The 42,106-nt window shown below is 66.4% G+C and carries 41 protein-coding genes and 1 tRNA gene (1 of these 42 only partly in view); 11 read left to right on the top strand and 31 right to left on the bottom strand.

Annotated elements, in window-relative coordinates:
- Positions 1-200 precede the first annotated feature (200 nt).
- Complete coding sequence (gene purB, locus TVC13_RS04215) at positions 201-1,625, top strand: adenylosuccinate lyase (RefSeq protein WP_422399983.1); 1,425 nt, start codon at positions 201-203, stop codon at positions 1,623-1,625.
- 169 nt (positions 1,626-1,794) lie between these two features.
- Positions 1,795-2,208, top strand: coding sequence for a VOC family protein (locus TVC13_RS04210; RefSeq protein ID WP_422399982.1), 414 nt, complete (start codon positions 1,795-1,797; stop codon positions 2,206-2,208).
- Positions 2,209-2,226: 18 nt separating this feature from the next.
- On the opposite strand, the gene rlmN is transcribed toward TVC13_RS04210, so the two are convergent.
- Positions 2,227-3,453 (bottom strand): 23S rRNA (adenine(2503)-C(2))-methyltransferase RlmN, encoded by a 1,227-nt coding sequence (gene rlmN, locus TVC13_RS04205; protein WP_422399981.1) that lies wholly within the window; start codon positions 3,451-3,453, stop codon positions 2,227-2,229.
- 130 nt (positions 3,454-3,583) lie between these two features.
- Between rlmN and TVC13_RS04200 the strand changes: the two genes are divergently transcribed.
- Entirely contained in the window at positions 3,584-4,108 is a 525-nt protein-coding gene (locus TVC13_RS04200; RefSeq protein ID WP_422399980.1) for a GNAT family N-acetyltransferase, read from the top strand.
- Positions 4,109-4,116: 8 nt separating this feature from the next.
- On the opposite strand, the gene TVC13_RS04195 is transcribed toward TVC13_RS04200, so the two are convergent.
- The 3 genes from TVC13_RS04195 to TVC13_RS04185 form a co-directional block, all read right to left on the bottom strand.
- A complete protein-coding gene (locus TVC13_RS04195) occupies positions 4,117-4,938 on the bottom strand; it encodes a DUF1295 domain-containing protein (RefSeq protein WP_422399979.1) in 822 nt (273 codons plus the stop codon).
- A 116-nt stretch (positions 4,939-5,054) separates the two neighbouring features.
- Positions 5,055-5,477, bottom strand: coding sequence for a hypothetical protein (locus TVC13_RS04190; protein ID WP_422399978.1), 423 nt, complete (start codon positions 5,475-5,477; stop codon positions 5,055-5,057).
- 67 nt (positions 5,478-5,544) lie between these two features.
- The gene (locus tag TVC13_RS04185) at positions 5,545-6,015 is read right to left on the bottom strand and encodes a nucleoside deaminase (RefSeq protein ID WP_422399977.1); all 471 of its coding nucleotides are present in this window, start codon (positions 6,013-6,015) and stop codon (positions 5,545-5,547) included.
- Between the two features lie 173 nt (positions 6,016-6,188).
- On the opposite strand from TVC13_RS04185, the gene TVC13_RS04180 reads away from it, so the two are divergent.
- A complete protein-coding gene (locus TVC13_RS04180; RefSeq protein ID WP_422399976.1) occupies positions 6,189-7,004 on the top strand; it encodes an SMP-30/gluconolactonase/LRE family protein in 816 nt (271 codons plus the stop codon).
- A 6-nt stretch (positions 7,005-7,010) separates the two neighbouring features.
- On the opposite strand, the gene TVC13_RS04175 is transcribed toward TVC13_RS04180, so the two are convergent.
- Positions 7,011-8,249 carry an MFS transporter gene (locus tag TVC13_RS04175; protein ID WP_422399975.1) on the bottom strand — a complete coding sequence of 413 codons (1,239 nt, stop codon included), beginning with the start codon at positions 8,247-8,249 and terminating at the stop codon, positions 7,011-7,013.
- Positions 8,135-9,478 (bottom strand): MFS transporter, encoded by a 1,344-nt coding sequence (locus TVC13_RS04170; protein WP_422399974.1) that lies wholly within the window; start codon positions 9,476-9,478, stop codon positions 8,135-8,137. The genes TVC13_RS04175 and TVC13_RS04170 overlap by 115 nt, the downstream gene beginning before the upstream one ends.
- An 84-nt stretch (positions 9,479-9,562) precedes the next feature.
- Here TVC13_RS04170 and TVC13_RS04165 point away from each other — a divergent pair, with 84 nt between their 5' ends.
- Entirely contained in the window at positions 9,563-10,132 is a 570-nt protein-coding gene (locus TVC13_RS04165) for a TetR/AcrR family transcriptional regulator (RefSeq protein WP_422399973.1), read from the top strand.
- On the opposite strand, the gene TVC13_RS04160 is transcribed toward TVC13_RS04165, so the two are convergent.
- The 7 genes from TVC13_RS04160 to TVC13_RS04130 form a co-directional block, all read right to left on the bottom strand.
- Positions 10,129-11,652, bottom strand: a complete 1,524-nt coding sequence (locus tag TVC13_RS04160; RefSeq protein ID WP_422399972.1) for a GMC family oxidoreductase — start codon at positions 11,650-11,652, stop codon at positions 10,129-10,131. The two genes, TVC13_RS04165 and TVC13_RS04160, sit on opposite strands and share 4 nt — an antisense overlap.
- A 36-nt stretch (positions 11,653-11,688) precedes the next feature.
- Positions 11,689-13,113: an aldehyde dehydrogenase family protein gene (locus tag TVC13_RS04155; protein ID WP_422399971.1), complete on the bottom strand. Its 1,425-nt coding sequence runs from the start codon at positions 13,111-13,113 to the stop codon at positions 11,689-11,691.
- Positions 13,114-13,232: 119 nt separating this feature from the next.
- Positions 13,233-14,189 (bottom strand): helix-turn-helix domain-containing protein, encoded by a 957-nt coding sequence (locus TVC13_RS04150; protein ID WP_422399970.1) that lies wholly within the window; start codon positions 14,187-14,189, stop codon positions 13,233-13,235.
- A gap of 72 nt (positions 14,190-14,261) precedes the next feature.
- Entirely contained in the window at positions 14,262-15,287 is a 1,026-nt protein-coding gene (locus TVC13_RS04145; RefSeq protein WP_422399969.1) for an NAD(P)-dependent alcohol dehydrogenase, read from the bottom strand.
- Complete coding sequence (locus TVC13_RS04140) at positions 15,284-16,174, bottom strand: carbohydrate ABC transporter permease (protein WP_422399968.1); 891 nt, start codon at positions 16,172-16,174, stop codon at positions 15,284-15,286. Before TVC13_RS04140 ends, TVC13_RS04145 begins: the two co-directional genes overlap by 4 nt.
- Before the next feature lie 2 nt (positions 16,175-16,176).
- Positions 16,177-17,121, bottom strand: a complete 945-nt coding sequence (locus TVC13_RS04135; RefSeq protein ID WP_055242366.1) for a carbohydrate ABC transporter permease — start codon at positions 17,119-17,121, stop codon at positions 16,177-16,179.
- Positions 17,121-18,500, bottom strand: a complete 1,380-nt coding sequence (locus TVC13_RS04130) for an ABC transporter substrate-binding protein (RefSeq protein ID WP_422399967.1) — start codon at positions 18,498-18,500, stop codon at positions 17,121-17,123. The genes TVC13_RS04135 and TVC13_RS04130 overlap by 1 nt, the downstream gene beginning before the upstream one ends.
- A gap of 149 nt (positions 18,501-18,649) precedes the next feature.
- On the opposite strand from TVC13_RS04130, the gene TVC13_RS04125 reads away from it, so the two are divergent.
- From TVC13_RS04125 to TVC13_RS04115, 3 genes are all read left to right on the top strand, one after another.
- Entirely contained in the window at positions 18,650-19,552 is a 903-nt protein-coding gene (locus TVC13_RS04125; protein WP_422399966.1) for a sugar-binding transcriptional regulator, read from the top strand.
- 80 nt (positions 19,553-19,632) lie between these two features.
- Positions 19,633-19,709 (top strand) — tRNA-Met (locus tag TVC13_RS04120).
- A 284-nt stretch (positions 19,710-19,993) separates the two neighbouring features.
- Positions 19,994-21,391 carry an APC family permease gene (locus TVC13_RS04115; RefSeq protein ID WP_422399965.1) on the top strand — a complete coding sequence of 466 codons (1,398 nt, stop codon included), beginning with the start codon at positions 19,994-19,996 and terminating at the stop codon, positions 21,389-21,391.
- On the opposite strand, the gene TVC13_RS04110 is transcribed toward TVC13_RS04115, so the two are convergent.
- From TVC13_RS04110 to pstS, 3 genes are all read right to left on the bottom strand, one after another.
- Positions 21,388-22,884: a mannitol dehydrogenase family protein gene (locus TVC13_RS04110; protein WP_422399964.1), complete on the bottom strand. Its 1,497-nt coding sequence runs from the start codon at positions 22,882-22,884 to the stop codon at positions 21,388-21,390. The two genes, TVC13_RS04115 and TVC13_RS04110, sit on opposite strands and share 4 nt — an antisense overlap.
- 96 nt (positions 22,885-22,980) lie before the next feature.
- Positions 22,981-23,181 (bottom strand): hypothetical protein, encoded by a 201-nt coding sequence (locus TVC13_RS04105; RefSeq protein ID WP_422399963.1) that lies wholly within the window; start codon positions 23,179-23,181, stop codon positions 22,981-22,983.
- Between the two features lie 167 nt (positions 23,182-23,348).
- Positions 23,349-24,464, bottom strand: a complete 1,116-nt coding sequence (gene pstS, locus TVC13_RS04100; RefSeq protein WP_422399962.1) for a phosphate ABC transporter substrate-binding protein PstS — start codon at positions 24,462-24,464, stop codon at positions 23,349-23,351.
- 260 nt (positions 24,465-24,724) lie between these two features.
- Between pstS and TVC13_RS04095 the strand changes: the two genes are divergently transcribed.
- Positions 24,725-25,108 carry a DUF1304 domain-containing protein gene (locus tag TVC13_RS04095; RefSeq protein WP_422399961.1) on the top strand — a complete coding sequence of 128 codons (384 nt, stop codon included), beginning with the start codon at positions 24,725-24,727 and terminating at the stop codon, positions 25,106-25,108.
- Here the strand turns inward: TVC13_RS04095 and TVC13_RS04090 are convergent.
- The 8 genes from TVC13_RS04090 to TVC13_RS04055 all read right to left on the bottom strand — a co-directional run bounded on the left by TVC13_RS04090 (position 25,105) and on the right by TVC13_RS04055 (position 32,982).
- On the bottom strand, positions 25,105-26,010 hold the full coding sequence (locus tag TVC13_RS04090) for a DNA-3-methyladenine glycosylase family protein (protein WP_422399960.1): 906 nt from the start codon (positions 26,008-26,010) through the stop codon (positions 25,105-25,107). The two genes, TVC13_RS04095 and TVC13_RS04090, sit on opposite strands and share 4 nt — an antisense overlap.
- Positions 26,007-26,693 (bottom strand): alpha-ketoglutarate-dependent dioxygenase AlkB family protein, encoded by a 687-nt coding sequence (locus tag TVC13_RS04085; protein ID WP_422399959.1) that lies wholly within the window; start codon positions 26,691-26,693, stop codon positions 26,007-26,009. The genes TVC13_RS04090 and TVC13_RS04085 overlap by 4 nt, the downstream gene beginning before the upstream one ends.
- Positions 26,690-27,289: a methylated-DNA--[protein]-cysteine S-methyltransferase gene (locus TVC13_RS04080; RefSeq protein ID WP_422399958.1), complete on the bottom strand. Its 600-nt coding sequence runs from the start codon at positions 27,287-27,289 to the stop codon at positions 26,690-26,692. The genes TVC13_RS04085 and TVC13_RS04080 overlap by 4 nt, the downstream gene beginning before the upstream one ends.
- On the bottom strand, positions 27,286-27,756 hold the full coding sequence (locus TVC13_RS04075) for an RNA polymerase sigma factor (protein WP_422399957.1): 471 nt from the start codon (positions 27,754-27,756) through the stop codon (positions 27,286-27,288). Before TVC13_RS04075 ends, TVC13_RS04080 begins: the two co-directional genes overlap by 4 nt.
- A gap of 65 nt (positions 27,757-27,821) precedes the next feature.
- Positions 27,822-29,291, bottom strand: a complete 1,470-nt coding sequence (locus tag TVC13_RS04070) for an AAA family ATPase (RefSeq protein WP_422399956.1) — start codon at positions 29,289-29,291, stop codon at positions 27,822-27,824.
- Between the two features lie 14 nt (positions 29,292-29,305).
- Entirely contained in the window at positions 29,306-30,481 is a 1,176-nt protein-coding gene (locus TVC13_RS04065) for an acyl-CoA dehydrogenase family protein (protein WP_422399955.1), read from the bottom strand.
- Positions 30,478-31,362 carry an amidohydrolase family protein gene (locus TVC13_RS04060; protein WP_422399954.1) on the bottom strand — a complete coding sequence of 295 codons (885 nt, stop codon included), beginning with the start codon at positions 31,360-31,362 and terminating at the stop codon, positions 30,478-30,480. Before TVC13_RS04060 ends, TVC13_RS04065 begins: the two co-directional genes overlap by 4 nt.
- 99 nt (positions 31,363-31,461) lie before the next feature.
- Positions 31,462-32,982, bottom strand: coding sequence for a SulP family inorganic anion transporter (locus TVC13_RS04055; protein WP_422399953.1), 1,521 nt, complete (start codon positions 32,980-32,982; stop codon positions 31,462-31,464).
- Positions 32,983-33,124: 142 nt separating this feature from the next.
- Here TVC13_RS04055 and TVC13_RS04050 point away from each other — a divergent pair, with 142 nt between their 5' ends.
- The gene (locus tag TVC13_RS04050) at positions 33,125-33,685 is read left to right on the top strand and encodes a GNAT family N-acetyltransferase (RefSeq protein ID WP_422399952.1); all 561 of its coding nucleotides are present in this window, start codon (positions 33,125-33,127) and stop codon (positions 33,683-33,685) included.
- A gap of 274 nt (positions 33,686-33,959) precedes the next feature.
- Here the strand turns inward: TVC13_RS04050 and TVC13_RS04045 are convergent, their stop codons facing one another.
- Positions 33,960-35,027: a serine hydrolase domain-containing protein gene (locus TVC13_RS04045; RefSeq protein ID WP_422399951.1), complete on the bottom strand. Its 1,068-nt coding sequence runs from the start codon at positions 35,025-35,027 to the stop codon at positions 33,960-33,962.
- Positions 35,028-35,091: 64 nt separating this feature from the next.
- Here TVC13_RS04045 and TVC13_RS04040 point away from each other — a divergent pair, with 64 nt between their 5' ends.
- Positions 35,092-35,979 carry a dihydrodipicolinate synthase family protein gene (locus TVC13_RS04040; protein WP_422399950.1) on the top strand — a complete coding sequence of 296 codons (888 nt, stop codon included), beginning with the start codon at positions 35,092-35,094 and terminating at the stop codon, positions 35,977-35,979.
- A 19-nt stretch (positions 35,980-35,998) separates the two neighbouring features.
- Here TVC13_RS04040 and TVC13_RS04035 read toward each other — a convergent pair whose 3' ends face one another.
- From TVC13_RS04035 to TVC13_RS04010, 6 genes are all read right to left on the bottom strand, one after another.
- A complete protein-coding gene (locus TVC13_RS04035) occupies positions 35,999-36,805 on the bottom strand; it encodes an IclR family transcriptional regulator domain-containing protein (protein ID WP_387011839.1) in 807 nt (268 codons plus the stop codon).
- 87 nt (positions 36,806-36,892) lie between these two features.
- Positions 36,893-37,747 carry an alpha/beta fold hydrolase gene (locus TVC13_RS04030; protein ID WP_422399949.1) on the bottom strand — a complete coding sequence of 285 codons (855 nt, stop codon included), beginning with the start codon at positions 37,745-37,747 and terminating at the stop codon, positions 36,893-36,895.
- A 1-nt stretch (position 37,748) separates the two neighbouring features.
- A complete protein-coding gene (locus TVC13_RS04025; protein WP_387011842.1) occupies positions 37,749-38,687 on the bottom strand; it encodes a hypothetical protein in 939 nt (312 codons plus the stop codon).
- A gap of 12 nt (positions 38,688-38,699) precedes the next feature.
- Positions 38,700-40,310 (bottom strand): bifunctional 3-(3-hydroxy-phenyl)propionate/3-hydroxycinnamic acid hydroxylase, encoded by a 1,611-nt coding sequence (locus tag TVC13_RS04020; RefSeq protein ID WP_422399948.1) that lies wholly within the window; start codon positions 40,308-40,310, stop codon positions 38,700-38,702.
- A gap of 50 nt (positions 40,311-40,360) precedes the next feature.
- The gene (locus TVC13_RS04015; RefSeq protein ID WP_422399947.1) at positions 40,361-41,407 is read right to left on the bottom strand and encodes an ABC transporter substrate-binding protein; all 1,047 of its coding nucleotides are present in this window, start codon (positions 41,405-41,407) and stop codon (positions 40,361-40,363) included.
- A 25-nt stretch (positions 41,408-41,432) separates the two neighbouring features.
- Positions 41,433-42,106, bottom strand: the 3' portion of a protein-coding gene (locus TVC13_RS04010) for an ABC transporter ATP-binding protein (RefSeq protein WP_422399946.1). It continues 469 nt past the right edge of the window; only the last 674 of its 1,143 coding nucleotides appear in the window; the start codon falls outside the window, past its right edge; its stop codon occupies positions 41,433-41,435.

Here is a 42,106-nt window from a genome sequence, read left to right as displayed (position 1 = left end):
GCCCGGCCAACCGCCCAAACAAACCCTGCCCCGCCTGCCCCGCCTGCTCCGCTGGAACTGCAACCGTAGGACGGCACCCTGGCTCCGGCGTCGGGCCCGCCCGTTTCCGGGGAAACAGCTCGCCCGCCGGGACCCTGTGGAGGAGCGGGGAACGCCCGTCACGAATCGGCCCCAGCGCAGGACCGTGGAAGAATTGGCCCATGGCCGATTCTTCTTCCGCACCCCGCGTTTCCCTTGCCTCCGTGACCCCTGCAATCGCGCTCGGGCCGCTGGACGGCCGGTACCGCTCCGCGACCGCACCGCTGGTCGACTACCTCTCCGAAGCCGCCCTAAACCGCGACCGCACGCACGTTGAGATCGAGTGGCTGATCCACCTCACCTCCAACTCGGTCCTGCCGGGAACCTCGCCGCTGTCCGCCGAGCAGCAGGCACAGCTGCGGGAGATCGTTTCCGGATTCGACGGCAACTCCGTCAACGAACTGGCTGAAATCGAGCAGGTCACCGTTCATGACGTGAAGGCCGTGGAGTACTACATCGGCCGCCGGCTGGCCGCGATCGGCATTGAGAACCTCACCGCCCTGGTGCACTTCGGCTGCACCTCCGAAGACATCAACAACCTCTCCTACGCCCTGGGCGTGAAGGGTGCAGTGGAGAACGTCTGGCTCCCTGCCGCCCGGAAGATGGTGGCCCAGATCGCCGCCATGGCCGAGGAAACCCGTGCCGTGCCCATGCTCTCCCGCACGCACGGCCAGCCCGCCACTCCCACCACACTGGGCAAGGAACTGGCGGTTACGGTGCACCGCCTGACCCGCCAGCTGGACCGCGTTGCCGGCACTGAATTCCTTGGCAAAATCAACGGCGCCACCGGTACTTATGCCGCGCACTATGCCTCCGTCCCGGGTGCTGACTGGCAGCAGGTGGCCAAGTCCTTCGTCGAGGGCCTGGGCCTGACGTGGAACCCGCTCACCACCCAGATCGAGTCGCATGACTGGCAGGCCGAGCTCTACGCGGACATGGCCCGCTTCAACCGGATCCTGCACAACTTCTGCACGGATGTGTGGAGCTACATCTCCATTGGCTACTTCGCCCAGATCCCCGTTGCCGGTGCCACCGGTTCCTCCACCATGCCGCACAAGGTGAACCCGATCCGCTTCGAGAACGCCGAGGCGAACCTGGAAATCTCCAACGGCCTGCTGGACACCCTCGCTTCCACTCTGGTCACCTCCCGCTGGCAGCGCGACCTCACGGACTCCTCCTCGCAGCGGAACATCGGCGTCGCCTTCGGCCATTCGCTGCTGGCGATCTCCAATGTGGCCAAGGGCCTGGAGCGACTGAATGTCGCCGAAGACGTACTGGCTGCGGACCTGGACACCAACTGGGAAGTCCTTGGCGAAGCCATCCAGATGGTGATGCGCGCCGAGGCCATCGCCGGTGCACCGGGCATGGAAAACCCGTACGAGCGGCTCAAGGAACTCACCCGCGGACACCGGGTGGACGCCGAGCGCATGAAGGAATTCGTCTCCGGGCTGGGCCTGCCGGCCGAGGCCGAGGCACGCCTGCTCGCCCTCACCCCGGCCAAGTACATCGGCATTGCCGAAAACCTGGTGGACCACCTGCAGAAGTAGGACTGACCCAAACAACCACCGGCGGGGGGGGGGCGGGGGCGGCCCCCCCCACCCCCCCCCCCCCCGTCGTTCGTTATGTCCTGCTCCGTTTGGGCTCGTGCTCCGGTTCGCCGGGGAGCGTTTGCCACAAACCGGAGCGGAACCGGCCCGGGAACATTAGGGTGGGCCAATGAACGGATACCCCCAGCTGCTCCAGCCGGTTCTGGACACTGCCGATGTGCGGGGATTGGCGGAGTTCTACCGCCGGTTCCTTGGGCTCCGGTACCGGCCGGGAGACGAGCTCGCCCAGGACAGCACGGCTGATACTGCTGACTGGCTTGTCCTCACGGATGATCAGGGCAGCCGCAAACTGGCCTTCCAGCAGGCAGAGCATCACCAGCCAACAACCTGGCCCAGTCCGGAGGTGCCGATGCAAATGCACCTGGACATCACCGTTGGGGACCGGCAGGCCCTGGCAGACCAGCACGCCAGGGTTCTGGCGCTGGGGGCAAAACTGCTCATGGACCGCACAGAGGATTCCGAAGAGCCCTTGTACGTCTACGCCGATCCGGCCGGGCATCCGTTCTGCATCTTTGTTGGCTGATGCAGCAGCGGGTGAACGCTAGTCCGCCGCGGCCAGCTGTCCGCAGGCGCCGTCGATTTCCTTGCCGCGGGTATCGCGGACCGTGGTCGGGACACCGGCGTCGATCAGGGTGTCGATGAACTCCTGGATCACGTCCGGTTCCGGCGACGTCCAGATGGAGCCCGGGGTGGGGTTCAGCGGAATCGGGTTCACGTGGACCCAGCCGCGGCCACGGGAGTTCAGCTTCTTGGCCAGCAGGGCTGCACGCCACGGATGGTCGTTCATGTCCTTGATCAGCGCGTACTCGATGGAGACGCGGCGGCCGGTGGTGCGGTAGTAGTTGTACGCGGCGTCGAGTGCCTCGTCCACCTTCCAGCGGCTGTTGACCGGGATCAGGTCGTCACGCAGTTCGTCATCCGGTGCGTGCAGGCTCAGCGCGAAGGTGACCGGAATGTTCTCTTCGGCCAGCTTCTTGATCGCCGGCACCAGGCCCACGGTGGAGACCGTGATGTTCCGCGCACTCATGCCCAGGCCTTCGGGCGCTTCGGCGGCCATGCGGTGCACGGCGTTCATCACGCGCTTGTAGTTGGCCAGCGGTTCACCCATGCCCATAAAGACGATGTTGGTGACGCGCTCGGCGTCGTGCCCGCCGTCGCGGCGCTTGCCGCCCAGCCCGCCTTCGGCGATGACGCGGTTCGCCTGGACAATCTGGTCCAGGATTTCCGCGGCGGACATGTTGCGCGTCAGCCCGGCCTGGCCGGTGGCACAGAACGGGCAGTTCATGCCGCAGCCGCACTGGCTGGAAACGCAGAGCGTGATCCGGCCGGGGTAGCGCATCAGCACGGATTCCACGAGCGAACCGTCGAACAGCCGCCAGAGGAACTTGATGGTGTCCCCCTTGTCCGTGGTCAGGCGCTTCACCTCGGTGAGCAGGGTCGGGAACATTTCCTTGACCAGCTCATCGCGGCGCTCCTTGGGGAGGTCGCTCATCTTCTCGGGGTCCGTGGTGTAGTGCTGGAAGTAGTGCACTGAGAGCTGCTTGGCACGGAACGCCGGCAGGCCCAGGGACTTGAGCTTCTCCTGGCGCTGGGCAAGCGTGAGGTCAGCGAGGTGTTCCGGGGGCTGGGAAACCCGGGGGGATTTGAACTGCAGCAGGGGCCGGCCGTCGGGCTCCTTGGCCTGCTCCCAGCCTTCGGTTGCGGGACGCACCTGCGGCTTGTTGCCGGGTACGTTCAGGGCAGCTGGGGAAGTTTTGGGGGAAGTCATCTCTTCCATTTTTGCACGCCTTGGCGAATCGTGTTTTTGGCTTAGCCCAGTTCTCACACAGCAGAAACACGGCGGAAATCCGTGCTTCGTAGATTGAGGTGAACCAGTCCCGCAGGCCCAGGAGGTTCACTTGTTCCCACTCCCCCCGAACCTGACCATTCGTGAAGTGCCCTGGTCCAACCCCGTGGGCGCGGACCTGCGGCGGGCGCAGCAGGCCGAACTGGATTCCCGCTTCGGGGGCACGGGACATGACCCTTCTCCGCCCACTGAAGAGGACACAGCTGTGTTTGTGATCGCTTATGAACGCAGTTCGGGACAGCCGCTGGGGTGTGGGGGGCTCCGGCGTCTGGACCGTTCCACGGCGGAAATCAAACGGATTTATGTGCTGCCCTACGCCCGCGGCTCAGGCATAGCGACCGCGATCCTGTCCTCGCTGGAGTTCCGGGCCCGCGCCGCGGGGTTCGGAGCCGTCACCGCGGAGGCCGGGTCAGCCCAGTCGGACGGGAAGCGGTTCTACGCGCAGGCCGGATATACCAAGGTGTCGAACTTCGGCCCCTACGCGAACCTGCCCCATTCCACGTGTTTTGCCAAGGTGATCGAGCCCGGCGCGCGGTCCACCGAACTTAGCGCTTCCCTCACTTCGAAGATGCTCTAACGGCACGCTCAGCCCGCTTCAAGCGGGCGGGAGCGGCCGCGCTGGGGCAACGGAATGATGGGCGAGGTGCGCCGCTGATACTGCGCATACGCGGGATACCGGTTAGCCGAAATGCTTTCCGTGAAGACCGTGGATCCGGCGAAGAGCAGCGTCAGCAGCACCGGACCCGCAAGCGTCCAGTGCAGCCAGGTGCCGGAAGCGGAGACGGCGAAGCCGTAGAACAGCCACCACTGTGCCTGTTCGAAGAAGAAGTTCGGGTGCCGTGAATAGCGGAACAGTCCGGTCTGGACGAAGCCCTGCCCGGCTTCCCGGCCGGCGGCCCGTTCGGCCTTCTTCCACTGCTGGTAGTTCCACTGCTGCTGATCCGCCGTGGTCTCCCCCGCCAGTGCCGCCACAAACAGGACTGCGAGCGCCCAGTCCCAGGCACCCAGCGGGCTCGGGTTCTGGAACACGGTCAGGGCCGGCAGGGTCATGAGCCAGATGATGAGGTTCTGGTAGATGCTGATGAACCCCAGGTTGAACAGCTGAAACTGCCACGGCCGCAGCCGGCCGCGCAGGACTCCCCAGCGGTAGTCCTCACCGCCGGGCGCGTACCCGCCCTTGCGGGCAAAGTTGAAGGTCAGCCGGGCTCCCCAGAGGGTCACCAGGACGGCCATCAGCACCAGCCGGGCTTCCCAGCCCGACGCCGCCGCGAACACCCACACGTACGCCACCGGAACAATCGACCAGATCCGGTCAGTCCAGGAGTATTCCCGGGTGATCAGGGAAAGGATCCACGTAGCGGCGGTCGTCGCCAGGAAGATCCACAGGCACACACGAACCGGGTCCATTCTTGGAGGATACGACGCGTGCCGTCCCGGCGGGACCCCTGCCCGTCCGCAATGACTGGGAAAAGGCGGACCCGTCCGGCCGGCCGTTTCTGGTGGCTGATGCAGCACACCGGCAGCTATAGTCCGGGCCAGGCGATTCCCTGTCCGCGTCCTCTGACAGCACGCCATTCCTGGATTGGGACCCGCCCGTAGGCGGCGTAAATGTGACCGCGGTGATACGCCTCGATAATGACTCCTTCCAGGGAACTCCAGTCATCCTGGAACCCGCAGCTGCCGCACCGGTTCGGATTGAAACTGCGCCCTCGCTGCCACGCCGGCCGATCAGCCAGCTGACGTGCCATGTCCTGCGTGTCGCTTTCCGGGGCTTCGAGAATCCGCCTGGCGATGTCCACCGCCTCTGCAAAGTCGGTGGTCGTGAATTCGTCCGACCGGGGACGGTACGCCGGGATGAGCCCGAAGACCCACCAAAACTCGAATCCGCACTTCTGGCAGGGAGCATCCCACGCCATAACGTAGATTCCCAGCGTTGCCTCACCCACACCGGCCTCCTGGCAGACGGTTTACGGATTCGACGTCAGGCTACCGTGCTGTCACCCGCCGGGCAGCCTAGTACTCGACGCGTGCCTCAGCGGCGTTCCAGGCGTCAAACGGTGCGGTCCGGGTGTCGCCGGGCAGCTGGTTGACGGGCATCGAGCGCTCCTCGACGGGAGTCTCAAAGTATTCGTAGAAGACGGCATCGTCGAAGCCGGCTGCGGCGGCGTCGTGCCGGTCCGCCGCGTAGACCACCCGGTCGATGCGTGCCCACAGCGCCGAGGCCAGACACATGGGGCAGGGCTCGCAGCTGGTGTAGAGCACCGCGCCGCTGAGGTCGAAGGTTTCCAGTGCGGCGCAGGCGTTGCGGATGGCGGTCACTTCCGCGTGTGCGGTGGGATCGTTGCTGGCGGTAACCCGGTTGACGCCGTCGAACGCCCGGCCGTCCGCGGTAACGATGACGGCACCGAACGGTCCGCCGCTGTCTGCGACGTTTGCGGTGGCCAGCTCGATTGCCCGGGAAAGGTATTCGGCGTCTGAGTTCATGGGTGCTGCCCCCTGCGATTATGGCCCCGGCGGTCTCTCCGGCCGGGAAATGCCAGGTAGTTAGCACCGGCCGGTGCCCGCCTTCGCAGAACTGAGATTAGCACCACGTCCGCCGGCTGGAGCAGGTGGGTCCGATAGATTACTTCCACACCCGTTCTCCCCGGAAGGCAGGCATGGACCAGACAGAGTGGACCGCGGTCAGCACGCACGCACTGGAACTTGGCGAAGGGCTGCGCCCAACCGCGGACGGTGCCCGGTGGGTGGACCTGGTGAACGGGGAACTCTATGCCTGGACTCAAGGGGGCGGGGCTCCGGTGCTCACCCATCGCCTCCCGGAGCCGCTGGGCTTCGCCGAGGAGGATTCCGCCGGGCGGCTGATCGGCGCGGCCGGCACCGGCGTCGTCGAGCTGCTCCGTGACGGCACCGCCGTCCCGCTTGCCGGCACCGGACTGGATCCGGCGCGCTACCGCGTCAATGACGGCGCCCTGGCACCGGACGGATCGCTGTGGTTCGGAACGATGGTCCACGACGGGTCGGACCCCGACGGCGCAGTGTGGCGCTGGGACCCGGCGGACAACGCCGTCGTGCAGCTGCGCGGAGGGATCCCCATTCCCAATGGCCCGCTGTTCCTGCCCGACGGACGCAGTGTGCTGGTTTCGGATACGGAGGCCGGAACAATCCTGAAGACGACGACGGCGGCCCCCGGCGCTGCGGAGGTGTTCGCCCAGGTGCCGGAGGGGAGCCCGGACGGCATGTTCGCGGACGCCAACGGGCGCATCTGGAGCGCAGTGTGGGGCGCTTCGCGGCTGGATGTGTATGGCGAAGACGGGAACCGGCTCAGTTCCGTACCCCTGCCTGTCCGGCAGCCCACCAGTGTCCTGGTTCTCGGGGACCAGGTGCTGGTCACCAGTGCAGCCGCGGGACTCTCCACACCCGGGCCGCTGGACGGTTACACCATCACCGCCCCACTGTCAGAGGTGCTGGCCTAACCCGGATCAGTCTCCGGCGGGCCCGCCGATAAACCGGGCGCGCCCGGCCAGGAACCCCATGCCTGCGGCCGCTGCTCCGATTCCCAGGAACATCACCGCAGCGGGGGTGAAAGAGCCCGACGCCGTGTGCAGGATGCCCACGAGGAGCGTTCCGGAGGAGCCCACGCCGTACCCGACGCACTGCATCATGCCGGACACGCGGGCCGCGGCGGCGGCGTCATGGGTGCGCAGCACGATCATGGTCAGCGCCAGCGCCGTCAGGCTGCCCTGCCCGACGCCGAGCATCACCGCCCAGACCCAGATGAGGTCCAGCGGGCCCAGGATGGTGAGCGCAAACCCCGCTCCGGTCAGCAGCGCGATTGCAGTGTTCAGCCAGCCCTGGCTGCGCAGCCGGGCCGCCAGCGGCGGAGCGAGGAAGGACCCTAGGACCTGCACCACGATTGAACCGGCCACCACGTAGCCAGCCACGGTGCCGTCGATGCCGCGCTCGCGCAGGATGGGCGCCAGCCAGGCGAACACGCTGAAGGACATCATGGCCTGCAGTGCCATAAACCCGGTGATCTGCCAGGCCAGGGCGGAGCGCCAGACCGAAGGGCCGGCGTCGGCCTGTGCTTTCGCCGGAGTGCGGCCGCGCCGCAGCGCCAGCGGGGCGAAAAGCAGGACAACCAGCGCTGCCGGGAGCGTCCAGAAGGCGAGCGCGTCCTGCCACGAGCCGGTGGCCTGGAGCAGCGGCTGGGTGAATCCGGCTCCGAGCGCGGCAGCGGCGCAGATCGATCCCGTGTACAGGCCGCTCATCAGGCCCAGCCGGTGCTGGAAGTCGCGCTTGACCAGCGTGGGGAGCAGGACGTTGACGACGCCGATACCCGCCCCGGCGGCGATGGTTCCGGCGGCCATGGCGGTGAAGTCGCCGGTGCCGCGGACCGCGAGTCCGGCGGTCAGGACCACCATCGCAGCCAGGATGGTGCGCTCAATCCCCAGTTTCCGGGCCAGTGCAGGAGCGGCCGGAGCAATCAGGCCCAGCAGCAGGACCGGACCGGTGGTGAGCACGCTGACCAGGGCCGGCGGCATTCCAGAGGCGCTGGTGATTTCCGGGAGGATTGCGGAGAAGCTGGAGAAGACGGTGCGCAGATTCAGGCCGATGAGCACAATGCAGACGGCCAGCAGGACGCCCGCGCTGCGCCGGGATGGTGCCTGCGGCGGTGCTGTGCGCTCCGGTGCCTGAACCTGGATGGCAGTGTTGCCCATGGTGTCCTCTCCCCGAGGACAAGCCTCGTACGTTCGCAGGACAACGGTACGAGCAACCCTGTGGCCAGACCAAAACGTCCCGATGAAATGGGGACGGCCTCGTCCGACGGCTCCCGGTCCGCGCGCCCGCGGACCCAGGCAGGCAGGATGGCCAGGACGCCGACGGCGGCGGCTTGGCCAAAGGCGGGCAGCGGCGCCTGAGGTTGGAGGATGGCTCCCAGCCCGATCGACCCGGCGGCCTGGCCCACAGCCAGGGCAATAAAGAGGGCGACGGTTCCGGCTGAGCCGTTGCCGGGAAGCACCCGGACAGCCCAGACGATCAGCACTCCGCTCATGGCGATGTAGCTGGCACCGAACAGAGCTGCTGCACTGTACGCGAGGACTGCCGTTCCGGGGGTGGCAGCCAGCAGCAGCGTCGCGGCGGACATCAGTGCGGTGGTCACGGTCCACGCCGTGCGCAGGCTCCATTTCTGGACAACCGATCCCGCTCCGGCACCGAGCATCCCGAAGGCTCCCAGCACCATCCACGCGCCAATCGAGTACAGCTCAGTCTCGGCGCCGGTGGCCAGCACGGTGCGGCCGAACGTCCAGACGGCAGCGCTGGCCGCACCCGCCAGTCCCGCAGCCACCAGGGGCCGGCCCAGCAACGCGAGTTCCTTCCGTCCCGGCCGCGGTGCGGGCGCCGGTGCTGCGGGCTTCTGGTCGGAGCGCAGCGTCGCGGCCGTGGACAGAACAACGACGGCGGCAATGACTGCCCAGCCAAGCCTCCACTGGCCTGCCACCAGGATCAGCAGCAGCCCCGCCGCCACGAGTCCGGCGCCGGTCCCTGAGTTGACGATGGTTTGCGCGTTTTCCTGCTGCCGGTCCTCTACGTTGGATTCAATGAGGCTGACGAGTCCGGGCGTCGCGAACCCGGCCCCGGCACCGGCGAGGATGACGGCAGCAGCCAGCACCCCGGCGTTCGGTGCAGCGGCGACACCCGCGGCACCCAGCGCAGCGGTTGCCCCGGCCAGCAGCACCACCAGGCGGGGCCGGCTGCCCAGCCGGGCCGCCAGCAAAGCGGTGACGCAGTAGGAGAGGAAGCTGCCGGCCTGGATCGCTCCGGACACGGCGGGCCCCATCTCAAAGGCTTCCGCGAACCGGGGCAGAAACAGTCCGTACCCGAACCGGGCCAGACCGTAAGTGGCCGCGATCAGCGCCAAGCCGCTGGCAACAAGCCTCCACTGCACCGTGGGCCTCCCCTCTCAAACCAGAACGGTCGTTACAGTCAAACAGAACCACCGTTACAGAACAAGGCTGGCTAGAGTTGGCGCATGACCACCGGCCAGAAGCTTCCGGCGCGCGGGCGGCTGCTCGCAGCTGCCGAAGATGTGTTCTTCTCCCGCGGCGTCCGGGCCACCCCCGTCGACGACCTGCTTCGCACAGCGGGCGTTTCCGCGGCCACGTTGTACTCCCACTTCGGCAGCAAGGACGGTCTCATAGCTGAGGCACTGCGGGTCCGGCTGGCCGAATGGCAGTCCGTCTGGGACGCTTGCGCAGTCAACGCGGGCAGCGACCTGGAACGGCTGCTGTCCGTCTTTGATGCCCTCGCTGCCTACCGGGAACGCCAGCCGGCGGCCCGGTGGTGCGCCTTCCTGGCTACTGCCACCGAGCTGCCCGACGCCGGTGATGAAATCGCCGCGGTTCTCGCCGCCGATACCGCACTGTTGAACGCGAGGCTGCAGCACTTCGCCAGGCCGCTGGCCGGCGACCGGGCCGCGGACCTGGCCGACGACGTCGTGCTGGCCTATAACGGCACGCTGGCCGCCTACCTGCGCGGGTATCCGGCGTCGCCTATCGAAGCCGGCCGGCGGGTGGCTGCTGCCGCTGCGGCTGCCTATTAGCCCAGGATCATCCCGGCGGCACGTTCGGCGATCATCACCGTGGGGGCGTTGGTGTTGCCGGTGGAGACCATGGGCATAACCGAGGCGTCGGCGATCCGGAGTCCGGACAGCCCGCGCACGCGCAGGTCAGCGGGATCGACGACGGCCAGCTCGTCGGTGCCCATCCGGCAGGTCCCCACCTGGTGGTGGTAGGTGACGACGGAGTCGCGGACGTACTGCGCAAGGTCCTCATCGCTGTCGGAGACGCCGGGGCCGGGATGCAGTTCCTTGGGCTCCCAGCTGGCCAGCGCCTCGGACCGGCCGATCTCGCGGCACTGCCGCACCGACGCCACCAGCGCGTCCACATCGGCCTGCTCGGACAGCGCACCCAGATCAATCCGCAGCGGATCTTCCGGTGACGGCCCGGTGAGCGTGATCTCGCCGCGGCTCGCTGGACGTACCAGACCGCCAAGCATGGAGAACCCGTTTTCCGGGCCGGTCATTTCGCCCAGCCCATAGTCCTGGGAGTACATCGGCACGGAGAAGAAGATCGGCTGGGTGTCCGGCACCGGCAGCTCCGGACGGGACTTGGCGAACATGTGCACCTCGGCAGGGGCAACCTCGCCGTCCGGCACAGGGCGGGCACCGGCGGAGAAGATCACCGGGGCCAGCAGGTGGTCCTGCAGGTTCTTGCCTACCCCGGGCAGGTCAAGGACGGGTTCGACGCCGGCAGCCGCCAGCTCCGCGCCCGGACCGATGCCGGAACGCAGCAGCAGCTCCGCGGAGTTGATGGCACCCGCGCACAGAATGGTCTCGGCAGCACGGGCGGTGCGCAGTTCGCCGTCGTACTCGAATTCGACGCCGCTAACAGCACCGTCTTCCACCAGCAGCCGGCGCACATGGGCTCCGGTCACCAGGGTCAGGTTCGGGTGGTCCATGACGGGCTTCAGGTAGGCATGCCAGGTGTTAAAGCGCTTGCCGTCCCGGACGTTGAGCTGCATCCGGGAAACGCCCTCGACACTGCCGGAGTTGTAGTCAGGGTTCAGCTCCAGACCGATCTCCTGCGCACCGGCCAGCATGTCCTCCTGGATGGGATTGCGCGGGAAGTCCGCCACCACGTCCAGCAGGCCGCCGGTGCCGCGGGTTTCGGAGGCACCGCCGTCGTAGTTTTCAATCTGCTTGAACACGGGCAGGACGTCCTCCCAGGACCAGCCCTCACACCCGGCTTCAGCCCAGGAGTCGTAGTCCCAGCGGTCCCCGCGAACCCAGATGGACGCGTTCAGTGCGTGCGAACCGCCCATCACCTTGCCGCGGGGCAGGTGGATGCGGCGGCCGGAGGCTCCGGCCTGCTCGGTGGTGTAGTAGTTCCAGTCCTGCGGGCTGTGCCAGAGCGCACCGAGGGTGTTCAGGTACGCGATGTCCGGGTTGGTGTCCTGGTCCCCGGCTTCGAGGACGGTGACTTTTTTGCCGGCGTCGAGCAGGCGGCGGGCGACGACGTTGCCAGCTGACCCGGCGCCGATCACAAGGTATTCGGTTTCCATGGAAGCTTCGTTGCTTTCGTTCGGTCTAAATGGGGATTAGTAGCTGAGGACCTGCGGGGCGCCAAGGGCCTTGAGCCCTTCGACGCCGAACTCGAGGCCGTAGCCGGACTGCTTGGCGCCGCCGAAGGGCATACGGGGGTCCACGGCACCGTGCTTGTTGATCCAGACGGTTCCGGCCTCGATCCGGGCGGCGACGGCCAGGGCGGCATCCTTGTCCGAGGACCAGACGGAGGCGCCGAGTCCCACGTCCAGCGCATTGGCCATGTCCACTGCTTCATCGACGGTGGAGTAGCGGATGATCGGCAGGGCGGGACCGAACTGTTCCTGAGCCACCAGCGGGTTGTCATTGTCGATGTCCGCCACGAGGGTGGCGGGGTAGAAGTAGCCGGGCTGGTCCGTCTGCGGGTTTCCGCCGGTGACGATGCGCGCACCGGCGTCCTTCGCGGCCTGGACCAGGTCCGCGACGATCTGGAACTGGGCCTTGTTCTGCAGCGGACCCAGGACGTTGTTTTCATCCAGCCCCACACCCATCGGCATGGCGTTCGCGACACCGGCCAGGGCATCAACGACGGCGTCGTAAATGTCCTCGTGCACGTACAGGCGCTTCAGCGCCGCGCAGGTCTGGCCGGTGTTGATGAAGGCACCCCAGAACAGGTCTTCGGCGATCGCGGCGGGATCGGCGTCTGGCAGCACAATTCCGGCGTCGTTGCCGCCGAGTTCCAGGGTCAGGCGCTTCACCGTGTCCGCCGAGGAGCGGATGATCGCCTTGCCGGTGGCCGTGGAGCCAGTGAACATGACCTTGTCGATGTCCGCGTGCCCGGCCAGGGCTTCGCCCACGTCCCGGCCGCCGGAAACCACGTGCAGCACGCCCGCGGGCAGTGCCTGGTTCAGGACCGCGGCCAGGGCGAGGACGGAGAGCGGGGTGTATTCGGAAGGCTTCATCACTACGGTGTTGCCCATCCGCAGGGCCGGTGCGAGCTGCCAGATGCTGATCATCATGGGCCAGTTCCAGGGGCCGATCGCACCCACCACGCCCAGCGGACGGTAGTGCAGTTCGGCGCGGGCGCTTATCTCGTCAACCAGCACCTCGGGTTCAAGTTCGAACGACGCCGTGGCGCGCAGCCAGGCGGCGCAGGCGCCCACTTCGAAGCGGGCGTTGGGACCGTTCAGCGGCTTGCCCTGCTCGCGGGAGAGCAGTTCGGCCAGGCCTTCGGCGGCGGCGTCGACGGCGTCGGCAGCCTTGAGCAGGTACGCGGAGCGTTCGGCGTGGCCGAGGGCGGCCCATTCCGGCTGGGCCAGGCGGGCGGAGGCAACGGCAGCCTCAAGGTCTGCAAGCGTGTGGGCGGGAGCGGCCGCGACCACCTCGCCGGTTGCCGGGTCCAGGATCTCCCGGGATTCCGGCGCTGCCGGAATGGCTCCAAGGAGGTCCGAGTAGCTGGTGAGGGATTCGGTGGTGTGCATGATTGCTCCTTTGCAACGGCGGGACGGATCGCTGATCCCACTGTGCGCCAGGTCACGCAGTATTGCTTGGCTTTGCGCGTGCGGCAGTTGTCTTCCCGTGCACGGATGCCGGGCGCGGCTCAGCGGCCGGAGCGGTACGCCGACGGCGACTGGCCGAACGCGGCACGGAACACCCGGCTGAAGTGGGCTGGATCGGGCAGGCCCCAGCGGGCCCCGATCGCCCCGACAGGAACGTCTGCCTGGAGGGGATCGGCGAGGTCCCGGCGCGCTCCGTCCAGGCGTCGTGCGCGGATCCAGGCTGCGGCCGTGGTGCCGGAGTCTTCGAAGAGCTTGTGCAGGCTGCGGACCGACATAAAGTGTGCGGCCGCGATGTACCCCGGGGACAGGTCCGGGTTGGCGAGCTGGCCGTCGATGAAGTGCTGCACCCGGCGCAGCAGGCGCTCCTGGCCGCCGGCTTCCGCATCCGGAAGGGCGTGGGCTTCATCCGCCAGCAGAGTGGAGAGCAAATCTACGGTGTTCATGGCCAGCCGGTGCCCGATCGGACCGTCCAGTTCGGGCAGCATCCGCCCGATCTGCGTCAGGAAGGGAACGACGGCGCGGCCCAGCCGGTGCCCACGGCCCAGCCGGACGGCGGTCATCTCCGCCATGTCCTCGGGTGCCAGACCGAGCAGCTGCTTCGGGAACATCAGGACAAGCGTGGTGAACTGCTCGTGGAAGGTCAGAGTGTAGGGCGCACCCGTGTCATAGATGGCCAGGTCTCCGGGTTCGAGGACGGCTTCACGGCCGTCCTGGACCAGGATCCCGGTTCCGGAGAGCTGCAGGCTGAGTTTGTAGAACCCGCCGTCGGCCCCGTTGATCAGCTCCGGTGTCCGCTCGACGCAGTGCGGCATGGCGTCCACCTGGACAATGGCCAGCTCACGCAGCCGGCGGCCGGTCAGACGACCGGAGAACGCGGCAGCGCCCGGCTCCACCGGAGTGGCTTCGAGCGGCACGAACGATTCGGAGACGAGTCTCTTCCACTCCGGGAAACTGGACGCGTGGGCTACGTCCGGTGCCGTGTCCGCTGGTTTGACCATGCCTGTCCTCCGCACTGAGCCGGCCTGTTTCAGCTGAACCTATCACCATGGGCGGAGGTCGGGCGGCAATGGTTACGGGACGACGACGGCCTTCAGCGCACCTTCCCGGGCCCCGGCAACCAACGCCGCCTCGACGTCGTCGAGCCCGTGGCGTGAGGTGACCAGCCCGCCCAGGTCCACCAGCCCTTTTTCTGCAATGGAAATGGCCAGCGGCCAGGTATTGGCATACCGGAAGGTGCCCGTGATTCTCAGCTCCCGGCCCTGGACCAGCGGAACCGGCAGGGCGATGGTGTCCGCCCCCATGCCCACCAGGACGCAGCGTCCGCGCGGGGCGAGCCGCTGCATGCCGGACAGGACGGCCCGTTCCGCACCGGTGGCATCGATAAAGACCTGGTATTCCGGTGCCGGCTCAGGGGCATCCGCTGCGGTGAAGGTGCGGGAGGCTCCGTAGCGGGGTGCTGTCTGCAGCCGTTCGGCGCGGACATCGGTGACGGTGACGTCGGCACCGGCAAGCGCGCAGACGGCGGAGACGAGCAGGCCGATCGGACCGGCACCGGCAATGAGCACCTTGTCCCCCAGCTGCACCTCCCCCGCAGCGCGCGCGGCGAGTGCCACGCTCAGCGGTTCCAGCAGGGCGGCCGCATCATCGGAGAGCCCCTCGGGAACGGGATGGGCGAACGCAGCCGGATGCACCACATACTCCGCAAAGGTCCCGTCCACCGGCGGGGTCGCAAAGAACCGCACATCCGGGTCCAGGTTGTAGTGCCCGGCCAGTGTCTGTTTTGAGTACGGCTGCGGGATGCCCGGCTCAAGGGAGACCCGCTGCCCCAGCAGCGCCGGGTCGACGCCGTCGCCCACCGCTTCGATCCGCCCGGATGCTTCGTGCCCCAGCACCAGCGGGGATTCCACCACAAAACTGCCGATCCGCCCCTCCTGGAAGTAATGCGTATCGGAGCCGCAGACTCCCACCGAGGCGATTCGCACCAGGACTTTACCGGGTCCGGGCACGGGCACCGGCCGGTCCTCGAGCCGGAGTTTCCCCGGCCCGTCGAGCACGGAAACGGACATCGACTTTGGCATGGATTCGCCGGTGCTCACTTGACCGCTCCCATCGACAGGCCGCGGACCAGCTGTTTCTGCGCCACCCAGCCGGCAATGACCACGGGAAGGGACGCGAGCACGGACGCAGCGGACAGCTGGGCCAGGTAGAGCCCTTCGCTGGTCATCTGTGAAACCAGGAACACCGGCACCGTGGCCGATTTGGCCGCCGTCAGGTTCAGAGCGAAGAAGAACTCGTTCCATGCGAAGATCACGCAGATCAGCGCCGTAGCAGCCAGGCCCGGTGCGACCATCGGCATCAGCACCCGCCACAGGGTCTTCAGCAGCCCGGCGCCGTCCATCTGCGCTGCCTCCAGCACTTCGGAGGGAACTTCCTGGAAGAAGGAGCGCATCATCCACACGGCGATGGGCAGGTTCATGGAGGTGTAGAGCACCACCAGCGTCCACACGTTGTCCAGGACCTTCAGCTGCCCGGCAATCACGTAGATCGGCATGATCACTGCTACCACCGGCAGCATTTTGGTGGAGATGAAGAAGAACAGCACGTCCTGGGTGCGTTTCACCGGCCGGATGCTCAGCGCGTAGGACGCAGGGACCGCCAGGATAATCACCAGCAGGGTGGAGACTCCCGTGGCAATCGCCGAGTTCACAAAGTAGCTGCCGGCGCCGGCGTCGAGTACCGCCCGGTACTGGTCCAGGGTGGGGGTGAAGAAGAACGACGGCGGGTTGGAGGCCGCCGCTGATTCCTGCTTGAAGGAGGTCAGCACCATCCAGAGCACCGGGGAGAAGAACCCGATGGCAATAATCCAGGTGAAGACGGTAATCAGCGACGCGCCCGCGCGCGGCTTGGGTTTGCGCCTTGGCGGCGGGGTGCCGGGAGCTGCGGGGGTGCGTTCGGCCGGAGCCGGTGGTGTCTGGGTGGCCACGGCTAGTCCTTTGTGTCGAAGCTGCGGAAGATCAGGCGGAGGGCGAAGGTAGCCACAATGATCGTGGCAATCACCACCACCACGCCCATGGCTGCGGCCTGCCCAATGTCGAAGCCGAGGAAGGCCCGCTGGTAGATGTAGAAGGGCAGGTTGGCGCTGGCAGTGCCGGGGCCGCCAGCGGTCATCAGGTAGATCTGGTCGAACGTGTTCACCACGTAGATCGCTCCGAGCAGCACGCCCAGCTCAATGTAGCGGCGCAGCTGCGGCAGGGTGACGGAGAAGAACGTGCGCCACCAGCCGGCGCCGTCCACCTGCGCCGCTTCCAGGACATCCTTGGGCTGGGCCTGCAGTCCGGCCAGGACCAGCAGCATCATGAACGGCGTCCACTGCCACACCAGGGACATCAGGATCGAGGCGATCGGGTGGGCGGAAGTCCAGTCCACCGGGGAAATGCCCACCAGGCCGATCAGCCAGTTGAGCAGGCCGTAGCTGGGGTTCAGGATGGACACCGACCACAGCAGCGAGCCGGCAACCGGCATGATCAGGAAGGGTGTGATCAGCAGGGTCCGTACGATTCCGCGGCCGGCGAAGGAACGGTCCAGCAGCAGGGCGAAGATGATGCCCAGGATCATCGCGAAGAACACACAGCCCAGGGTGAAGATGACGCTGTTCAGCGCTGCCTGCCGGAACGTTGAATCCGCAAAGATCTCCACATAGTTGGAGAACCAGACGAACCGGTCACCTTCAGGATTGAGCAGGTTCCAGTTCTGCAGCGAGTACCAGATGGTGAACAGGAAGGGGACCTGGGTGACGATGATCGTGAAGATCAGTGCCGGCAGCAGCGGTCCGCGCCGCCGCCAGCCTTCCGCCCGGGACATGCCGCCGGACTGCCGCTTTTCGACGTCGCGGCGCGCCTTCGCGTTGTGCCGCTCTACCAGCGTGGTCATCAGTTCTCTCCTGACTGGTAGCTCTCGGCGACGGTTTCTGCGTAGCGCTGTGACTGTTCCAGCGCTTCGTCAACGGTTTTCTGGCCCGCGATGGCGGCGGAGATCTGCTGCGCCACCCGGGTGCCGAGGTCCTGGAACTCGGGAATGCCAACAAACTGGAGCCCGGGATAGGGCACGCTGCCCGTCATGGACGTTTCCTGCGAGGCGCCGGCCATTGCGGAGAGCGTAGGTTCGGCGTAGGCCTGTGCCACTTCGGCGTATTCGGGGATTTCATAGGTGGAGAGGCGGCTGCCAGGGGGAACACGTTCCCAGCTGATTTCCTCCCCCACCAGTTCAATGAAGTCCTTGTCCGTCATCCAGGAGATGAAATCCCAGGCAGCGTCCTTTTCGTCACTGGTTTCGGGAATGGCCAGCGACCAGGAGTACAGCCAGCCCGCCGAATCGGTCTTTTCGACCGGCGCCGGAGCGTAGGCGGTCTTGCCGACCACCAGCGAGGAGTCCGGATCTTCCACGGTGGAAACCATCGCGGTGGCATCGAACCACATGGCCGCATTGCCCTGGCTATAACGGGTGAGGCAGTCACCGTAGCCGCTGGTTGCCGCACCGGGCTGCCCGGAACTGCGGATCAGGTCCACGTAGTCGGTGACGGCAGCTTTTACTTCCGGGCTGTCCAGGGTGGCGTTCCAGTCCTCATCGAACCAGCTGCCGCCGTAGGTGTTGATCATGGTGGTCAGCGGGGCCATAACCTCGCCCCAGCCGGCCAGTCCGCGCAGGCAGATCCCGGAGAAGTCCTCGTCCGGGTTGTTCAGGGTTTCGGCGAACCCGGCAATGTCGGCCCAGGTGGGCTGCTCCGGCATGGTCAGTCCGGCTTCGTCAAAAAGGTCCTCGCGGTAAGCCAGAAAAGCTGATTCACCGTAGAACGGGACTGAGTACAGGTCGTCTTCGTAGCTGAGCGCTTCGCGGATGTTCGGAATGAAGTCATCCGGGTCGTAGCCCTGGGTGTTGTCCGCGTAGTCCTGCAGGTTGGTCAGCCAGCCGTTCTCTGCCCACATGGGCGTTTCATAGTTGGAAACCATAACGACGTCGAACTCCCCGCCGCCGGTGGCGACGGAAGCCGTGATCTTGGCCCGCGCTTCGTTCTCCGGCAGGGACACGAACCGGACGTCAACGTTCGGATGCTGCTCCTTGAAGCGGTCCTGGAGGGAAATGGCATCCGTCATCTGCGGGTTGGCAACAATGGCCACCACAATTTCCTGGCGGCCGTCCGCGCTGCCGCTGCCGCACCCGGTCAGCACCAGCGCTGCTGCCGCGGCAGCAGCAGCCAGCTGCCGCCCGGCCCGTCCGCGCCGGCGCCGCGGCTGTCTGCGTTCTGATCTCATACGTCACCCTTGCTCATTTGAGATTTATCCCTGCGCTCATTTGGTGAGGAACTCTAGTCAGCTAGACTCAAATGAGCAATAACGCAGAGCTCATAAGAGGTTAGGGAGGCTAAATCATTACCGGACCGGACACCTCCCGCCATGAGCTTTTGGCCCGGATCAGCCGCGACTACTACCTCAATAACCGTTCCAAGGTGGACATCGCCAAGGACTACGGCATTTCCCGTTTCCAGGTCGCGAGGCATCTGGAAGAGGCGCGTGCCCTGGGAATCGTGCGCATTGATGTCCGGTTTCCGGAAGCAGCCGCTGACCTCGCGCCGACACGCCTGGCCGCCGCCCTCGGCGTCGAGCAGGTCCGCATCAGTCCAACCGGACCCGATGACCGGGCCACCCGCGAAGCGATGGCCCAGCAGGCTGCCGCAGAAATCATGGTCGCTGCTGCCCCCGGGGCGATCATCGGCGTCTCCTGGTCCCGCACCCTGGACCTGGCCGCCCGTTATGTAACGCACCTGCCTCCGTGCGACATCGTCCAGCTGGCCGGCGCCCTTCCCGTGCCGGGGAGCGGAAATTCGCTGGAGCTGATCCAGAACCTGGGGCGGCACAACGGCGTCTCGACCTGGCCCCTCTGGGCCCCGCTGGTGGTGGAGAACAGCCAGACGGCACAGGGGCTGCGGCGCCAGCCGGAGATCGCCGACTCCCTGGCCAAAGCCAGCTCGCTCGACGCCGCCGTAGTGGCTGTTGGCGCCTGGATGCCGGGCCTGTCCACGGTCTGGAACCGGGTGGACAACCAAGTGAAGCTTGAAGCGGCCCAGGCCGGAGCCGTAGCTGAATGCTCCGGCCGCCTGATCGATGCCGACGGGTGCCCGGTGAGCTCCGAGCTGGATGAGCGGGTACTGGCAGTCAGTCTCTCCCAGCTCCAGAACACTCCGAAGGTGGTGGCCGTGGCGCAGGGTGCAGCACGCGCCGATGCCGTGCGCGCAGTGCTCGCCGCGGGGTTCGTCACCACCCTGCTGATCGACGAGGAGCTGGCCGTGGCCCTCTCCGGCAAGTGAGGCACCCGCAGGGAAGAACATGTGACCGGGACCACGCGATTAGTCCCTCCGGCAGGCGTACGGTACAGTTCTAAGCACGACGCGGGGTGGAGCAGTTCGGTAGCTCGCTGGGCTCATAACCCAGAGGTCGCAAGTTCAAATCTTGCCCCCGCAACCAACATAAGAAGGTCCTGATCCGGTTCGCCGGATCAGGACCTTCTTGTTTGCGGCTTTGTCTTCAACTTCGCCTGCAGCGTTCCGCGGAAGTGACACAGAACTCATCGCTGACGCGATGTGACGCGGATATTCGCCCGCATTGATAGCCGGATTCTTCCCTTGGCTAATATCGGGAAAGTTGGCTGAAGCCACGGCTTGCCTGTCCATGCGGCAGCCCAGCGGTGCAGGAGTACCTCCTACATGCACGTGGATCGTTTCACCACATTCCATAGTTAGGAAGAACTCTTGCAAACCGCTCTGACCCGCAGGCTGGGGGTGCCCGGCATCGTTCTGATGGTGGTCGCCGCTGCAGCCCCCATCACCGTTGTCGCGGCCAACTTCCCCCTCATCCTCACCGTCTCCGAATCGGTCGGCATGCCCCTGATGGTGCTGGCCGCCACGGCAATATTGCTGCTGTTCTCGGTCGGCTACGCCTGGATGACCCCGCATGTGCCGGATGCCGGAGCCTTCTACTCCTACGTCGACCGCGGGTTCGGCCGCCGGGCCGGGCTCGGCACCGCCGGGCTGGCGCTATTCGCCTACGTCCTGCTCACCGTCTCAATGACCTGCTACCTGGGCGTGCAGGCCGGAAACCTGATTGAGCTCTGGACCGGGGTGCTGGTCCCCTGGTGGGCAATCTCGGCTGCCATGATCGCCGTCGTCGGCTTCCTGGGCTACCGGGACATCAACCTTTCCGCCAAGGTGCTGGGCGCCGTCCTGGTCCTGGAGGTTGCCGCTGTCCTGGCCATCGACCTCGGAGTGCTCTTCTCCGGCCGGGAACTCACCTCCCTCCCGTTCAGCCCGGCCGAAGCCATGTCCGGTGCACCGGGCCTTGGCCTGCTGTTCGCCTTCCTTGGCTTCTTCGGCTTCGAGGCGACGGCGGTGTTCCGCAACGAGGCCAAGGATCCGGAGCGCACCATCCCCCGGGCCACCTACATCGCTGTGCTGTCCATCGGCGCGCTGTACATCCTCTCTTCCTGGCTGATCATCAGCGGCCTCGGGGCCGGCAACGCCGTGGCCCTGGCCACGGACAGCCCGGACAGTGTGGTCGTCGGCTTTGCCGGGGAAATCCTCGCACCGATCATGACGGACATCGTCCAGGTCCTGGTGGTGACCAGCATGTTCGCCTGCATGCTGGCCTTCCACAACATCGTCTCGCGCTACCTCTTCACCCTGGGCCAGCGCGGGGTGCTGCCGGCTGGCCTGGCCGCCGTCCATCCCGCCCACGGGGCGCCCTCCCGCGCCTCCTTCTGGGTTACCGGCGTGACCGCCGCCGTCGTGCTGGTCTCCGCCGTCGCCCAGCTGGATCCGGTACTGGAGATCTACACCTGGTATTCCGGCGCAGGGGCCATCGGCGTGATCGTCATGATGACCCTGACCAGCTTCGCGATCGTAGGATTCGGTACGCGCGGAGTGTCCGCTCCCGGCCTGGTGCGGGCTGCGGCTGTGGCCGGCGGAATCGGCCTGCTCGGGGTGCTGGCCCTCTCCCTCTGGAACTTCCCGTTCCTGGTGGGCGGCAACCTCGCTGCCATCATCTGGGGCGCGGCCCTGGTCCTCGTGTTTGCGGTGGCAGCAGCCCTGCCGGCCAGCACCCGCCCGGCACCGGCTGACGCCCAGGAACCGGCGGACGCCTCCCGCCGCTAGCCGGCTTCCCGGTTCCCGTGCCCGCGGACGAGGTTTTCGACCGTGGCGCGGGCACCGGCGTCGTGCAGGAACTCCAGCGCCTGCGTGTAGGCCTCGACAAAGCGCTCGTTGGAGGCCAGGTCGCCGAAGAGCTCAGGCTGGGAAATGAACGCCAGCGGATCTTCGTCGTTGCGGGCCGCGGCCGCCATCAGCGGTTCGCGCAGGCGGTCGACGACGTCGATCTCCGCACCCTGCTCGTCCGTCCCCTCGGCGTAGCGGGCCCAGCTGGCCACGATGGCTGCGGAGCGGTGGATTTCGCCGCCGGCGTCGAGGTTCTCGCGGATCACGGGCAGCAGCCATTTGGGGATCCGGTCCGAGCTTTCGGCGCAGAGCCGGGCCAGGGTGTCCCGGACGTGTTCGTTGGAGAAGCGTTCGATCAGTTTCTGCCGGTAAGCATCGAGGTCGACGCCGGGCAGCGGCTTGAGCGTGGGCGTGGCCTCGCCTTCCATGTAGTCCAGCAGGAAGCGGGAGAAGAGCGGGTCCTGGCAGACCTCGTGGGCGTACCGGTAGCCCGCCAGGTAGCCGAAGTAGCACAGGCCCTGGTGGCTGGCATTGAGCAGCCGCAGCTTCATGAGTTCATAGGGCTCGACGTCGTCCACCACCTGCACGCCGGCGTCCTCGAACGGCGGCCGGCCCTGCGGAAAGTGATCCTCCAGGACCCACTGCTCGAAGTCTTCGCTGACCACCGGCCAGGCGTCCTCGAGGCCGAAGTCCTCGGCCACCATATCCCGGTCCGCATCGGTGGTCACCGGGGTGATCCGGTCCACCATTGAATTCGGGAAGGCCACATTGGCCCGCATCCACTCCCCCAGTTCCGGGTCCCGGAGGTCCGCGAAGGCGGTGAACATGCGGCGGGCAACGTCGCCGTTGCCCTGGATGTTGTCGCAGGACATGACGGTGAACGGCGGTATCCCCGCGTCACGGCGGCGCATCAGCGCCTCGGTGACGAGTCCAAAGACAGTTGCCGGCACCGCACCGGGAGCCAGATCCGCCTGCACTGCCGGGTTGGCGGCGTCGAAATCCCCCGTGACGTGGTGAAAGTTGTAGCCGCCTTCGGTGATGGTCAGGGAGACAATCCGCGTCTGCGCCGAGGCCATCTTTTCGATGACGGCTTCGGGGTCCTCCGGAGCCAGCAGGTATTCGGTAATCGAACCAATGACCCGGCCTTCACGGGTGCCGTCCGGGTTCTTCAGCACCAGAGTGTACAGGTAGTCCTGGGCGTCCATGACGGACTTCATGGCCGCATCCTGCGGAAGCACGCCCACCCCGCAGATGCCCCAGTCCAGAGCCTTGCCCTCATTCATCAGCCGGTCCAGATACATGGCCTGGTGCGCGCGATGGAATCCGCCCACGCCAAAGTGGACTATGCCGGTGCGTACGGCGGATCGGTCGTAGGACGGAAGGGCAAGGGCCCCGGTCAGGCCGGCCAGGGACTCGGTTTGAAGTTTGCTCATGGGTCACACCTATGGGACGAGCGGATAGGTGCGGCTCAATTTATCATGTGAGCAGGCTCGGTCCACTCAAATGAGCAATCCTCGCGGCCGGCAGGGCTAATCAACCAGCTCTGACTGCGTTTCGATGAAATCCCAGTCCCGGACATTGAGAATGGGATCGATCACGGGGCCCCCCGCTTCAGCAATCCGGTCCTGGACCTTGGGTGGAATTCCATCCTCCCGGAGGTTCTCCCGAAGCCACTGCTTGGCCGTGGTGTCGAGGTACGGCCACCATCTTTCGATCTTGATGGGTTGCATTCTGTGCCCCCTTTCCGTCGCGGTAGGTCCACGGTGCCACCGGCCCCAACAGGGCGCAAGGGGTGCCGTGAAGACCGCCGCGTACGGCAGGCAGGGAAAATCCCCGGGCCGGGAAAACGGCCTTGCCAGCGGTGGTTTAGAGCATAAAGCAGGGTGAGGGCAGGCAGTCATGGAAGCATGGTGATGCTCTCGATCGCGGCCCGGGCATCCTCTGCGAGGCTCTGCGGAATCGGTGCGGACTTGGCAGCTTCAGCCGAGGCCTGCTGGCCTTCATCGCTGATGACGTACTGCCCGAAGGTCTTCACGAGCTCCACGGTGTTGGCATCCTCGTAGCCGCTGCAGAAGATCTGGTAGGAGATCAGCACCAGCGGATAGGCTCCGGGTGCGGTGGTGGTGCGGTCCAGGTGCAGCGCAATGTCATTGGCGCTGCGTCCCGGAACCCGGGAGGACTGCTCGACGGCGATCGACGCGGCTTCGGCGCTGATCGGTACGTATTCCTCGCCCACCTTGAGGTTGACGGTGCCGAGGGAATCATCCACCACGGAGTCGTCCGAGTATGCGACGGATCCCTCGGTGCGGGTGACGGTGCTGATGACGCCGGCGCTGCCCTGGGCGTTTTCACCGCCAAGACCGCCGGGCCAGGAGCCGGAGGGGTCGTTCGGCCAGGCTTCGGGAGCGGCGTCGTGAAGGTATTCGGTGAAGTTCTCCGTCGTGCCGGAATCGTCGGCCCGGCTGACCGGGGTAACGCGGGTCTCCGGCAGGTCCACGCCGGGGTTCTGGGCGGCAATCGCCGGATCATTCCAGAATTCGATTTCGCCGCGGAAGATCTTGGCAATCGTGGCAGCATCCATGTTCAGCGATTCGATGCCGGGCAGGTTGAATGCCACGGCGATGGGCGAGATGTAGGCGGGGATGTCCAGGGCGCCGCCGGGTCCGCAGACCTCGCGCGCTTCGCCCAGCTCTTCGTCCTGGAGGTAGGCATCGGAGCCGGCGAACTGCACCGCACCGGCCAGGAGGGCGTTGCGGCCGGCCCCGGAGCCGTCCGGGGAGTACTGGACCTGCACTTTGGGGTGCAGCACCCGGAACCCGCCGATCCAGGCGTCCATGGCCGGGCCCTGCGCGGTGGAGCCGGAGCCGGAGATGATCCCGGTGAGCGTGGAAGTGCTGTTCTCGGCTGCTTCGCGCTGTTCATCCCCCAATGGGTAGTCAGAACCGCATGCGGTCAGCGCCAGTGCTGCGGCGGCGGTGACTGCCAGGGCGCGAAGTGAACGGGAAGTGCGCACGAAGGTGCTCCTTTAGGGGCTGTTCTGGTGGCTTGCCGGCGGTAACGGCGTCGGGTGGACGGATGGCCGTGCCACCGGGCACGGCGGTGCCGCCACCAGTTCAAGGCTAGCGGCCGATTAGTCTCCACCGCCAACCGGGACTGCAGCCCACCCTTGGCCGGGCGCCGCCGCGGGTGGGAGGATGAGCCGGACCGCGGACCGCAGTGGACCGGTTGGCGAGCAGGCACCCGGCAGTGCGGTCCCCGCCCCGAGGGGGTTTTATGCTGGTCGCTGCCGCAGTTTTCACCCTGGTTTCCGCCGCAGTGCACTTCTATTTCTTTGTGCTTGAATCCATGCGCTGGAATATTCCGGAGACCATGGGCGTGTATGGGATCACATCCCCCGAGGATGCCGAGACCACCCAGCCGCTGGCCTACACACAGGGTTTTTACAACCTGTTCCTTGGCGTCGGGGCGGTGCTGGGCGTGCTGCTGCTGGGAGTGAGCAATGCCGTGGCGGGTGTGACGCTGATCAGCTTCTCCACCGCGTGCATGGTCCTGGCGGCGGTGGTGCTGCTGGCGAGCAGGTGGCCGCTGGCGCGGATCGCGATGATCCGGGGTATTCCGGCGCTGCTCGCTCTGCTGCTAACTCTTATGGCGTCCTAGCGGTCGTAGGCTGCGGCCGTCCAGAGGTGGAACAGGGCGTAGGCACGCCAGGGCCGCCACGGTTCCGCGAGTGCCGCAGCTTCCCGAGGGTGCTCGACGCCGAGAGCACGCCGCAGCACCAGGTCGCCGGGCACGAACGCATCCCGGTTAGCGGCGGCCCGTACCTCAAGGTAGTCAACCGTCCAGGGGCCGATTCCGGGCAGCGCAAGCAGGGCAGCACGGGTGCCCGCCCCGGTTCCTGCTACCTGGAGCCCGCCGGCCGCTGCTTCTGCCAAGGCCTGGATGGTCCTTGCCCGGGAACCGGTGATCCGCACGGCGGACTGCAGTTCGCCTGCACTGGTCCCGGCGAGGCGCTGCGGGGTCGGAAAGAGCCTAAAACCGCCGGGCCCGGGGGTGCCGAATTCCGCAACCAGCCGGGATCCGAAGGTCCGTGCCGCAGCCAGTGAGACCTGCTGTCCCAGCACGGTCAGCACGGCAGTTTCCCAGGGGTCCACTGCGCCGGGGATCCGCAGTCCCGGCCGCGCCCGGACCAGCGGAGCCAGAACCGGAAAACCGGAGAGAAACCCGTCGACGGCGGCAGCAGGTGCGTCCAGGTCCAGCCAGCGGCGCAGCCCGGCCAGCAGCGCGGCGTCGTCCGCTGGGTCCCCGCCCGCCAGCCGGACCGTCACACTGTACGGCGCTCCGAAGCCGGACTCGGCCAGCACCGGGCTTCCCAGTCTCGGCCCCCCGGGCGCCGGCAGCAGCCGGGTGACCGAGGCGGCCGCGCCGTCGAACTGCACGGATTCAAGTCCGGGAACTGCGTGCGCAGCGAGGCTGCGGACCAGCGGAATCCAGGGGAACGGCTCCTGCGCTGGGAGCCTGTGGCTGCGCCAGGCGGGATCGCCCGCGGCGTTCGCCGTCACTGGAGTCCGGTCATCCGCAGGGTGATGTTGATCCGCCCCGAGTCGAGGCCGGTCTCCGGATCGGCCGTGCCGGGCAGGGTCTTGGGTACGCCGTGGTAGGCGAACCGGGAGGGACCGCCGAAGACGAACAGGTCCCCCGAAACGAGCTCAAGATCGGTGTAGGGCCTGGTGCGGGTCTGTGTATTCCCGAAACGGAATATGCAGGTGTCGCCAATGCTGAAGGACACCACGGGAGCGCTGGAACGTTCATCCTTGTCCTGGTGCATCCCCATGTGCGCGCCGTGGGCATAGAAGTTGATCAACGCAGTGTCGGGAGTGTAGTCCTCCGGGGCGATGATGTCCGGCGCGTAGCCTGCTTCCCCTTCTGCGAAGTACGCGGCGCGGACGGCATCACGGCCCAGTTCGACCAACCAGCCGGGGACGCCGGCAACCCGGCCGCCGCCGGCGTCGTCGGCTGTTCGCGTGTATTTGTAGGGCTGCCAGTGCCAGCCGAGGCAGACGGTCTGGACGGACATCCTGTGCCCGCCGGGCAGCACCGCGGAGCGCATGGGGACCGGCCCCACCGCCCAGGCCCGGCACGCTTCAACAATGTCGCGCTGGCGGGACGGTTCCAGCCAGCCGGGTACGTGCACAGCCCCTGCTGAGGGTGCGGAGCGTTCGCGGGGGAACAGCTGTCCGGTCATGCTGCAGCCTCCATCGCCAGAAGGGCGGCTTTGGCTTCCGTGCCGCCCAGGTAGTTGCCGATCTTCCCGTCCGAGCGCACCACCCGATGGCAGGGCACCACCACCGGCAGCGGATTCCGGGCGCATGCCGTGCCCGCCGCCCGGACGGCCCCGGGGTTCCCGGCAAGGGCCGCGAGGGCCGCATAGCTGGCGGTCGAGCCGTAGCCGATGTCCGGCAGGCGTTCGACGACGATGCGCCGGAATCCGGTGGCCAGGCGGAAGTCGAGCTCCAAGTTGAACTCTTTACGGTTGCCGGCGAAATACTCCTCCAGCTGGCGGACCGGCTCGGCGAGGCGGCCCGGAGCTTCCAGGATCCGCGGGCTCACCCGCAGCGCCAGCTGCGCCAGCACGGCGTCGTGCCCTTCAAGTCCGAACCCGACCCGCACCAGGCCCGCCGGGGTAGCGGCGAGCAGCAGCTCACCCACCGGTGAGCGCATCACGGTGTAGGCGACGTCCAGCAGGTCCTGCTCCTGCGCGGCACTTGTGAGCCGGGTGTGCAGGCGGGCAAGGGCTGCGTCTTCACCTGCACTCAGGCCGGTTAGGGTATCCGGGGTCATCGCAGTTCCTCCGTTTCCAGGGCTCGAAGTTTCTTTATGCCGTCGGCTGCTGCCCGCCGGCACGCGGCTTCCGTGCTGTCCAGGAGGACGGCGACTTCCGCGAAGGGCAGTCCGGCCAGGTGATGGTAGGCCAGGGTTTCGCGCTGGCGCTGCGGCAGGGTCCGGAGTGCGGCCCACAGTCCGTCGTGCTCGCCGGGCCCCGGCGCAGCCCCGCCGCGGTCCGGCAGTTCGGGGACCAGGACCGGACGGCGCGCAGCAGCCCTGTGGACGTCAATCGCTTTGCGTTTGGCGATCGTCACCAGCCAGGCCTGCACATTCGCGCCCGGGGGCAGCGAGGGGTAGGCGCGCAGCGCCGCGAGGAACGTCTCCGACCACGCGTCCTCGGCGTCGTCCGGCCCCAGGACAGCCCGGCAGACGCGCAGCACCACGGCCCCGTGTTCCCTGACGATCGCTTCGAACGGTTTCACTTCCACATACTGTAGACGCGCGGCAGCGGTGTTTTGTGAGGCCGGTGCCCGCCGCCGCCATCACGTCACCTCAGCGGCCCGTACTCCCAGCCGGGACCGGGCCCGGCGGACGAAGGCCCCGCGGACGAAGGCCCCGCACCGTTCGCAGCGAACCCGGCGGATGGATCCGTTCCACCCAGCAGCGAGCGGGTCATGGCTTCGCGCTGCCCGGACAGGTCCGCCGCAGCAGCAAGAAGGTGCCCGTCCGCAGGATCTTCTCCGGCTTCAGCTGCCGCGAGGATGGCACGGCGCACCAGCTCCCGGGCAAATGACGCCGTCGCGCCGTCGGCCTGTTCCGCCACCGCTGCGAGGGCACCCGGGGAAAACACGCCGGCGGGAGCGTAGAGCTCCATGAGCCGGACGCGGTCCGCCGAACCGGGCAGCGGAATTTCGACGGCGAGATCCACCCGCCCGGGACGCTGGGCCAGGGCGGGCTCCAGGACGTCCACCCGGTTGGTGGTCATAATGAAGGCGATGTCTGCGTCGGCGTCGAGTCCGTCCAGGGCATCAAGGACCTGAAAGAGCAGCGGCTGCGGTCCGTGGCCCATGCTGCGGTCTTCGGCGACCAGGTCGATGTCCTCCAGGACCACCAGGGACGGAGCCATGGCACGGGCGAGGCTCGCCGCCTGCGAGATGGCGCCGAGCGCAGCGCCGGTGAGCAGGACCGCCGTCGTGCCCGGACTCTCGCTGAGCAGGTGCCGGACGGTGTGCGTTTTCCCTGTCCCGGGCGGGCCGTAGAGCAGGACTCCGCGTTTGAGGTGCTGGCCGGCGGCCTGCAGGCGTCCCCGGTGCCCGGCGATACCCAGGACGTGGCTGCGGACCCTCTCGAGGACGCCGTCGGGCAGGATTACCTTGTCCCTCGGGAGCGAGGGGCGCTGCAGGAAATTCACGCCTGCACCGCCGGGCCCGTAGGGATCGAAGCCAAGGGAGATGACCTGGCCCCGCAGGATGCTGTGGACCCTCAGGTGCTCCTGGACGGCTGCCAGGACAGCTGCCGCGGCGGGACGCTCGGCCGCCATAACGGCCAGCTGCACGTCGGGGCTGCCAGTCTGCGGATCGCCCTTTCTTTGCAGGACGGCTACCGGGACCCCGCCGTGCGAGAAGAGCCGCACACCGAGGCCTACCGCTTCCCGGCTGCTGTCGGGTCCGACTGCAATGTTGACGAAGTCCGGCTGGCCCACCGGGATATACCCATAGCCTTCCTCCTGCACAATGTCGGAGAGACCGAGGTGCTGACGCTGCTGTCCCCCGCCGAGGCCGATCAGCGTACTCTCCGGGTCCTGGGCAGCTATCTGTTCCATGGCAATGTCCACGTCGGCAAAGCGGTGGAACGGAATCGATTCCACCACGATCGGCACGTCCTGGGCAGGCAGCCCGAGGTGGTCGCTGAGGGCATCCCGAAGGCGCTGCCGGTCTGAGGACGCGGCACGCTGCTGCTGGGCCAGTTCGACGGCGGTGTTAAAACTGGCCAGGAAGTCGGCGAGGTTTTTCTCCATGGCCGCAGACCCTATCAGTGGAAGGCGCCCACACCTGCGATTGAGCGGCCCAGAATCAGGGCGTTGATGTCATGCGTGCCTTCGTAGGAGTAGACCGCTTCCGCGTCCGCATGGAAACGCGCGACGCCGGTGTCCAGCGTGATCCCGTTACCGCCGACGACTTCGCGCGCCAGTGCGGCGGTCTCCCGGAGGGAGGTGCACGTGAACATCTTGGCCATGGCTGAGTCCTCGTCCCGGAAGATGCCTTCTTCCTGGCGCTGGGTCAGGCGGACCACCATTCCCAGCGAGGCCGTCAGGTTCGCCAGCATGGTGGCGAGTTTCTGCTGGGTGAGCTGGAAGGAGGCCAGCGGCTTACCGAACTGCTCGCGCTCCAGGGTGTACCGGACGGCTGCCTCGTAGGCGCCGGCCTGCATGCCGGTGGCTATCCAGGCGACGTCGGAGCGCAGCCGGCGCATGAGGGAAGCAACGTCCCTGAACGAGTTGATGCCCGCCAGCCGGGCGGAGTCCGGCACCCGTACCCCGCGCAGTTCAATGTCGAAGTTCTGCATCATCCGCAGCGAGGTCTTGTGCAGGATCTTCGTGAGCGTGACGCCCTCGGCTTCCCGCGGTACCAGGAACGCCTTGACCTGCCCGTCGGCGGCGTCCCGCGCGAAGACGGCCAGCACATCGGCGGTCCCGGCACCGCCGATCCAGCGCTTGGCGCCGTTGATGATCCAGCTGTCCCCGTCACGGCGGGCGGAGGTCGCCAGGCCGCCGGCAATGTCCGATCCGTGCTCCGGTTCGGTGAGCGCGAAGACACCGGTGTACTCGAAGGAGCGGATCTTCGGGTCCAGCTCGGCTGCCTGCTCCGGGCTGCCGCCGTGCAGCACAGTGGAGCGGAACAGGCCGGACTGCGCGTTGTAGTACGTGGCCACGGAGGCGTCCGTGCGGGCCAGTTCAAAGTTCCGGAACCCGCCGTAAAGCGCGGAGGTGCGGCCCTGGCTGTCAGTCGCACCGTCGGGGGCCATCAGGTTCAGGTCCACGAGCGGCTGGCGGATCTGTTCCGGGAATTCTCCGGCTTCCCAGTACCCGGCCAGCAGCGGGGAGACCTGTTCATCCAGGACCGTGCGCAGCTTGGACAGGACCTCAAGTTCCGGAGCGGAGAGGAGTTCGGCGTAGCCGTACCGGTCGGAGCCGTAGAGGTCCGTCATGATCCCAGCCCGAGCAGCCGGACCGCGTTCTCCTTCAGGATCTTGGGCCGGACCGCGTCCTTCATGTCCAGGGCGTCGAAGTCCCGGCGCCACCGGTCGGGTGTGATCAGCGGATAGTCCGAGCCAAAGAGGACTTTGTCCTGCAGCAGCGAATTAGCGTGCCGCACCAGGTTCGCCGGGAAGTACTTGGGCGACCAGCCGGAGAGGTCGATCCAGACGTTGGCCTTGTGCGTGGCGACGGCAATCGCCTCATCCTGCCAGGGCACCGAAGGGTGCGCCATGATGATCTGCAGGTCAGGGAAGTCCGCAGCCACGGCGTCGAGCAGCATGGGGTTGGAGAGGCCCAGCTTCAGGCCGAATCCGCCCGGGAGGCCGGACCCAATGCCGGTCTGGCCGGTGTGGAAGAGGGCCGGAACTCCGAGGTCCTGGATCAGGGACCAGAGCGGATAGAAGCTGCGGTCACTTGGATCGAAGTTCTGCACGGTGGGGTGGAACTTGAATCCGCGCACCCCGTAGTCCCCGGCCAGCACCCTGGCGCGGGCAAGTGCGTCCGTACCGGAGGTGGGGTCCACCGAGCCGAACGGGATCAGGACATCGTTGTTGCGGGCGGCGCCTTCGGCAATGTCCTCGCTGGAGTTCGGCGGGTGCCCCAGTGCCTTTGATGCGTCGACAGTGAAGACGACGGCGGCGGTCTTCCGCTCCCGGTAATAGGCCGCAATCTCATCCAGGCCGGGGCGGGGGCCGTCCGTCTTGAAGTGCTTGGACGCCGCGTCGACCAGCGGCTGGGGAAGGGCGTTGTGCCCGTGATCATCCACTTCAATGTGGACGTGGGTGTCAATGGCATCCAGGGCCGCGACGTCGAGGCCGAGTGTGTAAACCATGAATGGGGCACTTCCTGTTGCAGCTGACCAGCGGATTTACCCCATCCTGTCGACATTAGTTGAGAAAGTCAACGGTTTTCCGCCCTTTCGGCTACGGGGCTAGGGCAGCTCGCCGGTAAGCCTGTCCCGGATGAAGGCCGACGCCTGGTTGAGCCCGGTGATTTCCACGGACTTGCCGCGCGAGCGGTACTTCTCCGCGATTGAATCCAATGCCGCGACCGTCGAGGCGTCCCAGACATGCGACCCACTCATGTCGATCACCACCTCGCTGGGATCCAGTGCGTACTCGAACTGCGTGTAGAGGTCATTGGAGGAGGCGAAGAAGAGCTCGCCGTGCACCAGGTACGTGACCGTGCCGCCGTCGTCCGCCAGCGTGCGCTGCACGGTCACAAAGTGGGCCACACGCCGGGCGAACAGCACCATGGCGGCCAGCACGCCGGCCCCCACGCCGATCGCCAGGTTGTGCGTGATCACCGTGGCCAGCACGGTAATCAGCATGACGGCGGTCTCCGATTTGGGCATGCGGCGCAGGGTGGAGGGTCGGATGCTGTGCCAGTCGAACGCGGCCCAGGCCACGAAAATCATCACGGCGACCAGCGCGGCCATGGGAATCAGAGCCACCACGTCGCCGAGCACCACCACCAGGACCAGCAGGAAAACTCCGGCCAGGAACGTCGAGATCCGGGTGCGCGCGCCGGAGGCTTTCACGTTCATCATGGTCTGGCCGACGACGGCGCAGCCGCCCATGCCGCCGAAGAACCCGGTGACAATGTTGGCGATGCCCTGCCCGGCCGCTTCCCGCGGCTTCGACGAACGCGTGTCCGTGATGTCATCCACCAGCTTGGCGGTGAGCAGGGATTCGAGCAGCCCGACGAACGCCATGGCCACTGCGTAGGGCAGGATCCGCTCCAGGGTTTCAAGGGTCAGCGGCACGTCCGGGAACAGCAGCGCCGGAAGCGACTCCGGCAGCTCACCCTTGTCCCCCACCGTGGGAATGTTCCAGCCCGCGGCAACCGCCGCGATCGTGAGCAGGACAATCGCCACGAGCGGGGCGGGCACCGCCGTCGTCAGCCGCGGCAGCAGGAACACAATCAGGAGCCCGACGGCGACAACCGGGTAAACCAGCCACGGCACGCCAATCAGCTCAGGCAGCTGCGAGGAAAACACCAGGATGGCGAGTGCGTTCACGAAGCCAACCATCACTGAACGGGGGATGAACCGCATCAGCTTCGCGACGCCCACCAGGGCCAGCAGGATCTGCAGGATCCCGGCCAGGATCACCGTTGGCACCAGGTATTCGACCCCGTAGGTGGCCACCACGGGCGCGATCACCAGGGCGACTGCGCCGGTAGCCGCGGAAATCATGGCCGGCCGGCCGCCGACGAAGGCAATGGTGACGGCCATGGTAAAGGACGCGAACAGGCCCATGCGCGGATCAACGCCGGCAATCACCGAGAACGCGATCGCCTCCGGAATGAGCGCCAGCGCGACGACGAGCCCCGCCAGAACTTCGGTTTTCAGCAGCCGCGGCGAACGCAGGGTGCTCAGCACCGTCTGCCGGGGTGCGGGGGCGGTGTCCGGTGCGGGGAGGTGTGCAGGGCCTGGGGCAGGAAGGGACAAGGCGGTTCCATTTCGAGTGCGGGGAAATCCGGCGGCCGGGGCGGAGTGCCGGGGCCGTTCATCGGATCCGGTTCCAGATTACCGCCGCAGCCGCCGCCCCGATTCCCCGCGGCAGCGGGCACGTCTGGCAATAATGGGTGCCATGCCTGAACCCCTGCCGCCCTGGCCCTCCCCTGCACCCAGCCATGGCTGGGTCAGCCTGCGTGCCGTATGCGAGTCCGATGCCGGCATGGCAATGGCGCTGGCCGAGGATCCCTACGTCTCTGCGACGGGAACTCTCCCATACCGCGCGGACAGGGACGAAGCGCTGGCTTGGGTGAAGCGCCAGCAGCACCGGCACAGCGAAGGCAGGGGCTTCTCCTTCACAATCGAGGACGTCGGTGCCCGCGTCCCGGTAGGGCACTGCGGTCTGTGGCTGTCACATCTGGCCGACGGCTATGCGAGCGCCGGTTATGCCATTGCCCCACCCTTTCGACGGAGTGGATTTGCCGTCGAGGCGCTCACCGCACTGACCGGTTTCGCCTGGTCGCTGGCCGGCCTAGATCGAATAGACCTGTTCATTGAGCCGTGGAACGCCGGATCCATTCGGACAGCCGAACGGTCCGGATACACGAGGCAGGGCTTCCGCAGCGGTTATCAGCTGGCCGGGGGTGGGCAGAGGGACATGCTGGTTTTCTCGGCCACACGGTCCGGCGGACCGTAAAACTCGTTCGTTCGTCTCGGGATATCCCTCCGGATTGGGCTCGGCTGGCCAGGTGGACAGTGTGGTGCCGCCACGATTTCCTGCGTTTGGGGACTTCCCTGCCCCGTCGGGACTTTCCTGCGCGGCTCCGCGGCAGGAAAGTCCCAAAATGGCAGGAGAGTCCCAGACTCGATGGATTGTCCCCAAACGGAGCGAACCGTTGGCGGCTTCTTCCCCGCAGCGCCGGATGCCTCTCGCCGCCTTGACGCGCTCTACGCAAACCCAAAGGAAAAACTCAGCCAGCCTGCAGCAGGCCACTGATCTCCTTTAGCGGCGCCCACGCTCCGTCCTCCGAGTTGGATACCAGGGCAAGGGTCAGATCTGCTTCGGGGTAATACCCCAGGAATGCGCTGACCCCGGCGTTGATGCCGTCCTTGTAAAGCAGGCTGGTGCTCCCGTCTGCGTCCAGCCGGAATTCCAGTCCGTAGCCGTAGTGCAGCTCACCGGCCTCCAAATCCGAGTGCTTGACCTGCGGGCTCAGGAACGCGGCAGTGGATTCGGCGGACAGCAGCTTTCCGTCCCGGACGGCGTCGAGGAACCGGACCAGGTCCGCCGCCGTCGCGTGCGCTCCCCCGTCGGGAGAGCCGATCGGCGGGTAGCTGAAAATGTTCTGCCGCCAGGAGACCACTGTCCCGGCCTCGTCGCGGACCGGGTCCCATCCCTCGGCGACATTAGGGGCGGCGTCGCGCATGGAAAAGAAGCCGGAATCCTGCATACCCGCCGCACCGAAGACATGTTCCCGGACGTAGTCCCGGTAGCTCGTACCGGTAACGGCTTCCAGCGCCAGCCCGGCGAGGATGTAGCCGCAGTTGCAGTAACGGCAACCGTTTCCCGGTGCGAAGTTTGGCTCCTTGTGCACGAACTGCGGCAGAAAATCTGCGGTCTTTGTGACCGAGTAGGTGGGTTTGTCCACCCAGAGGTCTTCGTAGGATTCGCCGGCTTCTTCATCGGCATCGTCGCCGATGCCGGAGGTATGGGTCAGGAGCTGCCCGATGGTGATCTTCGGATCTACCCGGGTGCCCTCCAGCGCAACGAACCGGCCAATTGGGGAATCAAGCGCCAGAGTCCCGGCGTCCACCTGCTGCAGCACGGCGACGGAGGTGAACAGCTTGGTGATGGAAGCGACGTCGAACCGCGTACCCAGTGAGACCGGCACATTCCAGCGGCGGGAGGCCACACCGTAGGCGCCTTCGTGGAGGACCCGGCCGCCGCGGGCCAGCTGGACAGTTCCGGAGAAATCATGACGGGACGCGGCGTCATAAAGGATCCGGTCCACGGCGGGAAGAACAGTGTCTGGGAACATAACCGAATACTAATGCGCAGCGGAAAATGCCTGTTCGCTGCGGGTACCGGAAGGAGTTCGCATTTTGTTTACCGGCCTGAGCGCTTTCCCCCTGACACCGCTGCAGGACGACGCCGTGGATGAGGCTTCCTTCTCTGCCCTGGTGAGCCGGGTGGCGGAGTCGGAGGTCGATTCGATCGCGGTGCTGGGCTCCACCGGTTCCTACGCCTACCTGAGCCCGGAAGAGCGCCGGCGCGTCGTACAGCTGGCCGCCGCTTATAGGGGATCGAAACCGCTGATCGTCGGCGTCGGGGCCCTGCGCACTTCTCAGGTCCTGGCCAATCTCCGCTGCGCCGAGGAAGCCGGTGCCGCCGGAATCCTGCTGGCTCCGGTGAGCTACCAGGTGCTGACGGACGAGGACGTGTACGGCCTGTTCCGCGATGTCACGGCCGCTACGGATTTGCCGGTCATTGTTTACGACAACCCCGGCACGACCCATTTCACGTTCAGCACCGCGCTCTACGGAAAGATCACCGAGCTGCCCGGCATAGCCTCCCTCAAGATTCCCCCGGTTTCCGCTGCCGCTGCTGCCGCACGAGTCGCAGAAGTCCGTGCCGTCATTCCGGAGCATGTGAGCATTGGAATCTCGGGCGACGCAGCCGCCGCAGACGCCTTGAATGCCGGCTGCGACACCTGGTATTCAGTTCTGGCAGGCACACTGCCTGAACCTGCCTGCAGGATCATGCGTGCCGTTACCGAGGGCCGGCACGACGACGCCGCAGCAGAGTCTGCTCACCTGTCGCCTCTGTGGAAGCTCTTCGCTGAACATGGCAGCCTCCGGGTGATCGCTGCCACCACAGAGCACCTGGGCCTGGCCGCGCAGAACTGCCTGCCGCTTCCGCTGCGGGGGCTGGAAGCGGAAGTGCGCAGGCAGGTGGCCGCCGCCGTCGAGTCGCTGGGGCTAACCGCCTAGCCGGCCGGTTTCCGCGGAGCTACCCCAGCATGTCCGGGCCATACTCGGCGAGGTCCTTCTCGATCCGGGCCTGTGTGTCCAGCAGCTCCGGCAGGAACTCGTCCTGCAGCCGGTCCAGCGAGACGCGGGCGGTGTGGGCGGCGACATTGATTCCTGCGATGACCGTCCCCGCCGAGTTGCGCAGCGGGGCGGCAATCGTGCGCACTCCGACTTCGATCTCCTGGTCCATAAGGCACCAGCCCTGCTCGCGGATCCGGTCAAGGTCTTCGGTGAATCCACCGTCCTGCGGGATCTGCGGCGCGGGAGCAAGCTGCTGACGGCGCTGCAGGTACGCCTGCAGCACGGCCGGCGGCAGGTTCGCCAGCAGGACCCGCCCCAGGGCGGTGATCACCGGATCGATCCGCGTACCCACCTGGACGTTGAACGTCATGATGCGCTGCTGCGCAGAGGCCCTGGCGATGTACACGGCGTTGTCGCCGTCGAGCACCCCAACCGAGCATGCCTCGCGCAGCTTCGCGTTTAGTTCGGAAAGGTAGGGATTCACCAGCGCCGGGAGCTCCCCTGACGTCAGGTAGGAACCGCCCAGGTCCAGGACCCTGGGACGCAGACGGAACCGCCCGTCCTCCTGGCTCACATAGCCCAGTGCCTGCAGCGTCAGCAGGAAGCGCCTGGCACTGGGCTTGGAGAGCCCGGTAGCCTCCGCGACTTCCGTCAGCGTCATGGTGCGCCGGTCGCTGTTGAATGCCTTGATCACCGAGAGTCCTTTGTCCAGCGACTGGACATAATCTCCGGGGGCGATCGGGTGCACGAACCTGCTCGGGTCCATGCCCCTCCCTTCTGGCCTGCCCTTTGGCAGACCGGCGCTGATGCTCTGTCGATTCATGTGCCGGACCTGCCGCCGGGCAACTTCACTCTAACTGCGCGTCGAGAGGTAGGAAGCTACCACCTTGTTGAAATCTTCGGCGCGCTCCACCTGGCTCCAGTGCCCGCACTGCGAAAAAAGGTGAAGGTCAGCGTGGGGGATGACGTCCAGCAGCTGCAGGCTTCGGCTCATGGGAATGACTTTGTCCTCGCGCCCGTGGATAAGCAGCACCGGGATGTCGAGTTTGGAGAGCACATCCATGTCCAGGGGCAGAGTCTCGCGGTCAGTATCCCTGGCGGCTACCACGGCCCGGAAACGCTCCGTTGCCCCTTCCCGGGACGCTGCAGCGTAGCGCGAATTCACCAGTTCCTCAGATACCAGGGACGGGTCAACCACAAAGTCCAGCAGGGCCTGCCGAATCCCGTCCGGCGTCATCTTCGGCTTCGCGTGGCTGGCCAGGGCCTTGGTGCGCGGGGCGCCGCCGGTTCCCATCGAGATAATCCCCGCCAGACGTTCCGGGTGGTCGATCGCGAACTGGAACGCGACCCATCCGCCCAGGGAGTTGCCGACCAGCCAGGTCTTTTCGATCCCGAGCGCATCCAGGATGCGCACAACGTGCTCCACCCACGCCTTGATGCCGAACTCGCTGTCCGGCGCTTCGATTGTCTGCCCGAACCCCAGCAGGTCGACGGCGATGGTCCGGCAGTGCTTGGAGAGCTCGGGGAGGTTCAGCCACCAGTTGGCCGCAGCCGAGACGCCGCTGCCTGACCCATGCAGGAAGACGACCGGGGTTCCCTCCCCCAGCTCGTGATAGTGGGTCAGTTCACCGGGCGCGGTTTCCACCCAGGCGTCCTCCAGACCGAAAAACGGATCTGTGGTGAAGTCCGGAATCGTCAGAGTTTCCATCTCATATTCCCTTCGGCGCGAAACCCGCGACCAGTCCCATACCGGTCACCCAGCGGTGCACCGGCTCGTATGCCACGGTCTCCACGGGCCCGTCCCAGGCGCCCAGGCCCGCTATCCAGCAGCGCACCTCATGGGCGCCGTTGCCTGCTGCCGCTTCCATTTCGTCCGGGTTGATTGCCAGCAGCGCCTCGACGTCGCCGCCGGTGAGGTATTTCAGGAATTCCCGGTCCCAGGTGTCATTGATGTCCCCTTCAACGCCCTGGGCAATTCTCTCGGCCAGACCTGCCTCGCGTGCGGCGTTGTATTCCACAACCGTGTCCCGCCCGTCGATGAGGAATTCCCGGGTCTCGGCATCAATCGAAGGGTCGTAGGGAGAGGATGCCTTGACCCAGTGGGACAACCCGCCGGATGAGATGACCAGCACCCGAAGGTCTTCCTCCAGCTCCCGGATGGCCTTACCGACTGCCTGCCCAAACTCATAGGACCGGGCGAAGGAGGGCCGGGGGGCCGCACCGCAGTCCACCATGATGGGCAGTACGGGAACAGTCTTTTCGGGGAGCAGCACTTCGTAGGGCTGGACGATTCCGTGGTCGATTCCCATCCGGAGCGAGAACGCCGGGTCAAAACCCTGTTCCCGGACGTTTTCAACGACCTTACGGCCGATTCCCTCCATATAAGGGACAGATCCCTTGTGGCTGCCGTAATCTCCGAAACTGACAATCTCGCCTGCACCAACGCAGAACGCGGGCATCAGGTCGAAGAAAAAGTTGCGCATGTGATCGGGGCCGAAGATGACCACCAGGTCCGGTGCGAGTTCCTGCACCTTTTCCTTGATCTTCAGCGCACCGGCTGCGAAGTCCGCACCTGGACCCTCGACGTCGAAGGATTCATCCCAGAACGGGGAATGGGACATGGCGACATAGCCAACAATCTCTGCCATCTGCTTCTCCTCTTACTTGCTCGTCAGGGTTTTGGTCTTTACCGGCAGCACCGCACTGAATCTGCGGGTCATCGTGTTCGCCTGACCGGCGGTGCACGTGGCTGCGAGGTACCGGTCCGGCCGGATCACGATGATGTCGCGGTCTGCCCTGGTACGTGCCCAGTCACGGAAGCCGCCCTGGACGTCGTCGAGCACCACGGTCTCCGAGCCGGCGCTGAGCATGTGGCTGCCTGCGCGGGACCGGTTTACCCGCAGGAAGCGGGCGCCGAGCGAACGCCAGTACTGAAGGGACTCCTCATCCAGGTGGTCAGCGGGATCGGTGTTGATTCCGACGAGGGCAAACCAGTCCCCCGCCGCTTCGTCGAACTTCACGCGTTCCCCGGATGGGAGCTCCACATCGGGCTGGATGAACATCCGCCCCACGGGGTCCTTCGGTGACGGGTCCAGGACAACGCCCTCGGCGTAAAACGGCATGGGCTTGAACTTCATCTGCAGCAGGTAGTCACGCGTCGCGGGAATCCGCTGCATTGCGCGCAGCCCGTAGCTGCGCAGCTTTTCACCCGCCATCGTCTTGGGTCCGTAGACACGGCCCAGGGTGGTGGCAAGTTCCACCAGGGCCCGGGCGTGGCCGCGCCGTTCCTGGCCGTAGGTCTCCAGGACGCCGGGTTCGGCACCGTGGCGGACGACGGCGGCAAGTTTCCAGGCAAGGTTGGCCGCGTCCCGGATTCCGGAGTTCATGCCCTGCCCAAACCACGGCGGCTGCAGGTGGGCGGCGTCCCCGGCAAGGAACGCGCGTCCCACCTTGAACCGGTCCGCAACCCGGGAATGGTGTGAGTACACCCTGGAGCGTTCCAGGCCGGGCATGGGGCCGGTCCAGTTGAAGTGTGTGCGGATCAGCTTTTCCACAGCCTCGGGGCGGACCATCTGCTCGTCCGTCTCATCATCGTTGAGCCGGAACTCGAAACGCCGGTATCCGAAGGGGAGGTCGATGGAGACGAACGGGCGTTTGCTGCTGATGTAGTTGCCGGAGAATGGCGCGTGGTAGGTGGAGTCCTTGATGTCCACTACAAGCCAGCGGGCGCCGAGGGTGCTGCCTTCAAGGACGGCACCGATCAGCTTGCGTACGGTGCTGCGCCCGCCGTCAGCTCCCACCACATACTGGGCGGTGATTGTCTCTTCCGTTCCGTCAGCCCCGACGACGTGGGCTTCCACTCCGTCACCGGTTTCCCGCATGCCCACAAGCTCGCGTTCCAGCAGCAGCTGCACATGCTCGAAACGCTCCAGTCCGGTCCGCAGCTTGGTCTCCAGCATTGGCTGCAGGAAGGAGTTGCGCCGCGGCCAGCCGAAGGGCTGTCCCGAAGGAGCGATTTCGGCGAGCTTCGTCTGGTTCGAATCGAACCAGACGAGCGCCTGGTTCTGGATCATGTCTGCATGGACTTCCCGGCCCAGGCCGCAGGCCTGGAAGACACGCAGGGATTCGTCGTCCACGCCCACGCCGCGGGGATAGTCGATGACGGCGGGTGCGCGGTCAAGCAGGATGGTGCGGACCCCGTACACGCCGAGCAGGTTGGCGATCGTTGCTCCGCAGGGCCCCGCACCGACAATAAGGACTTCGGTATTCATTGGTAGTACTCCTGGATTGGGTACGCCGGCAGGCTGTGCCGGCCTACCGCCTAGAACTTGGTGCTGAGCAGCTGGAGGGTGGAGCGGTAGCCTTCGGCCCCGGGGTACGGAAGGCGCACGGGGTCGCCGATAACCTCGGCGCCTGCCGGCAGCGGCGCTTCAGGCATGGTTCCGAATTCGAAAACATGCTCGGCGACTGATGCCTGTCCCTCGGCGCTGAACATCCATGCGACCAGCAGGCGGGCGGCGTTGGGGTTGGGTCCGCCGTCGAGCACACCGTAGGCCACGTCGGAGAAGTACGCGCCGTCAGTCATGGCGGAGAATCCGAGCGGGGCGCCCTGTTCGACCTGGCGCATGTAGCTGCCGTAGCCGGCGACGAACGCGAGGTTGGTTTCGCCGGTGACCGTCGCCTGGAGTGCGTTTGCCACTGACGGGAAAATCTTGGGCTTGGACTCTGCCTTGAAGGAGTCGATCCACGCTTCGTCGATTACGCCCTCCTCCAGTGCCGCGGAAAGGACCTGGGGGGTCACCCCGGACTGCTTGGGCGTTGCCGTTGCGATCTTGCCGGACAGGTCAGCTGCGAGCAGGTCATCCCAGGTGGTGGGCACTTCATCTGCGCTCAGGGCCTTGGTGTTGTAGGCCGTCGCGTACAGGTGCTGGGACGGGACGCTCCATGCCTCGTCCGGTCCGATGAAGGCGGGGTCCAGTTCTTCCGTGCCGAAGGGCCTGTACGGAGTGAGGTAGTCCTTCTCCTTGTAGCGTTCAACGTCGGAGACGCCGATGTGCACCAGGTCCGCCGCGAAACCGCCCGCGATCTGCTCTCCTTCGAGGCGCGAGTCCAGTTCCTGTCCGAAGATGTCCGAGGTAACGATCTCGATCCCGGGATAGGCAGCCTTGAAGTCCTCGTAGACGGCGGCATACAGGTCTTCGGTCGGACCGTAGATAACAACCTGACCTTCATCCTGGGCTGCTTCATAGAGCTCTTCGACGCTGGTGGCCGCGGGGGCCGCTGCAGCCTCCGGTTCGGCGCCCCCGCAGCCGGAGATGAGCAGGGCGGATGCCGCGGCGAGCGCAGCGAAAGTGCTGGTCTTTTTCATGAGTGGTCCTTCGTTATGCGAGCGGTTAAGCGAGCGCGGAGATCCGCGGGGAGGAGGTAGTGCGCTGGCCGCCTTTTCGGGTGCCTTCGACGACGACGACGGTTCCCTCCGGCGGGAGTCCGACGGCGGTCTGTCCGGGATGGATGTCCTTCGCGTAGCCGGGGCGGACACGGGCAACGATCTCCGCTGCGCCGTCGCTCAGCACGATTTCCACGTCGTCACCCAGGTGGGCCTTAGACAGCACGGTGCCGGTGAAACCGTTTTCGGAGAAGCTGCCGTCGCTGGGTTCCACCCGGACCAGGCGGGACCTGGTGGCCACGGTGACCGTGCTGCCCGGCTCCAGCCGGGAGGAGGTGACCGCGGTGAAACGGTTGCCGTTGCCGACTTCCACGCTGGCCCGGTCGTCGGATGATTCAAGGACGGTGGCGTCGAAGAAGTTGTCGAACCCCACGAACTCGGCGACGAAGGCCGTTTTTGGAGCCACGAAGACGTCCCGGGGGGCGCCTTCCTGGACGATCTTGCCGTCCTGCAGCACCAGGACGCGGTCGGCGAGGCCGCCGGCGTCCTCCTTGTCATGGGTTACGTAGACGGCCGTGGCGCCCAGATGCTGCTGGATCCGGCGTACTTCACGGCGCATCTGTGCCCGGAGGTTGGTGTCCAGGCTGGAGAGGGGCTCATCGAGCAGGAGGAGCCGGGGAC

Origin of the sequence: Arthrobacter sp. 3Tela_A (assembly GCF_049311025.1) — a bacterium.
GTDB lineage: Bacteria > Actinomycetota > Actinomycetes > Actinomycetales > Micrococcaceae > Arthrobacter_B.
This window is presented reverse-complemented; position numbering and strand designations above follow the sequence as displayed.

Excerpts from the sequence above, each read along its gene's own strand:
- TVC13_RS04185 (WP_422399977.1), bottom strand. The coding sequence starts at position 6,015 with ATGAACTCAGACGCCGAATACCTTTCCCGGGCAATCGAGCTGGCCACC.
- rlmN (WP_422399981.1), bottom strand. The coding sequence starts at position 3,453 with ATGACTTCCCCCAAAACTTCCCCAGCTGCCCTGAACGTACCCGGCAAC.
- TVC13_RS04015 (WP_422399947.1), bottom strand. The coding sequence starts at position 41,407 with ATGAAAAAGACCAGCACTTTCGCTGCGCTCGCCGCGGCATCCGCCCTG.
- TVC13_RS04020 (WP_422399948.1), bottom strand. The coding sequence starts at position 40,310 with ATGAATACCGAAGTCCTTATTGTCGGTGCGGGGCCCTGCGGAGCAACG.
- TVC13_RS04025 (WP_387011842.1), bottom strand. The coding sequence starts at position 38,687 with ATGGCAGAGATTGTTGGCTATGTCGCCATGTCCCATTCCCCGTTCTGG.
- TVC13_RS04130 (WP_422399967.1), bottom strand. The coding sequence starts at position 18,500 with ATGAGATCAGAACGCAGACAGCCGCGGCGCCGGCGCGGACGGGCCGGG.
- TVC13_RS04060 (WP_422399954.1), bottom strand. The coding sequence starts at position 31,362 with ATGGTTTACACACTCGGCCTCGACGTCGCGGCCCTGGATGCCATTGAC.
- TVC13_RS04105 (WP_422399963.1), bottom strand. The coding sequence starts at position 23,181 with ATGCAACCCATCAAGATCGAAAGATGGTGGCCGTACCTCGACACCACG.
- purB (WP_422399983.1), top strand. The coding sequence starts at position 201 with ATGGCCGATTCTTCTTCCGCACCCCGCGTTTCCCTTGCCTCCGTGACC.
- TVC13_RS04180 (WP_422399976.1), top strand. The coding sequence starts at position 6,189 with ATGGACCAGACAGAGTGGACCGCGGTCAGCACGCACGCACTGGAACTT.
- TVC13_RS04165 (WP_422399973.1), top strand. The coding sequence starts at position 9,563 with ATGACCACCGGCCAGAAGCTTCCGGCGCGCGGGCGGCTGCTCGCAGCT.
- TVC13_RS04210 (WP_422399982.1), top strand. The coding sequence starts at position 1,795 with ATGAACGGATACCCCCAGCTGCTCCAGCCGGTTCTGGACACTGCCGAT.
- TVC13_RS04085 (WP_422399959.1), bottom strand. The coding sequence starts at position 26,693 with ATGACCGGACAGCTGTTCCCCCGCGAACGCTCCGCACCCTCAGCAGGG.
- TVC13_RS04195 (WP_422399979.1), bottom strand. The coding sequence starts at position 4,938 with ATGGACCCGGTTCGTGTGTGCCTGTGGATCTTCCTGGCGACGACCGCC.
- TVC13_RS04035 (WP_387011839.1), bottom strand. The coding sequence starts at position 36,805 with ATGGACCCGAGCAGGTTCGTGCACCCGATCGCCCCCGGAGATTATGTC.
- TVC13_RS04110 (WP_422399964.1), bottom strand. The coding sequence starts at position 22,884 with ATGAGCAAACTTCAAACCGAGTCCCTGGCCGGCCTGACCGGGGCCCTT.
- TVC13_RS04155 (WP_422399971.1), bottom strand. The coding sequence starts at position 13,113 with ATGCACACCACCGAATCCCTCACCAGCTACTCGGACCTCCTTGGAGCC.
- TVC13_RS04030 (WP_422399949.1), bottom strand. The coding sequence starts at position 37,747 with ATGGAAACTCTGACGATTCCGGACTTCACCACAGATCCGTTTTTCGGT.
- TVC13_RS04045 (WP_422399951.1), bottom strand. The coding sequence starts at position 35,027 with ATGTTCCCAGACACTGTTCTTCCCGCCGTGGACCGGATCCTTTATGAC.
- TVC13_RS04080 (WP_422399958.1), bottom strand. The coding sequence starts at position 27,289 with ATGACCCCGGATACCCTAACCGGCCTGAGTGCAGGTGAAGACGCAGCC.
- TVC13_RS04175 (WP_422399975.1), bottom strand. The coding sequence starts at position 8,249 with ATGGGCAACACTGCCATCCAGGTTCAGGCACCGGAGCGCACAGCACCG.
- TVC13_RS04150 (WP_422399970.1), bottom strand. The coding sequence starts at position 14,189 with ATGGTCAAACCAGCGGACACGGCACCGGACGTAGCCCACGCGTCCAGT.
- TVC13_RS04070 (WP_422399956.1), bottom strand. The coding sequence starts at position 29,291 with ATGGAGAAAAACCTCGCCGACTTCCTGGCCAGTTTTAACACCGCCGTC.
- TVC13_RS04135 (WP_055242366.1), bottom strand. The coding sequence starts at position 17,121 with ATGACCACGCTGGTAGAGCGGCACAACGCGAAGGCGCGCCGCGACGTC.
- TVC13_RS04050 (WP_422399952.1), top strand. The coding sequence starts at position 33,125 with ATGCCTGAACCCCTGCCGCCCTGGCCCTCCCCTGCACCCAGCCATGGC.
- TVC13_RS04065 (WP_422399955.1), bottom strand. The coding sequence starts at position 30,481 with ATGACGGACCTCTACGGCTCCGACCGGTACGGCTACGCCGAACTCCTC.
- TVC13_RS04095 (WP_422399961.1), top strand. The coding sequence starts at position 24,725 with ATGCTGGTCGCTGCCGCAGTTTTCACCCTGGTTTCCGCCGCAGTGCAC.
- TVC13_RS04160 (WP_422399972.1), bottom strand. The coding sequence starts at position 11,652 with ATGGAAACCGAATACCTTGTGATCGGCGCCGGGTCAGCTGGCAACGTC.